Here is a 57,671-nt window from a genome sequence, read left to right as displayed (position 1 = left end):
CGCATGCCGCAACACCGCCGAAAGGCAATCGTCAACAGCCTCCGGCGCGTTGTGCACCGGGACGATGACATCCACCTGCCCCACCCTGCCGGCACGGCGGTTGATGCCGGACGGGGAAATGTTGAGCTCAAGCCGATCGTTGGACATCGGCGCAGGCACCAACTCGAGTGCCTCGGCAAAGTCGCGGAAACGGTCTGGCGCGGCCTTGCGAAACTCCAGAAAACCGCGACGGAAGGCCGTCAATGGATCTTGTGCGGCGGGATAGCTGTCACACAGTTCCGCGGCGACGCAGAGCGCGACCTCGTAATCACCACGCTGGCGGCTCAGGTCGCATTCCAGCAGCCGCACTTCGTCGGGGCGGTAATTGTCCTGCTGCAACCGGGTGATGTCCATTTCTGCGAGGTTGAGATTGCCGCAGGCAACCTCGGCCCGAGCCCGACAAAGCAGCGCCTCGGGCAGGCCCGGCTGAACCCGCAATGCGGAACTCGCATAACGGCGCGCGGCATCAAAGTCGTTGGTGTGCAGGCAAGCTACGCTTAGAGAAACCAGCGCCGGGACGAATTCGGGCGAGAGCGACAAGGCATTTCCGTAAAGTTCCTTCGCGCGCGCTACATTGCCTTCCTCGAAGGCAAGCGAGCCCAAAGCCACATGCGCCTCAGGCTGATCCTCGGCAAAGCGCATCGCGCTGGCCCAGGACACTGCCGCGCGCACGCGTAATCCAAGCGCCGACTCGATCTTGGCAATCATGGCGTGGGAGGCGTAATTTTCGCCATCACGCGCCTGCTGCCGCGTAGCAGCTGCCAGAGCTCCAAAAAAGCGCCCCTGATGCCATAGCGCACTGACTTCGTGGTCGCTGCCCTCGTCTCTCACCTCAAAGCCCTCTCGCGCCTGCCCACCGGGCCGTCTTTCCGCCACTTCGCATCGTGGCCGCATGGGAGGCAAGACCAAACCGGACCAAGCTGCGCAGGTTGCGGCGCTGATTGACAAGACCGGACACCCTCGGCATCCAAGCAACTGTTCAACGGGGGCGTTTTGCAAGCTGCCTTCGCGACAATCAAACCGCGAAAGGAACCACTTGTATTCTCACGTCCTCCTTTGTGAACTGACGATTTGGGCAAGCCGATGACCGGCAAGAGCGAGCCTGCAAGTTCTGTTGCGTCCAAGCCGCTGCGCGTCGGCGTTGTGCTGCATCTGCACTACGAAGATCAGTGGCCGGAAATTGCGGCAACGCTTGGCAATATTGACGATCCGTTCCGGCTTTACGTCACGGTCTCGCCGGAAAGCACGATTGCCGACGAGATCCGGCGCAGCTTCCCAGATGCCGACGTCGTGCGATTTCCCAATATCGGGCGCGACGTGGCACCGTTTCTCCACCTTCTGCCGCGCCTGCAGGACCTTGATGTCGTGTGCAAGTTGCATACCAAGCGGTCGGAAGGTAGCCACCTTGGCTGGCGCCGTTCGGTCATGCGCGACCTTATTGGCACGCCAAAGACTGTTCGCGCGCATCTGGACACCTTCGCGCAGGACCCGCAGGTGGAACTCTCGGGGCCGCGCAGCGCCTATCTTGACGGACCGGGCAATACGACTCAGTCGGGGATTGCGCTGGCAATGCAACATGGCCCCCTGCCCGAGCGTTGGGGCTTTTTCGCAGGAACCATGTTTTGGGTTCGGCCGAGAGTGTTGGCAAAGCTGCCAGAGCTTTACCCGGTCGACGTCTTTCGAGCCCATCTCGACAGCGACGGCCACCCCGAGCATGTCGTTGAACGCGCAATCGGGCTTGGCGTCAGCCAGCGTGACGCGCGCATCATGCTGTGGGACGGCACCGCAACCATTGCCGAAGCGCGCACAATCGAGGCAGAAGTTGACTTCGGCACGATTTACAATGCCTTTGACGCTACCGCTCCGGCCAACATGCCCGCCGCACCAAGGGCCGCGTCCGGGCCATTGCGCACCCTCTACGAGGCGCACACCGGGCGCATATCGGACAAGTGGAGCGGGAACCTAAGCCATTACGACCGCAACTTTGCCACGCTGCGCGATAGGCCAGTGCGCCTGCTGGAGATCGGTGTGCAGAATGGCGGATCGCTGGAGATCTGGGCAAAATATTTTGCCGAAGGTCGCGTCTTCATCGGCTGCGATATCGACCCGGCCTGCGCCCGCCTGACCTATGACGACCCGCGCATCAAGGTTATCGTCGGCGACGCAAACAGCCACGTCACACGCACGGCGCTGATGAAGCATACCGGCGGGTTTGACATCATCATCGACGACGGGTCGCATACCTCGCGCGATATCATCGCAGCTTTTCTTGCCTACTTTCCCTTGTTGGCCGACGACGGCGTCTTCGTGATTGAAGACCTGCATTGCAGCTACTGGAAAGCATTTGGCGGCGGGCTGGATGAACCGGCCTCGTCGCTCGCCTTCTTCCGCAGGCTGACCGACATCATCAATGTAGAGCATTGGGATAGTGACCAGACCGCCATCGGGCACCTCAAGGACATCCTCGTCCACCATCGGCTAAGCTTTGACCCCGCGATGCTCAAGCGGATCGGCGCAATCGAATTCGCCAATTCGATGGTCTTCGTGCGCAAGTGCACTTTCGGTCAGCAAAATTTGGGCCCCCGGCTTGTGCGCGGTTCCTTGGCCGAGGTTCAGACAGCCATGCTGGGGTTTGACGGCGACCTTTGCAGGCCGCCAACCGCGTTTGTCGCAACCGACCCGAAGACGCCAATGGTGTCCGATCCAGCCGAGCCGATTTCAATTTCGGTCGTTGTCGCATTTTACAACGGCAGCAAGTACCTGCCCGAGGCGATCGAGTCGGTCCTGCGGCAGACCATGCCGGCCGAAGAGATCATCGTCGTCGATGACGGCTCTGACGCCGACGAGGCCCGCTGGCTGGATGCCTTTGCGCGTGATGCGGACTTTACCATCTTGCGGCAGGCAAACCAGGGCCAGGGCGGCGCGCGCAACAGCGGCGTGAAACACGCGCGCGGCAGCCATATCTGCTTTCTGGATCATGACGACATCTACCTCGACACCCATAACGAGGCGCTGGCCGCGCATTGGCGTGCAGCGCCGCCGCACCGGCCTCGCCTCGGCTGGGTCTTTGCCAATTTCGACCAGATCGACCCGCACCTGACCCTGACTGCCGAGGCCGCATTTCCCTACCCGGGCCAGCCGATTCCCGAAGACATAAGCCAATTCCTTTCGCGCGACCTTTGCATGCTTCCATCGGCCTCGCTGATCTCGCGCGACGCGTTGCTCGAAGTTGGCGGTTTCGACCCGCAATTTGCGGGCTACGAGGATGACGACCTTTTCGTGCGACTACACCTCGCGGGATTTGGGGCAAGCTATCTGCCTTTGTCGGTCTATCGCTGGCGGTTTCACCCGACCCAGATGTCATCGACCACGCGTTTCCTCGAAAGCGCGGCAAAGTTCTTTCGAAAGTGGAACGGGTATGACTATGACACCCCTGACGAGGCTGTTCTCGCCCGCGCTCACCTGCGCACCCGCATGTTACGGAATATGGCCCGCCATGCAGAGCTAGACGGAAAAGAGAATGCTGCTGCCGCTCGGCATCTTTTCGACGAGATCGCGGGCACCAATGGATAACCAGCGATGATCCCCTCTGACGGGCAACGTTGCGCGCCATGACCATTCCCGCGGAGATACTCGAGCGCCTGTCCGGGCTGATTGCGCTCGATCTGACGTTTTACCGCGACGTGAACATCGACCTGCGGGGGTTCTCGGACGAAGCGCTGTACCTTCACTACTTCATGCATGGTTACCGCGAGGGCCGCCCGAGCAGCGCGCAGGCGATGCGGGAGGGTTTTCTTGCGCGCCTCACTCCGAACCGCGCGCTTGAAATCGGACCCTTCTGCAACCCTTGCCTGCGCGGAGCGGATGTCGATTACCTCGACGTTTTCACCACCGAAGAACTGCAACAGAAGGCGACTGCGTTGGAATTCGATGCGGCCGGCGTGCCAGACATCGACTATGTCTCGACCGACCGGACGATGAGATGCGTCGACAAGACATATGAGCTGATCTTTTCGTCCCATAACCTTGAACATCAGCCGGATCTCATCGGTCACCTCTGCGATGTCGGCGATCGGCTGGAAAGTGGCGGGCGCCTGGCGTTGATCGTGCCAAACGCGCGCTATTGCTTCGACGCCGCCCTGCCATTGTCCTCGATTTCGGATGTTTTCGAGGCGCATGCCGCAGGGCGAGATCTGCATACACTGACGTCGATCATCAATACGCGGGCCCTATCTGTCCACAACGATGCTGCCCAGCACTGGCGCGAAGCAGGGACCTTGCCCTTTCGTCCGACCGACCCAGCGCGGGTCGCCGAGGCGTTGACCTTCTACGACAACAACCGCGACAATTATAACGACGTCCATGCATGGCGTTTCGATCCACTCGCGCTGGCCGACATCCTGAACTGTCTCATTGCGTTGGATCGCATTCCATTCGGGCGGTTGGTCTGCAATGGCCCGGTGCGCGATCGGCTGGAATTTACCTTGACACTGCATCGCGACGCGCGGCCGGAGGCCTGACGGGGCCAGGGCTCTTGCCTCGACTTGGCAAACCTCAGCCTTTATACCGATGCCAGGCGATGGCGTCGTCGAGGCGGTCATGGCCCCAGAATACCTCGTCGCCGACAACGAAGTTTGGCGCGCCGAAGAGACCCAGCGCAACGGCCTCGTCCGTGGCGCGGTCCAGTGCCTCGGCGGCCTCAGCGGTATCGGCCCGGGCAAGCGTTGCGTCCGGGTCCTGACCCGCCTCGCGCAGGCTGGCGACGAAGTTTGGCTCGGCGCCGGCATCCTGCCCTTCGGCGAACCAGCGGCGATAGCTGGCGCGGATATAGGCCTTGCCCCAACCCTCTTTCAGGCCAAGCAGCGCGATGCGATTGGCGCGCTCCGCATCCGTGATCGTGTAGGGCGGCGGCATCGACACGCTCAGCCCGAACGCCGCGGCCCGACGCTCGATGTCGCGCCACATATAGGCGAGCTTCGCAGGCTTGTCGGCAAAGGGAATGCTGTTCATCGCAAGCAGTACCTTGCGCAAGTTGAATGGCCGCCAATTGAAGTGAATGCCGGTTTCCGCCTCGACCGTATCGAGGCGCATGACCGGGAAGTAGGTATAGGTACTGCCGATCGCGAACCAGAAATCGATGGCCATGGAGTGCCCTCCGTAGCTGTCTGTTGCATCTGCCAACCCCACCCTATCACGCAGGCGGCAAAGTGCCCATCAAGGCGGTGCTCTTCGCTAAACGACACCTTCACCTTCTGCGGTCTTAGATCCTGTCATGGCGAAAGCCATATGATTTGCGCAGACGTTCTGCCTGTCGGGTGGTGGCGCGGCGCTGCCTTTGGCCCTGCCGCTCGGCGCGGGACTGCGCGACATTGCGCAACAGGTCGGCACATTTGCCCGGCAGGCGCGTGCCAAACGGGACCGCGCCCCGCAGCAGTGCCGTCAGCCGTGGCGCCATGTCTACAAACAGCGGGTCTTCCAACGAAACGAATGCCGCGGCACTGCCGCGCTGCCCCTGCCGCGCGGTCCGTCCAATCAATTGGCGGTCGATCCGCGCAGAGGTATGAAATTCGGTCAGGATGACATGCAGCCCGCCCCTCGCTTCGACCGCCGGCGAGACCGGGATATCGGTGCCGCGCCCGGCCATGTTGGTGGCGACGGTGATCTGCCCCGCGGTCCCGGCCTGCGCCACGATTTCGGCCTCTTGCGCGTCCTGACGGGCATTCAGAACGACATGTGCCAGCCCTTCCGCCTTGAGCAGGTCCGACAGGTATTCGGAGGCCGCGACCGATCTTGTGCCAATCAATACTGGCCGGCCCTGCCCTGCGATCCGGCCCGCCTCACGCGCCACCGCACGCCAACGTGCGGCAGAGGTCCGATAAAGCCTGATCGAACGAAACCGCAGCCGCATCCGGCGGTGGGTGGGCAGACGCAGCACGGCGCGACCATAGCTGGTGCGCAGCTCCGGCGCGATTTCGCGCGCAGTGCCGGTCATGCCCGCAAACCACAAGAAGCGATTGAAGAAAGCCTGATAGGTGATTTGTGCCAGCGTTTCGCGGTCGGCAGAGCGCGCCACCTCTTCCTTGGCCTCGATCATCTGGTGCAGCCCTTGCTGCCATTGCCGGTCCGGCATCACCCGGCCGGTATATTCGTCGATGATCTCGATCCCGTCAGGGGTGAGAATATACTGATCGTCACGGTGGTAGAAATGCAGCGCCGACAGCGCATGGCCCAGCATGTCGCGCCGCGCCGTTTCGCTGGCCAGGGCCGGTTCTGTCGTCTGCCATCCTGCAATCAATGGATCGACCGCCGGCAGCAATTCGACCCGGCGTGTCCTGCCATGCAGCCGGAAGTGCAGATCGGCCTGCAAGGACGCCGCGAAATGCAGCATCAGTCGCTCGGCCCGGCCGCGCGTCTCGCCATCCTGACGCTCGGCGGTGATGATAAGGGGCGTCTGCGCCTCGTCGATCAGCACTGAATCGACCTCGTCCAGTACGGCAAATCCCAGCCCTCGGCCAAGGTTGCGCGGCGCGCGGCCAAACTTGCCGCCAAGCCGGGCCTGCGCCAGTTCGGCCAGCGCACTGCGATCCGCCCCATGCGCCACCCGGTCGCGCAGGTAATCGAACGTAAGACTGGTATTTGTGGTGAAGACGACATCGGTGTCGTGCGCCCCGGCGCGCAGATGTGGGGCGACGTCCTCGGTAATGGCCGCCGAGGTCAGCCCGAACGCGTCCAGCACCGGGCGCAGGATCTTGTGATCGCGGGCCGAGAGATAATCGTTCACGGTCACGATATGGACCGGAAACCGCATCGAGGCGGCGATGACGGCCGGGACAAGCACTGTCACCGTCTTGCCTTCGCCGGTCGCCATCTCGACGATCCGGCCGCGCAACAGGGCCAGCCCTGCAGTGATTTGCACCGGATGCAGCCAGAGGCCGAGTTTGCGGCGGGTCATCTCGCGCACGATCGCTGCTGCGCGCCACAAGGGCGGGCCCTGCACGCCATGGCGCAGCAACCATTGCGCGGCTGTGGTCAGCCCCTCGCGCAGCGCTGCATCCTCGGCCCCTCGCCACCGCGCCGCCTGCCGTGCCACGGCCAAGTATTCGATCCGCTCGAACAGCCCCGGGCGACGGTCGGCGCGCGACAGCCGTGACAGCACCTGGCGCACCACCCGGTCGGATGGTTTCACCTCGACGGGTCGTCGTTCCGGCAGGGCAAGATCGGCGCGCCGCCCTGCAGCCCAAGGACGTGACTTGCTAGACATTGAACACGCTCAGCAGACGCTCGCGTGCGGCAACCCAGGCCCGCACGGCCAAAGATTGCGGCGCCAAGGTGAAGCGGACAAAGGCGCGCATGCCGAAGGCCGGACGCAATTCGGGGCGGTCCAGCGCCAGATCGACCGAGAAGATCGGGGTCGTCGTCTCCAGCGCGCCTTGCCTGCCAGTGGTTGCAAAAGGTCCGCCGCCTGCCAATGACAGCACTGCCGATGGCAGGACGGCAGCCCCCTCCGGCACCTCACGCAGGATATGCGCTGGGACTTCCGTGAACGGGGCATCGGCAAAGCGCACGCCGATGGCACGCGGCGTTTCGCGCAGCACACCCACCTCGCGCTGCGGCACGGCGACACGAATGGCGCGCGCGCCGTCCGGCAGGACATAGGCCAGCAGCGCGCCCTTGGCGACGAATTGGCCGCTGAGGCTGGCGCCGCCGGTGATATCAAGGCGTCCGTCATGCGGGCTGACAATCTGCAGGGCCGCATCCTGTCGGGCCGCTTCCGCTTCTTCCTGCTGTGCAGCGGCCAGTTCCTGTTCCAGCCGGCTGACCTCTTTGCGGTTGTCCAGCCGCGCTTTTTCCACTGCCAGCCTTGCGCCTTCTACGCGTGCACGGGCTTGCGCAAGGCGGCTGTCGATGGCCGGGGCGTCCAGTGCAAAAAGCAGCGCGCCGGCCTGCACCCGTGCCCCTGCCTCGGCACTTTGGACCTGCACGACCCCACTTTGCGGCGCCCGAAGGAACGCTTCCTGCGGCAGCCAGACCACGCCCTGCACCACCACGTGATGGGGCAGCGGCAAGACCGCCAGCCCGACCAGCGCCAGTACTGCCAGAGCGCCGCCCCGCATGGCGCGCGTCCCGGCAAGCCGGATGCGGCCATCGTTCAGCGTCTGACGAACCAGCGTGACGGCGGGCCAGATCACCCCCAGCACCAGCGACCAGATGGCTAGAACGACCCCCAGCGCGCGATATTTCGCGGCCACGTAAAGCGCGATCGAAAGCGCGATACCCACGCGGTAAACAAAGGCCGCTGGTGGAAACACTGTGAACCAGAACGCCTCCCACCCGGTGACGCGTAGTCGCCGCCGCTCGCGTGTGCCCAGCAACCGGTTGCGCAACACCTCACCCCACCACGCATTGCCACGCTGGCTCAGGTTTGGAATTTCAATCAGGTCACACAGGATGTGGTAGCCATCGAATTTCAGCAGCGGATTGCCGTTGATCAGCAGGGTCGACAGGCCAGAGATGACCATCGTGTTGAACGCCACCGCGCGCAAGACGCCGTCGTTCGTCACACTCCAGAGGGCAAGGGCAAAGCTTGCGATCACCAGTTCGATCATGATCCCAGCGGCGGCGACAGCCGCACGCGACCATTTTGACGGAAACATCAGCGCGCTGGAGGCCTCGACATAAGGGATGGGATAAAAGGCGACCAGCACCACGCCCATTTCCGGCACCATCCCGCCGCGCGACCGGGTTGCAATGCCATGGCCGAACTCGTGGATGACCTTGACCACCGGATAGATGCAGCCGATCAGCGCAAGGTTTTCCAGATCGAGAAACCCCGACAAACCGCGATGGCTGAGCGCGGGCCATTGTGTTGGAAGAACCGCGAGCGCAGTCAGGATGATGGTCGCGCCAATCCACCACCAAAGGGCCGATGGCAGCACCGACAGCCGCCGCGCGACCGCGATCAGGACCCGGTCGGGATTGAAAAGCGGCAGGGTTGCCGACAGCGGGTTGAGGAACAGTTTTTTCCAGAACGCGCGCCGTTCCCGGTCGCGCCGTTCAAGAACCTCATCCAAAAGCGGCGTGTCTTGATTGTCCAGCAGGTCTGCCTCGTGAAGTTGCGAGAGCAACGTCAGGATATCCTGCTGGGTCGGCGCCTCGGCGCCCATCTCGGACTGCGCATCCTGCCACAGTTCGGACAGAGTCTGGCGTCCGTCAAATCGCCCGACAATGGCATAAGCGGCCCGGGTCATGCGGTGCACTCGCCGGCCGGTGGCGTTGGCCAGCACCACCCATGGTTCACCCAGATACACATGCCGGGCCACCTCGATATCGCGCCGCAGGCGTGGCGCCAGATCGGCAACCCGATACCAGTCCTGTGACAGGAATTGCCCGCTCATGGCAGCATCCGCCAACTCCAGAACCACAACCGAACGGCCGTGCCACGCAACAGCACCCAAGCCAGCCAGGCACTGCCGGTATCGATCTTGGCGGTGCCGGTCAGGCCGGGTCGCAGCCCTTCGACCGGGTCAATGTCGGCCTCCACCCGGAACCGGTTTTCCCCCGCGCCGGGGTCTGACACCGACGCGATCGTGGCGACGGTGAATGGCAGGCTGTGGCTGGCCAGACCTGAAAATGTGACCTGCCCCGTTTGGCCGGGGCGCACCAACTCAAGGTCATATTCGCTGACATCGATGAAAAGGCGGTACTGGCCGGTCGAGGCGATCTCGAACAACTGGTCGCCGGGCGAAACCGGGGCGCCGATGCGCTGGCGCAGATCGCCTGAAATCACCAAGCCCGATTGCGGCGCGGTAATGGTCAGACGGGCCAGTTGCGCCTCGACCAGCGACAGTGCCGCATTGGCCTCGTCCAGCGCGGTCGAGGCGATGGCGGCCTCGCTGCGCTTGCCCGCGGCCGAGGCCGTGCGCCAATCCTGCTCGGCTTTGGCCAGACGCGCCTGTGCCGCGGCCAGCTGCACCCGCAACTCGCGATCATCCAGCCGTGCCAGCACCGTGCCAGCGCTGACGGCGTCGCCGGCCTTGACGTTGGCCTCGGCGATGAAGCCCTGTTGCGGCGCGAGGATGCTGCGCTGTGTCGCCCCCTTCAGCGTAGCATCGGCATGCACGCGCAGATCGGCCGGGACCAATATCAGCGCAGCAATTGCAGCAACCCCGGCCAGAGCGGCCAGTGAGAGCGTCGGGCGGCGGCCCAACACGGCCGTCGCTGCACGACCGGCCAACGCCCGGCCCCTGCCGGATATCCAGCGCCTCTCCTGAAGCCGCGTCTTCAGCCCCGGGCCGATGGCAGCGGCAGCCAGCCGCAAGTCTTCGACCGCGCTTGGATCAAGCGCCAGCGACTGCCCCGGCTGCGGCGATTTCGCGACGGTCAAAACGCCTTCTGCCCGCCCCTCGACCAATAACGGAACGCTCAGGATCAGGGCCGCCCCCAGTTCCCGCGCGAGGGCGGCATGGGCCAGCGTGATCATCTGCCGCCCGTCGGGGCGTTCTGGAAACCCTACTGGCGCAGATTGGTCCATCGCCTCGGCCATCGCGGCCTCGACAGCGCGGGTCAGCCGGGCCTTGGCAGTGAACCCCGCATCGCGCGACAGCGCCTCAAGACGCACACCGCGCCCCTGCACCATGCCAAGCGCGGCCGTGTCGAACCCCGTCATCTCCGGGATGGCGTTGACAAGGGCCAGAGCGGCGCCGTCAAAACGCTGATGTTCATTTGCCGCCGCCAGAAGGTCCAGCACGAGCTTGGCGCTATCCGCACGCTCGATGCCCGTGGCCGCCTGCCCCTGCCATAGTCGCGCGTCCAGCCACCCGGCCGCCCAGTGTATTTCGCGCAACAACGGGCGCAGCCCCGTGCCCGGATCACGCGACAGGACAAAGACGGCCACCGCCACCGGGTGGCCGCCCTGCTCCAGCGGATAACCGATCAGCGTATCCTGGCCAGCCTTCTCGATCAGCGGCTCGGGTCGTTGGGCCAGCCTTGCGGCCAGCTTGCCCGCCAGTGTCTGTACCGTATCGTCAAGATGCCAGCCTGCGGCAAAGCCCAGAACGCCGCTTTCCCCCTGCAGAAGAAGAACCGCCGCACGGCAATCGCTAAGCCGCCCGGCGGTCAGCGCCAGCCAACCTGCCAGGAAATTCGCGCCGGTCTTGGGAACCAGAAAATCGCGCCACGGATCCGCGCTGGTCGCCAGTGCGGCAACTGACGCGGCCTCGACGCGAGGCGCTTCTGATCCTTTATGTGCGACATCCGCCAAACCGGATCTACTCCGCTGGCGAACGATGCCGCGCGCCGCCTTGGCTCCTGCGTCGCCCTGACGCGTCACGCGAAAGGCAAAGCTTCAGTCGTGGCATTCTTCGTTGTGCCATTCACGGTTTCCTTTCAGGGGCTTGGCCCGATCTCCGGCTCGCCGTCCAGCAACATCGCATGGGCGGCGGCGGGCCGGCGCCGTGTCCCCCGGCCGGCCTCGGGCGCACGCGGTACGGCCAGCAGCGAAACTGCACCAAGCACAGTCGTCAGCGACGGCGGGTCTGCCTGCGCCGTATCGAAAGTATCAGCCTGTGGCGGGGTCAACGCGGCGGCGTCGTCATCTACAACCTCAAAGCACATCCGCAGGGTCTTGGTGGGCCCGGTTGATGCCTGTTGCGGTGCATCGACGGGGCCGCGCATCAATTCGTAGATCGGGTTGCCCGAGAACCCTTCCGGCACCTCCTCGACAATACAGAAATGGCTGCGATCGGCATTGTCGAAATCAATGTAAGGCATGGCCTGCGGGTGCGGCACGGTGCCGTCGGTCACCTGCTCGGTATGATCGAGATGCCATTTGCGGCCAAGCGCAAGGAAATCGACGGCATTGGTCCGCAGACAAACCGCCGCAGCCCTGTCCGACCCGTCCCGCTCGGGCACGAGGCAGACGTTGACGATCCCTCCACTGCCTTGGAACAGCCGTGCCGACGCCCCGCCGGATGGCACCGCGCCCAACATGCGCGCGATATCACGCGCAGATGCGAAGACGGCCTGATCCGGGTTCTGGGCCGAGGCGAGTTCAACAGCTGCCGCGCCAAAGGAGCCACTCGCCGCGCCGAACCCGGTGTGGCCGGTACCGCCGAAGATGATCCCGCCGATGCCGATGTCATCGCCGCCGCCCGCATCACCACCGGTCGGCGGTAGCGGGCCGTCCGGACGCAGCAGATTGATGTCGACCTGCCGCCAGGCCGACACCCCGCCCATGGCGATCCCGTCCACCGCATTGAAAAGCGCGGTATCGGCAGCACCCACCGTTTGGTCGGCATTGGCATCGCCGGGGGCCGCGGCAATCGCCAGCGCCTTGGCGCCAGACCGGTCGGCCACGCCCAGATCAACCGCCATGTCGTTGATCTCTACAATCCGCAGGGCCACGGCGCTGGCCACCTTGCCGTAAGCGACCGTGTCGCTGATGGCGCCCGAAAGATAGCCCAGCACCAGCGCCCCCGGAGCCGGCGGCGTGTCGAAAGTGATGCGCAACAGCGTATGCCCGGGGCCGCTACCCTGTCCGCTCTCGCGGGTGATCGTGGCGCCCGCAATCGCCGTGCTCAGCCCCTCGATCGACAACGTATCGACCTGCCATTCAAGATCGAGCAGCATCGACTGAATGCCGCCAGCCTGCGTGAGCGACACTTCAAGCCCACGTCCGCCCGGGCCAAGGCGCGCGCCGGGGCGGGCCACCGCATCCTCGACATGCACCTGCGTCGGGGCCGGCTGCACCGCGATGACACGTTCATAAAGTCCGCCGGTATCGGCGGCGAGCGTGTCGAAATCGTTGCGCCAGCCCTGCACGTTGCCCAGCAGACGCAGCGTGTAATCGCCGGGCGCAAGCGGCGCGCCGCTGACAAGGTAGGTAAAGCCGCGCGCATCGGCATCGGGCACCAGCGATCCGCGCAGCGGCGTGCCGTCGGGGGCAAGCAGCGCGATATCGATCGGCTCGCCCTGATCCTCCAGCAGCCGGTAGGGGTTCGGCAGACCGGTATCGACAACGCCCGAAAACCGCACCGACACGCCCCATGTCGCGGCCACCACGCTTGTTACCTCAAGGCCCGGCGTGGCGATGGCAATCGGCTTGCTGTCAGCCGCGGTCACGCCGTTCTGGTCCTCGGCCTGCACTGAAATGAGGTAATCACCGGGCAGCGCATAGACATGCCCCGCCGTGCGGCTGTCAGTGGCCAGCACATCCTCGGTGCCGTCCCCCCAGTTCACGCTGAGGCCCGAGATCAGATCGACGCCGTTGTCGCGCACGTCAAAGCTGATATCGACGTTTTCGCGCATGACGGCACTTGATGGCGCATTTACCGACACGACCAACGGCACATCACCGACGATCGCATCAAAGCTGCGCTGCACAAGGCCGCCCTGCCCGTCGGACACGCCCACCGCAAAGGCCCGGCTGCCGTTGCCGCCAGTTGCGGTCCATTCCAGCAGGCCAGTGGCGCTGATCGTGGCCCCGTCCGGCGCCTGCAACAGGCTGTAGATCAGCGGATCACCATCGCGGTCGCTGGCGATGACCTGCACCTGCAGGTGATCGCCACGTGCAAGCGCGACATCCTCAATTGGTGCCACGTCTGGCGGATCGTTGACCGGCCGCACATCCAGCCGGACAAGCCCCGGGGCGCTGGTGAAAAGCCCGTCACTGGCAGTGAAGCTGAATGAATCAGACCCGTTGAAATCGGGGTTGGGAGTGTAGCGCCACAGCGTCTCGCCGATCTTTTCCAGTTGGCCATGCCCCGGCCCACGCGAAATCGCCAGCGTCAGCGGGTCATTCTCCGGGTCGCCGCTGAGCAGACCAAGATCAATCACCGTGCTGCCATCCTCGTCCAGAACCACGCTTTGGCTGGCGGCAACGGGCGGGTTGTTTGTCAGGTTGCTGGGCACGTCAAAGGCAAGCCCGGCGATGCGCGCCTCGGCATCGACCGCGCCAAATCCCAGCAGATCGAGGGAGATCTGCAGCCCGTTTGACAGATCGAGCGCGCCCAGATCCACGGTCACGTCACGGGCGGTAAACCCGTCGCTCAACAGCGTCGCCGGGCCCACCTGCAGGCCCGGGCCCACGCGCAACATGCCATTGGCCTGCAGGTTCAGGGCGGCATCGGTATTCGAGAGGCCCGGCACAAGCGACAATGGCGCGCCCAGCCGGTTCAAAAGGGCGACCTCGAAGGCATCCTGCGGGCCCGAGGTGTCCGGTGCCATCCGGGTCAGAATGGTGAATGTCAGCTGGCTCGCCCCGCCGGGGACATCAAGCAACCGGTAGGCGGCCGTCCGGGTTGCCGGCCCTTCAAGCAGGGCAAGACCATCGGCGGTCTGCCCGACATTGCCCAGTACCGACCAGCCCGATGACAGCACCTGCGCGCCACTGCCGGGCGCAAAGGCATAATCCAGCCCCTGTGCATCGGACGGGGAAAGCAGGCTGGCGGCATTGGCCCCGTGCAGCAAGGTGCGCACACCGACATAATCGGTGGGGCTGGCGGCCGGCACGTTGAGCGCCAGTCGCAGCGCCGCCTGGATCGCCGGCGTTGTGTCAAAATTGCCGGGCGTGCTCAACACCGTGGGATCGCCCAGGATATTCCCGGTCTGGGCATCGTAAAGATCGGGCAGGCCAAGCGTGTGCAGTGTCTCGTGCGAATAGGCCCAGGCCATCGCATCGGTGAAGGCCTTCGCGGCATCAAATGTCGCGCCACTGCTGGCACTCCGCAGGCTTTGCAATACGGCGCCGACATCAAGGACCACCTTGTCACCCTTCAGTCGGGTGTTGAACAGCGCGTCCTGCCGGTAAGTCTGCTGCTGCCCGGTATAGGTGCCATCAACGGTCTGATCGATCAGCGAGGCAAGCTCGGCCCTTGCCGCCGTGGCATCGGACGGCGCGGCGGCAAAATCAAAGCTGGCGAAGCCGAAGCGCGCCCCGGTACCACTCGCGCTCACGCTGTTCTGAACCGTCCCAAGAACGTCGGTGGCGGCCGTTTTCAGGCCATCAAGCTTGAGACTCGCCTCGTTCACCTGCGTTTCGATCCCGGCGGTCTGACTGCGAATATTGTGGATGATCTGGGCCGCATCTCCGGCGTCGCCCGCCAGCGCGCCTTGCAACGCGCTCATCATCTGCGCCAGCGCAGCCGAGTCGTTGAGTGCGGCGGCCAGCGGCGCCTGCACCGCCTGCGCGGCGGCCGCGGCCCCGTCGGAAACGCCATCGCCCAACGCGATTTTGTCGGACCCGGCAAGGTCCAGCAGGCTCTTGAGGCCCCAGCCGTAGTCGGCGGTCTTGCTGCCGGCGGCCACATTGGCAATCTGCAGATCGGCCGTGTCCGAGATCAGCGCGCGGATCTCGTCATTACTGACAGTCTGGGCATTGGTGATCGAATCCTCCACCGATCGCGCCAGATCGGCCACGCCCTGATTGATCGCGCGCACGTGGCTCAAGGCGTCGGTGACCCCGCTATTGCCGCCCTGCAAGAAGCCAGCGAGGTTGTCGAGGCTGTGCGTGCCCTGACCGTCCTGGCTGTCCAGCGCGGTCGCAAGGCCCAGCAGATTGCCGGTATTGGTCACCAGCGCATCAATTGCGAAATTGGCACTGGCGTCGAGGTCCTTGGCCTGACCGATACCGGAAAGCATGTCTGCCATGGACTGGCCCGCCCCGTCCGGCAGCGCCCCGATCAGGTTTGTCAGGTCCACGACCGCGGCCGTGGTCGCACGACTATCGACATGGAACGGACTGGGCACGGTACCAGTTGTTCCGACGGCACCCGCCACGTTGTCGACGACCGTCTTCAGCCCCCCCATCAGCCCCGACAGCCCGCTAAAGATGCCGCCGGAGCCTTCGCCATCAATCGCGCTTTGGGCCTGCGCCAGGCCATCGGAGGCAAGCGCATGAACCTGCTGCTCGGCGGCCAGAGGCTGGCCGTTTTCGGCGCTGTTCCTCAATTCCTCAAGGAACGTATCCTGCCCAAGCGCCTGCGCTGCCTTCCCGATCTCGGACAGCGCATCGGCGACGTCGGTTTGCGATCCGCCCGCCATGCGGAATTGCTGGCCAAGCTGGGTGAAGATTCCGTCCGCCCCGACACCGGCAAGGTCAAGATCGTTGATAAGCTTGCGCGCCAACCCGCCAATGCCGGAACCGCCACCACCACCCCCGGTGGACGGTGCTGCGCCACTGTCCAGCCCATCCAAAAGCCCGGAATTTGCGCCAACGATCGAATTGAGAAGTCCGTTCAGATGGCCCGAAAGCGCGCCAAACGGGTCGTTCTGCCGGTTCACCTGCCCAAGGATGCCCTGCAAGGTATCTGCCGGGATTGGATCAACCCCGTCGGTGGTGGCCTCAAGCTGACCGAATAGCGCGATATTGTCGGTGAACGTGCCATGCAGGTCATCGATCTGGGAGGTGATCTGCCCTGTCAGGTCCCGCAGCGAGGTGCCAAGTTTGCCCAGCACGCCCGAAAGAACGGGTTTGCTACCGGTCGCCGTTCCCACGAGTGTTTCGGTGCTGCTGATGCTGTTGGTGAGCGTGGCGATCAGGGGGGCAAAAAGGCCCTTCGTCGACGATACCGTCGCGGCAAGTTCGCTTTGGCGCTCGGCCGGCAGTTTGCTGCCGAAAATACCAGCCAAGGTCTGCGTTTGGCTCAGCAGGTTATCGAGCAACTCGTTGCCACCCTGCACCGACGACATCACGTTCTGCCCGATATCGGTGAGCGTCGTGGAAAGTTGTGTGCTGCCAATGGCCTGACTGATCGTCTGCGACAATCCGCCAAATGTACCGCCCGGGCCGCGCACGACATTCAATGCCGCACTCAGAACACCGGAGGGCCCAGTACCGGGCGACGAATTCTGGGCCGTGGCGAACGGACTGATCAGCCCCAGACCACGAACCGCGTCGCCAATCTTTTCAAACGCCGTGCCAAGACTGCCCTGCAAATTACCCAAGCTGGCGCTGGCCGCCTTCTCCTGATCGGTGTCCAGCGTTATGCCGTCAAAAAGCCCCCCCAGACTGGACATCAGTTCGGCCTGGGCCGCGCCCACTTGGCTTAGCACCGTGTCGGCCTGATCACTGACCGTGGCGAACTGCGAAACCAGCCCTGCCTGCGCCTCTGCCTGACCATCCAGCGCGTCATAGACCAGCGCCGCGCTGGTAAATGTGTGACGCCCCTGATCGATAATATCGTTGAAGGCGGGCAAGGCGGTGCTGGCGACATCGGCCAGCGCATTGGCGTAGTCCTGATATTGTGCCTGAACCTCGGGCGCGCCGACATAGACCTTGTTCAAGGCGTCGCTCAGACCCTGTTTCTTGTCCTTCAGGCTCAGGGCCTTTTGCTGCTGCGCTTCGGCGGCATCATGCGCGGCGCTGGCGCCGTCATTACGCGCCTGTTGGGCCGCATCGACCGGCAGGATCAATGCGTCGGAGCCTTGTGTGCCGGAATCAAATACCAGCTCGAAATCACCCGCGCCGGAGGTGACACGCACCGCCCCGTCGCCTGCCGCCAGCACGGAGGCAAGCTGGTTCTTGATGCCGGCAATCACGTCGGCCCAATTGGCATCGGTCAGCCCGGCAAAGCGTAGCGCAAAACTGTCTTGATCAGCCACACCGTCGGCAATTTCCTTGGCGCGCAGGGCGGCCAACTGGGTCTTGATCTCGGCCCGCAGTTTGTCGGCCTCGATCCCGACGGTCTGTTTGCGGGTCGCTGCCGCCTCGACTGCAAAACTGCCGATCTGCTCGCCACCACGGGTCAGCACAAGGGTGCTGGCATCAACGAAACGCGGCGCGGCATTGCCGGGCTTGTCGCCCACCCCGACCGGCGCAAAGGTGATGTCATAGCTGTTCAGCCCGTCAGTGCCGGTCAGCCATTTGCTGTCTGCCCCGGCCAGCGACAGCGTGATATCCGACAGGTTGCCCAACCGCTTTTCAATGTGCAGCGTGCGGGTCTGGCCATCAGCGGTATCGGCCAACCGCAACGTCCCGTCATTGGCCGCGTCATCGCCCATGTCAGCCAGATACAGGATGGCAGCGGTCCGGGTTTCGTCGATGCGCGTGATCCCCGGCGCGGTGCTGGGGGTGTCATCGGCGTAATGAACGACCATCCGTGTGCCCAACAGCAATGCCTGGGCGTCCGGCGCGGTGTTTTGCAGGAAATCATTGGTCAGGCTGGCGGTCAGTGTCAGGCTTTGCTTTTCCCCGGGCCGCAGGTTGGTCTTGAGCTGTATGCCGGCGCTGCCATCCTGCAGCGACACCGGAAACCCGGTTGTTCCGTTCGGCGCATTGGCCAGCGTCCATACATCGGGCAAGGCAGAAAGGGTCAGGAACTCTGACGGGTCCAGCGTCAGCGTCACATCCATGCCCCGGTCCGAGAGGTTCTCGAACGCGAATTCATGACGGTCGATGCCAAGGCCAGCCGTCTCGCTGACACGCAAGGCCTCGCGTCCGGTCCCGTCGGTGATCTGCTGGCCGTTATCGGTGAACAGAACCGTCAGGTCGCTGGCCCCGGCTGCCGCGCCAACATCGGAATCGGTTATCTTGAGGGTCTGGCGGAACGATATGTTGTCGATCCGCGCCAGCGATCCGGTGGCTCCCGTATCGGTGACGTTGCGGATCACCAGCTGCCCCGCCTTGCCCCGCACCGTTTCGGGTATCTCGAAATACTGGCGTTTGTCAGCCCCGGTCTGGCTGCTGTCGTTACGCACTTGCGCGGCCTTCATCGGCGTCAGTTCAATATACGTCCCGTCGATCTGGGCAAAGAGCGCCAGCGTGGAATTGCCGCCCGCCACAGGGTCATCCCAAGTCACATCAACGCCAAGTTGATCGTTTTTATCATTGAAATACATGGTGTTGTGGACAAGCTCGGCACCCGCGCCCAACTTGTAGTACCAATCCACCATGTTCTTCTGGATGAATGCGAGGATGTCGGGCAGCTTGGACAGGAAGTCATCAACGCCCGCTCCCACGAGCGACTTGAAGCGGCTGTCGGGTGCCGGCGGCGGATTGACATAGGCCAACCCCCTCGTCGCATGATCCTGAATATCCGCTTCCTTGGTGATCGCATCGAAATCCTCCTGAAGGATTTCAAAGAACTTTGCGCCCAGCCCACTCTCGATGAGGTCGTTGGCAAAACTGGCGGCGGCCGGAACCCCGGCAAGGACCGCGTTGACGACGGTATTCAGCACCTTGCCGGCATAATCGGGATCGCTGTCGGATTCAGGTGTCTTGTGCGTAACTGAATCGATCCCCTCGCGGACTTTCGACACAAGGGACGTTATCGTGTCCTCGTAGTATTTCCAGGCGCTGTCCGCGATAGCTTCGGGCTTGAACTTGTCGATCCGGGTGAAATCAATCTCCCATCCCAGCGTATTCTCGGGCAGGAAGAACAGCCCTTGCAGTCCCGAGACACTGGAACTGTCGAGGCCGCCAATCACGCGATAGCTGTTGCCCCCCAACATCGACCAGCCGGGTGTTTCATAGGCGCTGCGCGCCGGGATCGGCATCCGCCCGTAAAGCGGCTTTTCGGAAGCCTGGAAATCGCCGTTGAACACGCTGGCAATCGCGGTGCCTTTGCCGTCCTTGGCCGAGTTGTTGTAGCTGGCCGGATCAAATTTCGATCGATCAACTGTGGTGATCCGGAGTTGACGTTGGCCGCCACCGCCAAGCGACGAATAGAACCAGCCCGTCCCCACGCCTTCCCACGCTGTGGTGTCGATGGCGGCCGCCTTGTTGGTGCGCACCGGCGCATTTTCCTTTTGCCCGGCAATCGAGTTGGCCTCGAACTCGCGCGCGACATACCAGCTCTTTAGGTTCTTGTCGTAACCGGAGGCGCTTTGGGCCACGGCCGCCGGGGTCGCCGGGGCCGGGTCGTTGTAATAGCGTGCGATGCGGCCGAATTTCTCCAGATAGCCGTCCTTGCCCGAGGCCGTCACCACGTCCTGGAACCGGTCGAGCGGGCCGCGCCAGATACCGGTCTTAATCTGCCCGAAACCGTCGAAGTAATAGCTGCGCAGCGCCGTCGTTCCGGTGTACCAGCCCACTGCGCGCAAATTGAGACTGCCCAGCCCGATGCCGAACTGCGTCTTGTCGATCCCAAGAAACGCGGTATCGGGCAGCGCATCGTCCTCGATGAAGCCGGGCAGGTTCGTCAGGTTCAGGTTGACGTTGGCTGTCGCCAGCGCCGTGCCCTTGGTGGTGAAGGACAGCGCGCGATCGGTATCGGCGACCGTCTGGAAATAGTTGTCGGCAAAGGACACGCCGTTCCAGTTGATCGTGACCGGGTCAGAGAAATCCGACAGGTCAATGGTGTTGATCTTCAGCGATTTCAGCGACGTGCTGATCGTGTCAACGCTGGCTGCAAAGGCCTTGGTCTGTTCGTAGTAGCGGATTGCGCTGACCACATTGGCGACTGTCACTTCGGCCGACAGGCCCGCCGTCTCGACCGTGGCATAGACATTGGCGGCCGCGTAAAGCGCAAAGCCGTAAGACGCGAGCGTGGCCGTGGTGGACACGAAATCAAGAACGTTTGTCACGTTGAGCTGGCGCTGTGGCTGCGCACCAGAGAGCGGGTCGATCGTGGTAACCTGAATCGGCCCCAGCTTGTCTTTGCCAATCTGCGCCAACAGCCGCTGGACGATCTCGGTATTGACCGAGGTGCCGCGCCCCTCGCCGATGAAATGCAGCGGTGCACTCAGAACGTCGCCGATGCGGTTGTCCAAATCGACGATCTCGGCAAAGAACGCATCCGCCGCGGCCTCGGCAAATCCGGTATCGTCGATCGTGGTGGAGTCGGTCCAGTCCGGCACGAGGATCAGCGCATTGGCATCTTCCAGCGACTTGCCCGGCGTGATGTTGACCCAGTCGCCATAGCGATTGCTGTCCGACGAGGTCACGCCCCGCCCCAACGGCTTGTAGAAAAGGACGACACCATCTGTCGCCGCAGCCATCTTGACGGCCATATCAAAGAGCGCCGTCTGATCAGCTTGGGGGCCAAGGAATGGCAAACTCAACCCGTGGGTCAGGACCGCGACACCGGCATATTTCTGCCCCGTCGCCGGCTTGACCGGGTTGACGTAGAACTCGCCATACTGCCGGTTGACCTCCGGCTGGTGCCCGTTCTGCGACAGGACCGCCTCGGCCCCCCAGAAGTAGCTTTGACCGGCAGTCAGTACAGTGTCACCGGGCAGCGTCACCTTGAAATGTCCGCCATTTGCCATCGCATCGGCAATTTGCGCGTCCGTCAGATAGACCGTGGCAACCCGGTTGCGATTGGCGTCATAGCTGCCGTTCGCGTCGATCAGGTTCTTGTAGCCGAGGTTTTCAAGCGCCTTGCCTTGCGTCGGCGTCGTGTCACTGACGAAAAGCCCCTCTCGCGGACCATAGACCGACACCGTCACGATCACGGAAACGGGCCTTGAGTTCGGATCAAGGTCGAACGCGAAGTTGGGCTGCGGGTTATCGGTGCTGTCGTATTTGGGCACGTCGATTGCGCTGTGCGTGCGGGTGATCGTCAGATCGGTGAAGCTTCCATCATCCACCGGATCCAGCGAGATGACATTGCGCACCGTGGCCATCCCGCCGATCAGGCCGCCCAGCAGGATCGGCTGGTTGGGTTTCTCCTCTGGGCTCAGGCCGGGGCCGACATAGGGCTCGCCCGGCCCGTAGGGCACCGCGTAATACGCGCCGTAGGCGGCGCGGGGTCCGAATGTCTCGTTCAGGTCGATGCGCGGGACCAGCACACCGCTTGGCGCCGTTGCGGTGCCGCCCAGATCGTCCAGCGCATAGCGGTAATACAACTCGTCCGGGTGGGTCTTGATGAAATCGTCGATCGCCTGGATGTCGTAGGCAAGCACGTTGCCCAGCCGTCCGCCCGACATGTAGACGAATTTACGGTCGGGCGAGAGACCCAAGGTCGTGCCCCAGCTTTCGGGAATGCCCAACGTGGCGGCAACGACCCGTGACGCCTGACTGCCCGTGCTTTCGCGCGTCGCGCTCAGAAGGTTGGTGACCACGGCGATGTTGCTGCCCGGCGGATTGGCCCGGTAGCGCCCGATCAGGCTGGTGAAGGAATAGTCCGGATCGCGTTGCGGATCGTCGGGGGCAAAGCGGCGCTGACCAAGGATAAACGCCGTCTCGCCGGTTTCGGAAAACACGATGTCAACAGGATCGGCCACGGCGAAGGGGGCCCTCGGACCGTTCTGGCTGGCCGCTTCTGGCGGGAATGCAAAGTTCATCCTGTTCTGGACCGACCAGTTGCCCTTCGCGTCCCTGTCCAGCACCACGACAAGGCCACCATTGGACGGCCCCGAAACGGTGCGGGTCGAATCGAGGATGACAATCTTCTGGTGGTTGTCCCCTGCGAAGAAATAGCTGGTCACGCTGCGCGGCTCGCGCAGGAACAACCCGCTGGTATCGGTCGCCGTCGACGGGTCGCCAAAGCTTGCCACCGGGCTGAGCAGCGGATCGGACGACTCGTCCAACGCGGTGGGCAGATCGAAGATCGACACCAGGCCCTGCGAACGCGCGCCGGTGCCTGCGCCCGATTGCGCAACGACGATCTGTTTGAAGTCCTGCGTCAAGGCGGCCGAGGTGATGGCTCGCGGATCGGGCAACGTCAGGCTGAGGAAATCACGCAGGTAGGTCGCGCTATCCGCCGGGTTGATCCCGATCACATGGATCTTGTTGGACCCCTGGTCGGTGACAAAGAGGTAATTGTCGCCACGATCGACGAACATGTCGCCGATCCGAATGCCCGCGTCGGCGTTAAGCTGGATGAAATTGACGTGGCTGTCATCGGCAGGGTTCACGTCGATCTGACGCCACGCGATGGTGTCGACGACCGCGATGCCCTTTGCCGCCGTCAGCGCCACGAAGGCAAGACTGTTGTCCTGTGACAAGACAACCGCACCCGGGCCTGCACTGGGCTGATCGGGCAGCGGCACGCCGTTCTGATCCAGATACCCAATCGGAATGCGCCCCACGAGCTGCGGGATTGGCGTGGTGTCCGGGCCGGTCCGCGCCAGCGGGCGCAACACCGCGAGCTGATCGAACGTCACCGAAGTGTCGACCGCCACATCCGCGCCATCGGGCTGGCTGAAGCCCTGTTGCACGGCGACAAACGTGTCTTCGCCCGGCGCCAAGGCAAAACTGTCGGACAACTGGAACTTGGCATCCATCACCGCCCCGGCCACTTCGCTGCCCTGGGCCAGTGCGCTGGGGGCAGTGCCGGTATCCGCGGTCTGGGTCAGCGCCGGACGTGCAACGCGGAAAACACCCGTCGACACGTTGCGCGGCGGTGTCACGCGCAATGCGGGTGCCCCGTCGCGCATGATCTGTTCGGCCAGCACGGCGACTGCCCCGGTTTGATCAAACCGCACCGAATAGCCCGCGCCATGCCCGCCCTCGGTCTCGGCCTTCAACAAGGCGGTATTCAGCACATCGTCAGACACGTCGCCGAACACCACCCAGCTATGTGCGCCCCCGTCCAAGCGGCTGTCAGGCGTCAGGTTCAGCCCCTTGATTTCGATCTGTGCCTTGGTGACGGCACTGGCCTGTGTTGTGAGCTGTACGACCTCGGCGGATTCGACCAGCGGATAGGCCGCATTCTGCAGATGCTCCAGCAGCGAGCCAAAGAGGTTGGTCACGATATTGGGCAGGTCCGCGGCAATCTGCAGCGTGTTGGAACTGATGATGTCGAGAGTTTCGGAATTGACCAGCTTTGTGGCAATGGCGGTGATCGCATGCGGCAGCGTCAGCACCATCTTGGCCCCTGCCGACAGCGCGCCGATCGGCAGCAGCGCGCCACCTATGGACTGAACCGTGGCGGTGGCCTGAATATGGTCGGAGGGGGCCATTTGCTGGACCGAGGCACTGACCACCTTCTGGGCGAAATCGTCGGCGATCTGCATGACCACCAGCGGCCCGTCCGATTGTGTGCCGGCATGCGGTGGCGAGGTGGTGCGGGCGATCCCGTTGGCATCGACAACCCCGCTTTCCACCTCCTGATAGCCTTTGACGATGCCGGCATCGGTGACGAAATCGCTGATGCGGTAGAATATGACATGCGCCCCTTCGGCAAGGCTTGTGGGAATGGCGAACTGCGCCGGAATGCTTTGTGGCGCGTTGCCGGTATCCAGATTGAAGGCCGCACCGAAGGTAAAGCCGTCTTCGGGGCGCAGCAGCGGCACCCCGATCTCGTCGGCGCTCAGCGTTGTGATGGTGACTTGCGCGTCGCGCGGCAGCGCGCCTTCGGCGATCGCCACCTGGTAACCATCGGCGTTCTGCACCACGCCACCAGCAGACCCCACCGGAACGGCATCGCCAACCACCGGCGTCATCACGTTGACCGGAATGGTGATTTCCGAGGCGCGGTAGATTACCGTCAGCTCGGTATGGCCAGGCGCAAGGCCAATCACCCGGCCATCGGAGGTGACTTGCGCGATATCGTTGTTCTGGACGTAGCTTTTGACTTCGTCCATGTGCGATTGCACCACGTTCGCGCCCAGATGATCGAACAACAGCAACTGACGCGACGCGCCGGGAGTGATCTCGACCGCGTCGGGATAGATATCGCTGCCCGGCCCGTCGATCAGCGCCTGATCGTAGGACGACAACGCCCCGACCCGCACGACAGTTGCCGCATGGATCGCCCCGCGCGCGATCTCGATCACGCTATAGCCGTTCCCCCGGCCCTGCAGTTGCGTGCCGACAAGGCGCGCGACGGTTGGGTCATCGAAGCTGACCGTCACATAACCTTCGCTCAGCGCCGCCGTACCACCATCGGCGAAACTGCCGGTGATCCCGAAATCGACCGTTTCACCATCGGCCAGCAGCGGCGCGCGATCCTCCAGCGTGATCCCGGTCAGCGCGGCGTCGGAAATCTCGATGTTCAGATCGGCACTGGCCGAACTGCGGTAGCCATCACTTGCACGCAGACTTACATGCATCGGCCCGGTCTGGCCGGGATCTGGCGTCACCAGAAGCGTCGCGCCATCCGGGCTGAGCGTTGCCGTGCCGCCGCTGGCACCAAGCACCTCGAAAAACACCGGATCGCCTTCGGGATCGGCCGCCATGTCGCGCAGCGACACTGCAATGGCCAGATCGGTGTAGGTCTTTTGTGCTACTGGCGTCAGCACTGGCGGGCGGTTGGCGCGCAGCCCGTAGTTGCGCAACAGCAGCGCCTGATCGGTCGCATCAACGTTGCCGTCGCCATCGATGTCGCGGGGGGTGTTCTGGTAGGCTGCCTTGTCGGCGCTCGACACATCGCCGTCGCCTGTCAGGTCGCCCGTTGGCGCAAGGTGCAGGTCGATCGACGCGGCACTGTCACCATGCAGGGTCAACTGCTTCAGACCGGCCTCCGAGACGGCGAAGATCGCCGTCTGGCTGCCATCAGCGGCCGTTTGCAACGATACCGGCCCGGCCCCGTCCAGTTGCAGGCTGGCCCCCGGGGCGCTCATCCTGACCGAGATCAGCAGTTGCCCGCCGGCCGAGGCCAACTCGCTGTCGCGCAGAACGAACGAGGCGGTCTGCACCTCGCCCGCAGCGATCGTGGTCTGCCAGTCGGTGGTGTTGGTAATGCCGCCGAAGGCATGGTTCAGGGGCTGCGCCACCCCGCCCTGATAAACGCCCGCCAGCCTGCCCTGCGCGATTGAAAGCCCACTCGCGTCATAGCCGTAAAGATCGGGCTCTGCCCCACTGCTGCCGCCGACAAAGGTCAACCGATCAGCCGCGTCGTAAAGGAACAACCGCTTTTCGCCATCGGGCAGCGTTAGACCGGCAATCGCCCCGGCCGGATTGCGCAGAACCGTCACCGCGCTGCCGTTCGCGCCGATCAGCCCGCTATCGGCGATCAGGACATGCGCATCGCCGCGCGCAACCCCGGTCATCGAGCCGCCGCCATCCATTTCCCAGACAGTGCCATCTGGCTGGCTCAGGCGCAGCGTGATCGGCGCGCCGGGGGCAAATGGCGAATAGGGCAGGCCCGAGCGGGCGCTGTATATGGCGCCATCCGCCTCTGTCAGCAGGGGGCCGTCAAAAGACAGCGCATAGCCGGGCTGGTCGGCCGTGAAGGTCAGCGTCGCCTTGTGAAACCCGGAGATCTCCTGCGTTGCAATGCCCACGGTAAAGACAATCCGCTGGCCATCAGGCGCGGTCAGATGGATGTGCTGGCCGGCCTTCAGCGCCGCACCTGCCACGCCCGCCGGCCCTGCATCCAGTTGCGCATCCAGCCATGGCGCAGCCCAGCCTTGGCCAAAGTCCAGCGTCTCACCTGCGCGGTCGGGCTGATAGACACGCGTCAGCGGAATATCAATGCCCGACAACGTCACCTCCGCCTCGGTCAGGCGCAATGTGGGATCAGCGGCGGCGGGCAGGATCTCGATCTGTTTCTCGACGATCGTTTTCAGGCCGTTCAGATCGCGGGCGTCCAGCCGCAGGGTGTAAAAGCCCGACGGCACTTCTCCGGCGTCGATCTGCGCCAATTCGCCGATCGTCTCGGTGTCGCCATCGGCGAGTTGCCGCGCCACACCGCTGCGTGAAACGAGTGTCAGCGTCCAGCCGGCGACGCTTTGATCGGCGACTGAACCGCTGATCGAAACCGGGCCGGCCAGCGGCCCCTCAGGCAGATCGAGCGTGACCTGCGGCGCGGCAACATCACCCGGCTGACGGATCACGATATCTCGCGCGACCTGTCCCGTGCGCCCATCGCGATCGGTTACCTCCAGCACCGCATGCAGCCGGCCCGGCGCGGGCGCGACGATCTGCGCCCGGCCCAACGCATTCAGCGGCAGGACCTTTCCATCGACGGTCAGGCGCATCGCCGTGATCGGCACGACACCGTCGCCGGTGGCCGATAGTGTAATGGTCTGGCCCGGCTGCGCGGGGAACCCGGGGGTGACATCCAGCACCGCCGTCGGCAGGATCGGCGTCCGGGTGACCTTGATCAGCATGTTGGCCGCGACGACGTCCGTGCCGTCATCCGCGCTGACCTTCAACACCAGATCGCCTAGGTCGCCGGCATCGGGGGTAAAGATCAGACGTCCTGTGCTGCGGTCAAAGCTGGCATTGGCGGGCAGGTTGGCGATGGAGAGCGCCAGCGTGTCATCGGTATCGGGATCGGTGACCGGCAAGGTGATGTCGAGCGTTTCACCCAGCACCACCGTGCGCGTCTCCAGCGCCAGCACCGGCGGGCGGTTCTGGTTCAGCACGTTGACAGCGACATCAGCCACGCTTTGCGCGCCCGACGGATCGCGCGCCGCGATCTTGAATGTATAGCTGCCTGCCTGATCGTAGCCCGGCATCCACGTCACCACGCCGGTACGCGGATCCAGACTGGCGCCCTTCGGCAATGCGTCGGCAACGGCGAAGACGACCGGATCACCATCTATGTCAGAGGCCAGCAGCCGGAACGTAAACGCCTGCCCTTCCAGCGCGGTTTGCGGCGCGGTGTCCAGCACGACGGGCGGACGATTTGTGTTCGTAACATGCAGGCTGGTCGTGAACGTGTCGGTCGCGTTGCCATCCGTCACGCCCAGCGTGATATCGTTGTAGACGCCGGCCTGAAACACGCCCGGCGTGAAGGTCAGCCGGCCCGACAACGGGTCAAGCACGGCCCCGTCCGGCAGCCCCGTCGCCGTGAAGGTCAGCGGATCACCGTCCGGATCGGAGGCCAGCACGCTGACATCAAGCGTGTCCAGTTCGGCCACCTCCAACGGGCCCAGGGGCTGTATCAGCGGGGCGGCGTTGGCGCTGCGGACGAGGACCGGCAGGCTGATCGTGTCGCCAAGCCGTGCCGTGGGATCGCCATTGCCCGCGTCGGTGACCGTCAGAACCAGCGTATGGCTGCCACTGTCGCCAGCCAGTGGCGTGTAACGCAACGTGGCCTTGCCCGGCTCGCTTGTATCCAGCACCGCACCGTCCGGAAGTCCCGACATCTCGAAGCTGAGGCTGCCGCGCTCGGGGTCTTGCGCGGTGAAGGTATAGCTCAGCTCTTGTCCTACCACGGCCACCAAGCCGGCCACCGGCGACAGAACCGGGGGCAGATTGGCCCCCTCAACCGTCAGGATGAAACTACCTTCGGCCGCCAGCGCGCCGGCCGGGTTCCCGTTGCCATCGTCCTGCAGTCGCAGGTCAATGCGCCAGTCACCCCGGTCCAGATCGCCGGGCGTGATCTCAAGCACCTGACCTTGCGCCGTCTGGACGACCCGGCCAAAGCCGGAGGTGCCATCGAGAGCAATCGGCGTCGGATCGAGGCTGATCTGGTCGGCCCCGGCCGCGCGGGTGGCCGTGGCCTGCACGCTCAGCGGGCCGCCATCCGGGTCCAGAGCGGTCAGCGGGATGCGCACCACCTCGCCGCCCTGCGCCGTGATGTTGGGCAGATCGTCCAGCACTGGCGGGCGGTTGAAATCCTCCACCTTGATTGTGATCATGACCGAAGAGGACAACGGTGTGCCGGTGCCATCACCGTCATCCGTGGCTGTCAGGCGGACATGGTACAGCCCTGCCGAGCTATAATCGGTCAGCCAGTTGAACGTGCCGGTTTCGGCGTCGAAGGTGGCGCCGTCCGGAAGCCCCTCGACCGTGTAGCTGAGACTTGCCCGCATCGAGCCTGCGTAATCCAGCAGTGAACCGTCCGCCGCACGTTCCGGCAAGACGTAGCCGGGATTGTCGGGGTCAAAGCCGTTGGTGCGGAATTCAAGCTGTTGGCCCTCCGTCACCGTCCAGTTGTCAAAGCCTTGCAGGACCGGCGCGCCATTGGCGTTCTCGACCGTGATATCCAGCGTCACGCGTGTCGTGGCACTGCCGTTCGAGACATCAACGGGGATGTGATACGCGCCCGCCTGCGTGTAGCGCGGCGTCCATTCGAATATGCCGGTTTTCGGATCCAGATGGGCATCGGCAGGCAGCAGCGGCGAGGTAAAGGTCAAGGGTGCATCGCGCGCGTCGGCCCCGACGATCTGCACCCGCAGCGGATCGCCCTCGCGCAGGGTTTCGGGCACCGGCGTGGCCACCTTTGGCGCGAAGACGCCCGGCGTGACCACCAGATTGAAGCTTTGCCGGGTCGAGAGGGTGCCATCGGTGGCCCCGATCACCACGCCATTGTATTGGCCGGCCTGCCCCGGTTGCGGCTGCCAGACCAGATCCTGTGTCGCATGATCGACATAGGCACCGGGCGGCAGGTTGTCGGCGAAGATGGCCACCGCATCGGAATCGGCGTCATCATAAAGATAAGGCAGCCGCAGAACCTCGCCCTCGGCAATCTGGATCTGCGCTGCTGGCGCTTGCAGCACCGGCGCATGGTTGGCTCCGGCGACGGAGATCTGCCAGTTCAGCTCGTCAAACGCGCCCTGCGCGTCATAGACCTGCAAGGTCACATCGACGTCGGCCGGCGTGGCCGCGTCAGGTGTCCAGGCAACCGCGCCGGTGACCGGGTCGACGGTCATGCCCGCAGGCCCAGAGACCAGGGTGTAGCCCAGTTGGGCACTGTCGATATCCGTGGCGATCGGCTGAAACAGGTATGGCACGCCAACCTGCGCGCTATTCGGTCCGACGTCACCAAAGACCGGCGCGGCGTTGACCCCCGGCAGCAGCCGCACACCATGCCGGAAAATGGCGCGTTGCGCGTCGTCCAGCAGAAGCGACACGGCCAGCGCCTCGGTGCTTTCGCCGGGCGCCAGTTCGGCATCGGGGCCGATCTGCCCCGAAAGATCGACCAGCCAGATATCGCCGCTTTGCGTGCCCACCAGCGGGGTGCCATCGCCGGTGATATCGGCGGGGTCGAGGGTCAGCCGGATCGGGCCGCGCAACGGTTTGACCCCGATATTCTCGACCGTCACCGCATAGGTCACGACACCTGTCTGCCGATCGTAGCGGGTATCGCGGAACGAGATCTTCACATCGGCTGTAACATCGTTCAGCCGGGTGAAATTGACGGTTGTCAAAGCGCCCAGGCTTTGGCCCCGGCTGCTTTGCAGCGTGTCCAGAACGTTGAACGCATAGATGCCCAGCGGCAGGCTCTCGAAGCTGGCAGTCACCGTCCGTGTCGCGGCGTCCCAAGAGAGGCCAGTGACGGGCCGAATGTCACCGTTCTGATCGACCAACGCGTAATTGGCCGGGTTCAGGACAGAGCCTGCGCCTTCGGTTGCCATGTCATCGTCGAACTGAACCGAGAAGGTGGCGATCGGATGCGAGAAGGTCGCGCCGTCCTGCACGGATGTTGCCACGACGGCAGGGGTGCGCAGCGGCTGCAAGGTGTCGATCCCGGTGCTGTGCGCCACGAGGATGCGCCCGTCCGATAGCGTGGTAATGCCCTCGCCACGGGTCTGCCCGGCGGCAATCGACACCACGTCGTAGGAGGCCAGATCGACGGCAAACAGCCGCGCCACGCCGCCTTCGCCCACCGAGGTCGCTAGCGCCAGCCCCTCAAATTCGGTACCCGCGCGCCCGAAGGTCAGGCTGTCAAGCGGCGCGCCGGTTGCAGCGATCAGCGTTGCCGTGCCATCGCTGTCATAGCGCAGGATGTTGCCCCGGTCGGGCCAGCCAGTGGCCCAGAGCGCGCCATCTGGCGCAATCGCCAGATCGCCCACCCGGCCCGTCGCAAAGGTGGTGAAGGTTTCGCTGACAGGATCGAATTGCGCGATACCGTCATTGGTGGTCACAAAGATCTGCCCGCTGCCGTCCACAACGACCGACTGGCCGATACCTGCGCCAAACCGGTTCAGGATCTCGCCCGTGGTCGGATCGAGTTCCAGCAGCGCACCACCGCCGGAGGTGGCCCAAAGCCTGCCATCAGGCGCCTGCGCCAAGTCGTAGACCGGGGCTTCCAGACGGGCCAGCGGCTCGCCACTGCCAGCGCCGGTGCTGTCGACCTTGTAAAGCCAGGCGCGGTCGGGACCGGCCGAATAAAGGATGGATCCATCGTCAAGTTCGGCGAGGGCCAAGACACCAACCCCGCCCTGCCCGCCCGCGTCGTAGCCGGCAAAGGCCGCCAACGAAAAAGGTGCGATCACGCCGGTATAGACCGATGGGCGGGCCGCCGAGGGCGAGCCGGGCACCGCATCGAGCGCTGCGATGAAAAGCGCGTTGCCCGGATCAGCTGCTGGCGCTGTCGCCGGTGCTGCGGGTGCCGCCGCCACCGTCTGGGCAATATCGTCGGCAACGCCGAAATCGGGCGCAGGCGCAACCGCCCTCACCCCGGCGGGTGCAGTCTCGATATTGCCCGCCTTGTCGGTGCTCAGAACCAGGAATTCAGGGGTCTCGCCCCCCGTCCCATGCCAGACATAGCTGCGCGTGGTCAGATCGCTCGCGACCACCTCGAAGGCGCCGCCGCCGCGCGAAACGTAGATGGTCGATGTCGCAGCACCCGATCCGGCGTCGGTCACGCTCCAGTCGATGCGCATGTCATCGGTGCCGGCAATCGGCGTGACGCTTGCGCTGGTCTGCGGTCCGGCCAGATCGAGCCGATAGGTGAAATCGCCGGTATCCTGTGGGGCGCTGACATCGGACAGGATGGTCGCGCTGGCCGTGACCGTAACACCGTCCACCGCATCATCGGCCGGGTAGATCGAATAATATACCTGACCCGTTTCGCCCGGCCGCAGCAGGCCCTCAAGGTTGTCGCCCTCCATCACCTCGCCAGTGGCGGGATCAATGGCCTGCAAGCGCCATGTCGCGGTCTGCGAGGCGATGTCGACACCGGCAGACACCCGCAACACGAAGCCGCGACTTCCCGACAGGTCGATATCGGTCTGATAAACGGGCCGTCCGGCCGGAACCTTGACGTCCAGATCGCCCAGCCTGATCCCGCCCAGCCGGAAACTGCGCGCATCAAGCGATCGGTCCAGCCGCGTCACGATCTGCAGATCATGCGAGGATTGCGGCGAAGCGGAATCGAGCGAAAATCCGATTTCGTGGGGCAGCGCGACACCGCCCGGCACCCAGTCGCCACCGGTGGCCACCACCGGGCCGCGCAGGTAGGACGCGCCTTTTGCGGCAGCGACATCGGTCAGGCGGCCAAGATTGAGGGCGACCAGCGCGCTGGTTGTCGCGTCAGAGCCGAAGTCAGGAAGGTTGACAGCCCCATCGCCGACCCAGGGCGCGTAAATATTGAACGCGGTAAAGCTGGTGGCGTGCGACAGGCCCAGATCGAAGCTGGCCGGATCGGGCAAGGCCGGCACTGGCACATCGAACGGAATACCAAACGGCGGCGCGCGCAGGTCCTGCCGCGCCACGGGGGCAACCTCGCCCGTAGTCGAACTGCCATACCACTCGCGCACCTTGGCATAGAACGACACCAGATCGCCGCTGGTGCGAATTTCATCGCCGGCCGGGCCCAACACCAGCCCTTGCGATAGCGTGGCCACAAGACCGGCAACGCGGGTCTGTTCATAGACAGGCGGGGCCGCGGCCTCGTCCCGCAACAGCCCCGCATCCATCAGCGCCTTGAGGAATCCGCCGGTCCAGCCTTCGGCATCGGCGGCCAGGGTCTGCAGGGCAGGCGCGGCATCGGGATCGGCCAGCACCGCCTGGCGCAACGTTTCGGCATCGGCCGTCTGTGCGGCAATGAACTCGTCCCGCGTCATGGGGGTTGCCGCCGCCATCACGTTGAACTGGAACGGTAGGTACCACGGCAGATCGCCCGACACGACCTTGAAGCTCGGATCGGTCATGATCTGGTAAAGCAGCGGATCGACGGCCTGCAGATCCTCGACGCCGCCGGCCAGCGCATCGGCTTCTGCCAACGCGGGATCATGATCGTAAAGGGCCGCGCGCAGCGCGTCGAAGTCACGGTCGATCAAGGCCTGCAGACCGGGATAGGTCTGCACCGAGAAGTTGAGTTGCGCCGTGTCCTTGGCCGCCAGATCAACCGCGTAGCCCGGCGCCAGAAGCCGGCCCGCAAGATTGACCTCTGCCTGCGCACCGGTCAGCCCCAGCCCGTCCGTCGCGGCATCCGACCCACCACCGACATTGGTCGAGAATGACAGGTAAGGCAGGCCGTAAACCATGTCGCTCGTGCCCATCTCGGGCGCACCGAAGGTGAAATACACATAAGGTGTGTCGACATTGGTCAGGCTGTCGAGCACCACCGCGTACTGACCCGCCTGCCCCGCCGCGACCACCCGCGGCCCGCTGAGGCCGACCGACACATCCTGCGGCAGCGTGTCTTCCACCAGATAGCGGTACGGGTCGATCGCCTGTTCGCCATCGGCGTTGATCACGACGACGTCGTAAAGCCCGTGCGGCGCACCGGCGAGGTCGAAGATCGCGATCATCCGGGTGGCGTCGATCCGCTTGACCGATACCGGCAGGAACTCGGCAATGCCGGGGCGCGACAGCTTGGCAATTGCACCCTCCTTGATCCCCGCACCGTCGATCGTCATCGTCACGAAGCGCGCCGAGCCGCCGGTATCCGGCGTGACAGACGTGATCTGGAACGGCATCAAATCGGCCACCAGCCGATAGGGCGCATCGGAGGGCGCGGTTCCCGGATCGATGCGCAGGCGGATGAAATATTCCCCCGGCTCGGTGGAGGAGACGACCGCCACCTGTTCGGCCCCGAAGGGCGTTGTCGCGGCCACATCATAAACCGACTGTGTCGGCATGTTGGCGGCGCGGACGAACACCTCGCGTAGCGCCTGCGGATCCCCGCCACTCAGCCGCACGCGCAAGGTTTCGCCCGCTGGAACATCCAGCCGATAAACGTATTCGCCCGCCTCCGGCACGGTAAACTCTGCCGCCTCGTTCAGCGTCAGCACCGGGGAGGTCAGGGTGATGGCGTTTTGCGAGGCCAGTTCGTTATTGGCCTCGCCCGCGCCCTCGGGCACGTCATTGCGCGCGTCGTTGCGCAGGATCACCCGCCATGCCCCGTCAGCAACGACAGGCAACTTGGTGGTCAGTGTACCGGCGTAGCTTTGACCACTGGCCAGCCCGCCCGCGTGTTGGAACCGGCCCAGGTAGATGTCGCCGATGTCCCACGTGCCGTCTTGCGACAGGTAAACCGCGTCGGACCATGCACCTTCCGCTTTTGCCACCGGCGCGGCATTGGTGACAGTCCAATCGACGGTGATCGATCCACCTTGCATGTCGCCGCCCGTCACCGTCAGGTTCGAGGCCACAAGATCGGTCGGCGGGTTCTGTTCGATCAACAGCGGCTGGGCGCTGCTGGTGATGTTGTCCTCCAGCGCACCACCGCCTTCGAAAACCGTGCCCGCCGGGCGCGCGGCCGAAGTCTGATCGCTGAGCACGAAGACGTAATAGCTGCCAGAGATGCCCTTGGGCAGTTTGACCGTGGCAGAGCTTTGTCGGCTGGTCCCGGCTTCAAGCGGCGCGATCTGGTCCACAAAACCAAGGTAGAAATCGCGTTTCGGATCAAGCGTTTCATCGCGAGACAGGTAGATCAGGTCGCGCCAGCCGTCGCTGGTATCACGCTGGCCGAGGTTCTGGGTTACATAGCTGAGGTCAAACGGCTGGCCGGTCACCGCGCGTTGCGGAATGGTCAGCGTCGTAACCGCCAGATCGGCCAGCGGCCCCGCCGCGACCGAAACGACGCCGCTGGTGCGGTTGTTGCCTTCTCCAGCGAATTCAGGGACCAGATCCTTGGCCGTTCCCAGTCCGGGCAGGCCGGTGCGCACGGTCGATCCCTGGTAGACGTTGCCGTTGCTGAACCGGCTGTCAGTCTCGACAATCACGTGAAAATCGCCCGAGATCCCCTGCGGCAGATCCACCAGCGCCTGCGTCATGTAGCTTTCGCCGATCCCCAGCGCGCCGCTGCGATCGAAGCTGCCCAGCAGATAATCCTGCGAGTCCAAAGAGCCGTCGCGCGACAGGAACACCCGGTCGGTCCAACGGCTCTCGCGTGTGGCCCTGCTGCCGGAATTGGTGACGGTAAAGACGATGTTGAGGCTGTCGCCGCTCGTCGCCGCATCGGGCAGGACAAGATCGGAGACGACAAGATCGGGCTCGGCATAGGTCACTTGCGTCACGCCACGGCCGAAATTGCCTGTCGGGTCATCGGGGTTTTCAGCCACGCTGCGCGCGTAGCCATCGCGCACGGTCGCCGCATCCCCCTTGAAGGTTTCGGAGAGCGGCAGGTTGCCATAGGCGTCGGTATCGGTAGCGACATGGATGTAATAGACGCCGTCAAAGCCCGCCGGAATCGTCACTTCGGTACTGGCAGAATAAAGTCCGCCCGCCGCCAGCCCGTCGGCGTTGGAATGGATGACACTGGCCAAATAGGTGGCGCGGCTGCGGTCGAACGTCTTGTCGCGCGAAATCCAGACCGAATCCCGCCAATAGGCGGTGCCATCCCAGACGGCGGCGCCAACGTTCTCTACCGTCCAGTTGACCGTCGCCGTCTCGCCCGACAGGTTGCCGGTGCTGGCCGACACGTCGATCACCCGCAAATCTGCAAGTTCCGCGGTCACGTCGGCGTTGCCGCTGGCGATGTTGTTGTCCTCGTTCTCTTCGACAACAGCCTGATGCCCGTGGACCGAGGCATCGGTGATGACGTAAAGGTATTGCCCGGTCGCAGTCGGCGGCAGATCAAAGCTGGCCGACGCGGTGTAGCTTTCACCTGCGCCCAATCCGGCCTCGCGGCGGACATCACCCAGCGACCACAGCGTTGCGCCAGCTGCCCCCCATTCCGCCTGGTCCGAAAGGTACACCCGGTCGACCCAGCCGCCATCGGTGCCGACAAGGCCGTCATTGCTGACCGTCCAAGACACATCCAGCGATGCGGCCCCGGCGACAACCGGGCCGGCGCTGGTCACGTCGCTGACCACCAGATCGGGGCGGACAGGCTCGTAGCCCAGAATATCGATCGCCCTGCCCTTGTAGTTGTTGTTGTCGATCTCGTTGGGGTCGTCAGGGTTGATGTTGATCGCCAGCGTATCTTCCAGCACCGCATCGTAACTGTCGGACCACGGAGTGATGTAATATTTGCCGGAAGGCAGGTCCGGCGGGATGGTGACCTGCATCACCACGTCATAGCTTTCGCCCACCGCCAGCATGCCCTGATGGGTTACGGTGGCCAGCAGGCGCGCCGAGTTGCCTTTCAGAAAATCGGCCCCCGCGACATCGGCAAAGGCGGCGGTGTTGGGCCGCCGCGGATCGCGGGCGATCCAGATCGTATCGCGCCATGTATCGTCCAGCGTGGCGCCGACACCGTTGTTGGTCACGGTGTAACGCACCTCGATCTGCGAGCCGTACACCGCTTGCGACGGCGCAACCACGCCAGAGGTGACAAGATCGGGCCGCGGCAGACCTTCAACGTTGAACCGCTGCGCGACGACGTTGTCACCCTCGAACGGATACTCGTCAACCGACCCACTACTGTCGGCCGCAACCAGAACATAGGCGTCGCCCGACCAGCGCAGCGGGACCGTTCCGATATCGCTGGTCACCGAATAACGCTCGCCATTTGCCAGCGACGTGGGGTTGCCGGCGCGCGAGATCAGGATGTCGTCAGGGCTCAGCTTGTCATCAAGCGACAGATAGACGCTATCCTGCCACGTGCCGGTGGCAGCGACGCTTCCCTGGTTGACGATCTCGAACGTCGCCTGGATCCCGGCACCCGCCGATACCGTCGGCGCCACGACGATCGAGGCAACGCCAAGATCGGGCCGCGGGTTCAGCGAGATGGTGATGGGGCGGTCATCGGCGGTGGTGTTATTGTCTGCCGCTGCCCCGTTTTCATAGATACCACGGTCGGCGTTGGTCACCACCGTCAAACGGTAGGCCCCTTGAATACGCGCCGGCAGGCGCACCCGCTCGGTGCGCTGGTAAGAGGCCCCGGGCGCCAGCGTCCGCGCCGTGGTGAAGCTGCCAAGCTGGATCGTCGGCAGGCCGGCATCGACAGGGACCAGCATGATCCTGTCGGTCCATTGCCCGTCGGCCAGCCCTGCCCCGTCGTTCAGGATGCGCCAGGCCACGTCAATCTCCTGGCCTTCATTGGCCGTGTCCAGCGTGGCGATATCGGCAACACGCAGATCGGGCGACGGGGCGAGGGTCACCGCCACCTCGCGCAGGGCCGAGACATTGTTGTCGGTATGGATGAATTCGTAGGGTCCGCCGGTTTCAACCCGGACGTAGAACGTCCCCTCCAACCCGTCGGGCACCGTGATGGTACCACTGCGCTGGTAAGTCTCGTTCACCGCAAGAACGCCAAGGTGCGTATAGGACTGGCTGGCCACCACGCCGCTGCCATCGGGATTGCGTGACAGGATGATCCGGTCGCTCCACTGCGCCTGATCGGTCAGGCCGATGCCATCATTCTGCACCACCCATTGCAAGGCCAGCTGTGTGCCGCTTTGTGCCGTCGCATCAGCGGCGATGGAGGTGACCTTCAGATCGGCGAACGGGGCGCGCGCGACATCGACCGGATCGGGTGCCGCCGCACGATTGTTTGCGGTCGAACCGTTTTCAAAGACCGCCCCGCCATAGTCGGCCACGACGTAAACGGTCAGCCTGTCGGAAAAACCGGGCGGCAGGTCAATCGCCTCGGACCGGCGATAGCTTTGGCCGCCGTCCAGCGCCCCGGCATGATCAAAGCTGCCAAGCAGAAAGTCGTCACCGTTGCCAAGAACGCCATCGCGCGAGGCATAGACGCGATCCTGCCAGCCGGTCTCGGACCCCCTCTCATTACGCAGGTTGCTGACAGTCCATGCCACGGTGATCGTCGCCGGATCAGCCACGGTCAGCGATGGCGCGGTCACGTCGCTGACGGCAAGATCGGCATAGGGCGCGATGGCGATGGTGAAATCTCGGCTTGCGACGTTGTTGTCCTCGCCCGCCTTTTCCACCACGGCATCGCCGGCGTCGGTGACGAATAAAAGCTGATAAGCGCCGTCTGCCGCCAAGGGCAGCGCGATATCGGTCTGAAAGCTTTGCGTTTGACCCGCCGCCAAGGACCCGGTCGTCTCTTCGGCCAGCAGGATATCACCGCTGTCGAGAGTGCCGTCACGCGAGAGATACACCCTGTCGACGCGGGAGTTGACGGCCTCGCCGGTGCCCCGGTTCTCGACCGTCCAGCTGAGCGTGACCAGATCGCCTGAACGCGCCGTGTCGGGCGCGGCGGCGTTGATGATCGTCAGATCGGGTGTGTCGAGGCCCAGCGAGACGTCATCAAGCAGGGTGTTGTTGGCCTCGCGCCCCTGCTCGTACACCTGCCCGGCGGCATCCGTGACGACAAGGAACGTCCATGTCCCGTCGGCAAGATCCGGCATGGTGAAATCAAGACTGGCATCATAGCTTGCGCCCACCGCGAGCGGCGCATTGCGAGTAACAACGCCAAGGTAACGCGCGCCGCTCAGGCTGCCGGTCTGGGTCAGGTAGACACGGTCCGAAAACGGGGCGCGGGCTTCGGCTTCGCCCTCGTTCTTGACTGTCCACCCGACGGTCACGGTCGTGCCGGGTGCGGCGCGCTCTGGCCCGACGATATCGGTCACGGCAAGATCGGCCGTCGGGCGGGCCGAGATCGTCATCGGCTCCAGCGCGGTGCGGCTGTTGTTGGTCTCGCCATCGCCCTCGGCCACATCATTGCCGATATCGGTCACGACGATCACGTAATAGCTGCCTGTCAGGCCGCCCGGCACATCGACCTGCGCCGTTGTGGTTACGCTTTCGCCGGGGCCAAGCGCCTGTCCCGCCGCCTGTTCGGTCAAGAGCAGGTCGCCCGAATCCAGCGTGCCATCGGCCGAAAGATAGACGCGGTCGGACCAGCCGCTGGCAGCCGCGGTTCCGGTATTGGCAACCCGCCAGCTGACGTCGATCCGGTCGCCCCAACTGGCCACGGTTGGCGCCGCCACCGCTTCGACCACAAGGTCGGCAGTGTTGGCCGGTGCAACGGTGACCGGCGTCGCTGCCGAAAGGTTGTTGGTGGTGTTACCGCCTTCTTCGACCGCGCCATCGCTGTTGGCCCGCACCGCGAGGTAGTAATCGCCATTCAGCGTGATCGGCAGCACCAGCGTGGCGCTTTCCTCGCGGCTGGCGCCAGCCGCAAGGCCTGCCACATCGACCAGCCCCAGCGTGATGTCATCGCTGTTGCCGAACTGGTTATCCCGGCTGAGGATGACCGCATCACGGCGCGCACCCGCATCGGCGGTGCCGCTATTGTCCACCACCCAGTGCAGGGTAACTGGTGCGCCCGCCTGCGCCGTCGAGGCAAGCACGGGCGCGGCCGCGCTCAAATCGGGATAGGCCTTTTCGGCCGAGGTGAAGGTCAGGACAGTGCGGTTGTTGGTTTCGGCATCGCCGGTGTCATTCACCTCGCGCAGCGCTCCGCCCACATCAAGCTGCACATCCACGCGCAGTGTTCCCGCGCCTTCCGCACCCTCTGGCAGTGCCAGCGTCAGGGTGCGCACCCGGCTTTCGCCCGGGCCCGGAAATCCGGCACTGCCGGGGACAAAGGTGATGTCCTTCGAAAAGACGTAATGGCGCGTCGTCTCGTTGTAGATGCGCACACGGTCAACCCAATCGCCGTAGGGACCGGCCGAACCATCATTGCGCACGGTCCATGTCAGCGTGACGGTGTCGCCGGCATGCGGATCGGTCGCGTCAACGGTCAGATCGGCCGGCACCAGATCGGCGGCCGAAGTGAGCGGCAGAACGGTGCTGTTATTGCTCTCGCCCGTGCCGTCCGAATTATTCTCGGTCACCACGGTATCGACATCGGCTGTCACGACGAAATTGAACTCTCCCGCGCCGTCGCTGCCTGCGGGCCAGTCGATGGTCGTGCTTTGCGTGCGGGTATCGCCAACCCCGAGCGGTGCCGACCCTGACGCCGAGACGGGCAACGAGACGAGCGCAAGCGTCTTGTTTCCTGCCGAGACGTTGACGACCCGCAGCTGGACCGCGAAGTCATTGGTCACCGGCGCGCCACCGGCATTGGTGACGTCCCAACTGACCGTTACCGGATCGCCCGCGGCATAGCCCGTCGCCGGTGTCGTCGTGACGTTTGCGATCACCAGATCGGGCAGCAGGTTGTTGTTCGAAAAGAATGCGAGGCTGGCACGAATGTTTTGCTCGCCGGCAAGGCCCGCATCGGTCTCGTCGGCGCTGTTGGTGATATCAACCTCGACCTCGGCAATCAGGTCGCCCGCGCCCAATGCGCCCGAGGGCAGCACGATGTTGACCGCGCGCGACAGCGTATCGCCGGGGGCGATGACGGCCCCGCCCGCCGTCACGCTCAGGCCTACGATCTCGCCGGTATCGGCGCGGCGCAGAACCACCCGATCGCGCCCGGCAGCGGCGGCGGCGCTGCCTTGATTGCGGAGCGTCCAGTGGACAGTGACAGGCCCGCCTGCGGTGATGGGTCCGGTGGCCGTTACAGCAAGTGTTTCGGGTACGAAGTCTGGTGCGGCGCGGGCCGCTGCCGAAACCGGGATGCGCGAGGGCAGCGGCACATCCAGCATGTTTGCGGTGAAGCTGATCCTGTCGGTCCTGTTGATCGGCCCTTCGAACAACAGCGCGTAAGTGCCGGTTTCCGGCAGGGTGATGATATTGCCCGTTGCGACGTTGGACTGAACGAAAACCTCTTTGCCAGAGGGCGCAACCAGCCGCATCGTCACGTAGTTCTGGCGGCCTTCAGGCAGGTCAAGCGTCACCCGCTGTCCGGCCGTGCCATCAATCCGGAACCCGCGCGTCAGGCTGGCCGGGTCAATCTCGATCTGCATCGGCTGGCCTTGCGTGGCCGGCGTCAGATCCGCAAATGACAGCAGCCGGAACGCCACCTCGGGCGTATCGTCCTTGGCATTGGTGACACGCAGCCGATAATCGCCAGCGGTCAGCAACACGCGCGACAGATCGCCGCCGTCGCGTGAAAACTGGCCCGACGCCACCGCCACGCCGTCGCCCGACAGGATCGTCCAGTAGAGGCCAGCGTCGTTCGTCAGGCTGTCGAAATAGACCTCGCCCTCTGCCGGCTGACGGAAAGTATAGACCAATGCACCCCCGGTTTCGGGAAGGTTTTCGCGCACCCTTTCGCCAAACGAGATGTCGCGCATGGATTGCGCGAAGGGGATCACCCGAACCCCGTAGTCCAGCCCGTCCGGACGCCCGCCGGGGGGAATGATGACCAGCGTATAGGTCCCCGAAACCTCGGGCTGGAAGGCCGAAAAATCGTCCAGCGACCGGTTCGCGACAATCCGGCCATCGGGGCCGATGACCCAGTAGCTGCCACCATAAGTGCTGGTCGAAAAAGACGTGATATCAACGACAAGCGGCTGGTTCTTCACAGCGTCGAAGGCAAAGAGACTGACATCGCTTGACGCGACCTGGGACACGCTGGCGATCTCGTTCAACCCGATCGGGCGGCTGGCCCCGACATCAAGCAGTCGGATGCTGAAGGGGGGCGCACTGAAAGTGTTGTAATGGATCGCAAGCTGGTACTCGCCCGCCTCCAGATGCACCAGCTTGTCGAGGGCGAAGTCCATCCGTGAATCGATCACCGCCCGGCCATCGGCACCAAGGATCTGCCAGGTCATGCCTGCCGAGGCATAGCGGGTGTCCAGATAAACCTGTTTCGCCTCGTCCAGCGTGAAGGCGTAGCGCGCGACAGAGCCCACCTGTGCAAGGCTCACCTCGGCCGGCGTGCCCAGCGTCAATGGCTGCGGCGCCCCATCGCGGCGCGTGACCGTCAGCGTGCGTGGCACGACGTTGCCGGCGCGCGGATCGATCACCAGCGTGTAGGACCCGGTGCGCAACGCATGATGCGACACCCCTTTGAGGTATGTGTCGTACTCGACGCGTCTGCCGTCAGGGTCCAGCAGCATCCAGTCCTGGTAGTCGCCGTCGCTGGACATCTCCAGATCGATCCAGTCGCCCGCCGTCGCGGCGATGTCGAAAACCTGCATGCCGTTGGCCGGGTCAAGCGGCACAACCTGTGGCACGTCCGGCACAAGCGACGGCGCCTCGGCCCGCGACACCAGCCGGAACGCGTAGCCGGCACTGGCCGTGGTCGCGGATATCCGCACCTCGTAATCGCCGGCAGGCAGCGCCGCTTGCCAGGCATCGCCGGCAGGCCCGGTCATTTTCAGCGGACCGGAAAGGGAGCTGTTCAGCGCGCGCGGTTCCACCACGCGACCCAGCGCATCGACGATCTCGATCGTAACACCCGCCACCGCCGTTTGCCCGTCGATCAGAAGCGCCTGCGCCGCGGCCAGCGTCAGCTGGTAGCTGGTCACCTCGCCCACGGCGCCCGTGGTGCCGCTGACCGTCTGGCCAAGGCTGATCGTGTCACCGCTCAGCACCGTCTCGGGCTGCGATCCGGTCTTGTGCATGACAAAGGCAAAGCTGGCGCTGGGGGCGGAGTTGCCGATCACACCGTTGATCAGGACGGTGTAATGCCCGTTGCGGCGCAGCAGGATGCCCGTCTGGTCGCGCAACGAATTGTCCGCGGCAACAAGCGTGCCCGCGTCATCATACATCTGGAAATAGAAAGAACCGCCCGAGGCGGCCAAGCGTGTCAGATCGACCAGATCGCCGCGGCTGCCGGTCCAGTCGAACAGGGCGGTCCCGCTGGACGGATCAAGCGTGACCAGATTGGTCGAAACGTTGTCGGTCAGGGGCGTGGCGGTGGCGAAATCCAGCAATCGGAACGTCTCGTCGCCCTTGTAGTCGGACGTGCCCTCCATCCGCAGCACGTAGTCTCCGGCGGACAGCGCGAAAACCTGCTCGCGGGCAGAGCCGGAAGTCAGCAGCGCGCGGTCCACCTGCCCTGCCTCGTCGGCGCGCCACAACGTCCATTGAGTGTGGCCGCTATTGGACAGGTAATCCATCATCAGCCGGGTGTCGGCCGCCAGCGTGAAGCTGTAATCCACCGCATCGCCGGGCACCGCAAAACTGGCGGTGGCGCTGTCCCCGATGGTCAGGGCCGCGGTCGCAACCTGCGTGGTCGAAAGGCGGAATTGCGGGGTAAAGGGCGCCGTTTCACCGGGGTTGCGATCATAGATCAGGGTATAATCGCCGGGCTTCCAGACGGTGCCGGACCAGTCGTAAGTGGCGATACCGTTGCTCACCAGCACGCCATCGGGATCCAGCAGCGCCCACCGCCCTTTGCCGTCGGTCACGATCTGATCGAGCACCACCGTGTCGCCAAACCCCAATGTCAGCTTGTAAAAGGTTGCCAGCGCGCTGTCGTCCAGCGCGATCGTGCTGCGCAGCGGTGCCTGTGTCGCCTCGGCCAGGTCGCGCAGCATGAAGCGATAGCTGGGCGTCGTTGTCCCGTCGGCGGTGACCACAAGGCGGTACTGGCCGGCATCCAGTGCAAAGGCCCGGCGGTCTGGCACATAGGCGCCAAATCTTTGATCGGCACCTGTATTGACAACCTGGCCGAGACTATCGACCACCTGCCAGCTGGCCGTGCCGTAGTCGAGCTGGTCGAGGAAAAGCTGCGTGCGGTGATCGAGGCTGAAGCTGTAGCTGGCCTGCTGATAAGGCACGTCGATGCTGCCCGCCACCTCCTGCCCGATCGTCAGCGTGCCCGTCTTGCGGCTGGCATCGCGCAGGACCATGTCATAGCTGATCGGCTGCGACTGGCCGTTGCGCGGATCGACGATCAGCAGGTAGCGCCCGCTGCGCGGGATATCGAACGCGGGGTTGCCGTTTTGCGGCGAGGCCGTTGACACGATCGTGCCATCCGGCCCGATCACCCGCGCTTGCGCCCCGTAATAGGTTGTATTGCCAGCAAATTCGGCCACTTCCAGCGTCAGGCGCTGGCCTGCTGTCGCATCGAAGCTGACGAGAAGTGCAGACCCGGCCGGATCGAGCGCGCCGGTCAACTGCTGGTCCAGCGTCACCGGAACGATCGGGCTGGCCCGCAACAGCCGGAAATCCATCGTGCCGGTATCTTCATAGACCGTGGAGATGCGCAGACGATAGCTGCCCGCCTCAAGATGATGCAGGGTGGCGTCGGGCGCTCCATAGGGCGCCTGCGCCGCAACGACCGTGCCATCGGCGTTCAGGATTTCGTAGCGGAACCGGCCCTGATCCAGATCCGAAGTCAGGTAGTCGAAGAAGACATCACCGCTGCTGGCAAGCGTGAAGAGATAGTCGCTCTGGTCATCCGGGGCGGCGATTGTCGTGCTTTGGACATCACCAAGGGTCAGCACGTGTTCGGGCACAGGCGCCAGCCGCAGTTGCAGGCTCATCTGCGTGAAACTGGACCCCGACGTGCGCGTGGCCTCCAGCCGGTAAGGCCCGTCCTCGGTCACGACAACCGCAACCGCATTGCTTGCGGCGTCCAGCGACGTCACGACCTTGCCCGTAGGCGAAATCAGCCGCCATTGACCATTATCGGTCCGGCCCACAGACACGCTGGCCGCGGTCGGATCCAGCACGATGCGGTCGCCCGATGTCAGATTCACCGTGAAATTCTGCGTGCGGCGGGTCGCGTCAAGCGCCGCGTCGACCGTATCCCCGGGGGCGATCGACGTGGCAGCGCCAGTATCGCTGAGCCTGACGCCAAAATCGCCCGCCGTCGCGTTGCGTGCCTTGACCAGCAGCGCATAATCCCCCGCCGCCAGCGTCACGACAGAGCGGGATAAATCGGACTGGCTGGCCGAGGACAGCGTCAGGCGCGTGCCATCCATCGCCTCGATCGAAAATTGCAGGTTGTTGTTGGTCAGCAGCGCATCCAGCGCCAGATCCGTCGCGCCAGTCAGGCTGAAATCAAACCGCTGCACCTCGCCCGCGCGCGTCAGGGTGCCTGTCAGTGCGGTATCCAGCGTGGCATTGCTGCGCGTCTCATCCGGGGCGGTGCCGGTAAAGGCGCCGGTCTGCGCCAGCGTGAAATCGTAATCCGCCGGTCCGCCACGCGATGTCACGACAAAGGCATAAGTGCCCGCTTTCAGAGAATAGTTGCGGACATCACTGGTGCGGTTCAGATACCCGGCAAGCTCGCCGTCAATTGTGCCCGACAGCGAACGCAACTCCCAGTTGACGCTGCCCGAATTGAGCGTGCCGGTCAGCGAGACATCCGCGTCAGCGCTCAGGCTAAAGACGTATGCATTTCGATCATTGGTACCGGTCAGCGATCCGCTGACGGTATCGCCGGGCGAATAGCCCTGCGTCGTCGATGTTGACAGCGCATAACGGAAACTGAAATCGACAGATGCAGAATTTCCAATATCACCTTCGGTCACCAGCGTGTAACGCCCGTCCTCGCTCAACGTGATATCTTCGTTGCCCAAAGAGTTGTGATAAGCCACCGCGTTGCCCGACGGATCGACCAGATACCAACTGCCAAGGTTGGTCTGCGCGCCCGAAGAAAACGCCAGCCGCAGCGTTTGCCCCGCCGCTGCATCGATGGCGAAACTGCGGCTTTCGCGCCCTGTGGGCAGGGATACCGCCACGTCCGTATCCGAGGCGATGACCGTCGCCTCAGACATATCATTGAGTTGGAATGAGTAATCGCCGGTCTGGCCGTCCTGCCCGGACACGCTGAGCGTGTAGCTGCCGCGCATCAAGTCCAGCGCGTACTGGCTTCGCCCCGGTCCGTCACTTTGAGAGAAGACAGCCCCAACCGTATTGCCGTCCGGTCCGGTCAGGGCCCAACTGAGATCGCTCTGGGTCAGCGCATCGAAACTGACCCGTGCCGGATCGGCCATGGCAATGACGTAGCGGTCGACTTCACCCGGAACAGAGATTGCTCCGGCAATCGGCATGAGATCGGCCGAGAGCAGGACCCTCGGTTCCAATGCCTCCATGAAAACCCTGCGTGAGACCGACGAGAAAAGGAATTTCTCGGCTCGCGACGATCTCGCGGAATGCTGCGTCACAGTTTTGGTTCCAACAAATCCTTTCCGAAATCGAATCGCGCCAAAGCTGCGGCAGCAGACATCGATAGCCCAACTATAAGAACCGAATCACCCCCAAGGCAAAGGGATTCCAACGGCAGCTATTTACACTTGCGTAAACGCAACCTTCCCAGCCATCATCTGATAATGATTATGCGCGCCCCCATTCTGGCCGCGCTGATGGCGGCTGGACTGCTTCATGCCCTGCCCGCCGTGGCGCAGGACTGCATCGTCACATCACAGGCCACGATTCAGGTTGGAGCCGAGGCAAAGGGCGTTCTGGCTACGGTTGATGTCGATCGCGGCGCGCGCGTCAGCGCCGGGCAGGTGCTGGCCACACTTGAATCCAGCGAGGAGCAGGCGCTGCTGGAGCAGGCCCGTATCGAGGCGGGAAATGATGTGGCGGTCCGTCTGGCCGAGGCCAAGGCGGCGGCCGCGGACCTGAAGGTGACCCGGCTTCGGACGCTGGTGTCGCAGCAGCTTGGGCGCGAGACGGAGCTTGAGCAGGCCGAACTGGAGGCCGCGACCGCCCGGCTGGAGATTGAACAGGCCAAACTGGCGCTGGAACGGGCCCAAAGTGCCTTTGACGCCGCCGAGTCCGCACTGGCGCGCAAGACCATCCGCGCACCTTTCGATGCCGTGGTGATCGCAAGGCTGATGCACCCGGGCGAATTCTACTCCGAACAATCGCCCATCCTGACCTTGGCCAGGATCGATCATCTTTATGTCGAGGCGTTCCTGCCCTTCGACCGGCGCGCGGAGCTGTCACAGGGACAGCCGATCACCATCACACTTGAGGACGGGCGGCAAAGGACGGCCCGCGTCGACGTGATTGACCCGGTCCTCGATGCCGCCACCGCCACGTTCGGATTGCGACTGGTCCTCGATAATGCCGCGGGCGACATCCTTGCCGGCAGCCGCTGCCAGTTGAACCTCGGGCAGTAGCGCGAAAACGGACAAGAATAATCCGCCCGGAACATCCGACCAGTTGTCGGGTGCCTCATCGGGGCCGCGCATCGCGATTCCGGATTTCACGATCCGGCCACCGCCACCTTTCTGCGCTGCAGCATGAAGAAGGCGATCAAAATTGCGGCACCTCCCGAACCACGTCGAAGACCAGAGGCCTAGACCGTCAAACGGGTTGCCATCCGGCATGGCTCTGCGCCTGCTGACAGGGGTCCGGCGCTTGTCCGGGCGTAAGATGTGCGGTGACGGCTGGTTCTTCAGGCAAGCCATCACCGCACGGGTGCAACACATAGCTGCCTGTCCGATATGGGCGATTTCTTCCCTCATGGGAAGGCTCCACAGGCAGACCTGACGGGGGATTATTCATGAAACTCACGCGCCGCTCGATGCTGGCCAGCACCGTGGCCACGATCGCCACGCCGCTGTTCACACGTCCGGTCTTCGCGTCCGAAGACACGATCAAGATCGGTATCCTGCACTCGCTCTCGGGGACGATGGCGATTTCGGAAACCACGCTGAAAGACACCATGCTGATGCTGATCGAGGCACAGAACGCCAAGGGCGGCGTGCTGGGCAAGAAACTAGAGGCGGTCGTGGTCGATCCGGCCTCCGACTGGCCGCTCTTTGCCGAGAAGGCGCGCGAGTTGCTGACCGTGGACAAGGTTTCGGTGATGTTCGGCTGCTGGACCTCGGTCAGCCGCAAATCGGTGCTGCCGGTGATCGAGGAACTCAACGGGCTGCTGTTCTACCCGGTCCAGTATGAGGGCGAGGAATCGTCCAAGAACGTGATCTATACCGGCGCCGCACCGAACCAGCAGGCAATCCCGGCGACCGACTACTTCCTCAACGAGCTGGGGATCGAGAAATTCGCGCTTCTGGGCACCGATTATGTCTATCCGCGCACCACCAACAAGATCCTCGAGGCCTACCTGCTGTCCAAGGGCATCGCCAAGGAAGACATCTTCATCAACTACACCCCGTTCGGCCAGTCCGACTGGGCCAAGATCGTCTCGGACGTCGTCGCATTGGGTGCCGATGGCAAGAAGGTGGGCGTGCTGTCGACCATCAACGGCGATGCGAATATCGGCTTCTACAAGGAGTTGGCCGCCGCGGGCGTCAAGGCCGACGTGCTGCCGGTTTGCGCCTTCTCGGTCGGTGAAGAAGAGTTGTCGGGTCTCGACACCTCGAACCTCGTCGGCCACCTCGCGGCATGGAACTACTTCGAATCCGCCGACACGCCTGCGAACAAGGCCTTCATCGACGAATGGCATGCCTTCATCGGCAATGACAAACGCGTCACCAACGACCCGATGGAGGCGCATTACATCGGCTTCAACATGTGGGTGAACGCGGTGACGCAGGCCGGCACCGTCGATGTGGACCCGGTGCTGGATGCGTTGATCGGTCAGAAATTCCCGAACCTGACCGGCTCGACGGCCGAGTTGCTGCCGAACCACCACCTGACCAAGCCGGTGCTGATCGGCGAGATCCGGGCCGATGGACAATTCGACATCATCAGCCAGACCGACCCGGTGCCGGGCGATGCCTGGACCGACTACCTGCCGGAATCGGCGGTTCTGGAATCGGATTGGAAGACGCTGAAATGCGGCATGTACAACACCGAGACCAAGACCTGCGTGCAGATCAAATCCAACTACTGATCTGACAAGGAGGGGCCGTGCCGGCCCCTCCGCCTACCAAGCAGGGACCATCATGCGCGCCATCATCTTTGCCGTTGTCATGGCCTGCCTCGGTCTGCCGGCCCTGGCCGATACCGTGGCCGAGATCGTGACCTCTCATGCGGGCCAGATTGCCCGCCCGTCGCGCCAGACGATCGGTCCGGTCATTGCCGAGATCGCGGCCAGCGGCGACCCGATGGCGCCGCGGATGCTGGAGGCATGGGGCAACAAGGCGCTGGGCCAACGCAAGGCCGACAAGGCTTTCTTCATCCTGTCGCGCGATGCTGGGGGTTTTGCCCTGACCGATCTTGCCGGCAACCCGGCCGGAACGGCAGCCAGCGAAGATATCACCGAACTGAAACCCAACGGCGGTGTGCGGGGGCTGATCGCCTCTGCGCTGGTGCGGTTCACGCTGTCCGACCCGGACCCGGCCAAGCGGGCCGACGCGCTGGCCTCGATCGCGCAGGACCCCCGCGCTGACAGTCTTGAGCCGCTGCGCGCGGCAATCCCCACCGAAACAGATCCGGCGCTGAAGGCTCAGAAGCAGCGGCTGGAGCGGTTGCTGACACTGCGTTTCGATCCCGACACCGCCGCGCGTGTGGCCGCGATGCAAAGCTTCGGCGCCGATACCGGGCTGGACCTGCGCGCCGCCCTCAGTCCGCTTGTCGCGACAACGCAGGTCGCCGCCACGGCACCACCCGAGGGCCGCAACATCGCCCGCGAGATGAAAGTCGGTCGCGACCTGACCCCGACCGAGGCCTATGACCTGCTGGTCGCACAAGGCGAAGCGCCGGCGCGGATCACCCGCGACGCGCAGGAACAGGCGCTGGCCGCGCATATCGAGAACGGCCGTGTCGCCGGCATCCCCGTGGCGCAACTGGCCGTGCAATCCGCGCGCGACCGCGCCTACAAGGCGCTGGCGGCGGCGGGCGCCGTGCCGGCAGCAGCCACCGACGCCGACGTGACCGCCGCCATCGCGGCGCATCGTTTCTTCGATGTCTATACCGAGGCGGACCCGGTCATCACCTCCGCGGCCGCCAAGGCCCTTGGCAAGATCAGCATGAGCGTCGGCGCGATGCAGGTGGCCGATCTTGCGCTCGACGGCCTCTCGCTGGCGTCGATCTATTTCCTCGCGGCCATCGGCCTTGCCATCACCTTCGGCGTGATGGGGGTGATCAACATGGCGCATGGCGAATTCATCACCATGGGCGCCTATACCGGCTTCGTGGTCCAGCAAATCGTGCCGGACTACACCGCCTCGCTGATCGTGGCCTTCCCGCTGGCCTTCGTGATCACCTTCGGGGCTGGCGTCGCGCTGGAACGGCTGGTGATCCGGCACCTTTACAAGCGTCCGCTGGAGACGTTGCTGGCGACCTTCGGCATCTCCATCGCCCTGCAGCAATTGTTCAAGAACATCTTCGGCACGCAGGCCCGCCCGCTAACCTCGCCCGATTGGCTGGGCGGCGCGCTGAGCTTCAACGATGTCGTTCAGATCAGCTATATCCGCATCGCGATCTTCGTGCTGGCGCTGCTGTTCCTGACATTCTTTCTCTACCTGATGAAGCGTACCCGGCTGGGGCTGGAAGTGCGCGCAGTCACCCAGAACCCGACGATGGCCGCCTCGATGGGGATCAACCCCGACCGCATCAACATGCTCACCTTCGGGCTGGGCTCTGGCATCGCCGGGATCGCCGGGGTGGCGATCGGGCTTTTCGCCAAGGTCACGTCGGAGCTGGGCACCGATTACATCGTGCAAAGCTTCATGACGGTCGTCGTGGGCGGCGTCGGCAACATCTGGGGCGCGCTGGCCGGGGCCACGATGATCGGCGGGCTGCAAAAGGCGATCGAATGGCTGAACCCCTCCAACACGCTGGCCGCGCAGACCTACATGATCCTGTTCATCATCCTGTTCATCCAGTTCCGCCCCCGCGGCATCATCGCGCTGAAGGGACGCGCCGCCGGTGACTGAGCCTGCCCCCCCTGACGCGCTGAGCCCCCAGCCGCTGCTGCGGCGCTTCCCCTCGATCATCTGGGTGATGGCGGCGCTGGCCCTGCTGGTCCTGGCGGTCAGCGTGATGAACCCTGCCTTTGGCAATGGCGCAATCTCGACCAGTTTCGTCAAGACGCTGGGCAAGACGCTGTGCCTCTGCCTTGCCGCCCTCGCGATGGATATCGTCTGGGGCTATACCGGTATCCTGTCGCTGGGGCACATGGCGTTCTTTGCGCTAGGCGGCTACATGATCGGCCAATGGCTGATGTATGCCCGCACCGAGGAAATCGTGGTGCATGCGCTGGCCAGCAACCCGATCCCGCCAACGCCGCAGGAAGTGGCGCAAGGCGTGGCCACCCAGATCTTCGGCGTGGTCGGTGGATCGGACATGCCGGCCGTGTGGACCTTTGCCCATTCGCTGCCCGCTCAACTGGCGCTGGTGGTGTTGGTGCCCGGACTGCTGGCGCTGGTCTTTGGCTGGCTGGCCTTCCGCAGCCGGGTAACGGGGGTTTACCTGTCGATCCTGACGCAGGCGATGACGCTGGCGCTGTCGCTTTACCTCTTTCAGAACGACAGCGGCCTGCGCGGCAATAACGGGTTGTCGGGGCTACAGAACATGCCCGGGATGCGCGGCACCTCGCAGGACCTTCTTTCTGTGTGGTTCTTCTTTGCCTCGGCACTCGCGCTGGCGCTGATCTACCTCGTGCTGGTGCGCGCGGTGGCGGGCAAGTTCGGCTCGGTCATCCGGGCGATCCGCGATGACGAGGCGCGGGTGCGGTTCCTTGGCTACCCGGTCGAAAGCTACAAGCTGACGGTCTTTGTCGCCACCGGTGTGATCTGCGGCATCGCAGGCGCGCTTTATTATCCGCAGGCCGGCATCATCAACCCGGCCGAACTGGCGCCGATCGCCTCGATCTACCTCGCCGTTTGGGTCGCCATCGGCGGGCGTGGCCGGCTTTATGGCGCGGTGATCGGCGCGGCCTTCGTCTCGCTTTTGTCGACATGGTTCACCGGCGGGCGGGTCCCGTCGGTGCCGCTGGGGTTCTACACGATCGACTGGGTCGACTGGTGGCAGGTCCTGCTTGGGCTGGCCTTCGTCGCGGTGACGCTGTTGGCGCCCAAAGGGATCGGTGGGTTGTTCGACCTCGCGCAGGGCCTGCGGACACCTGACCGCAAGGGCGCGCCACTGGGGCCCGAGGACGGATCGCTGCAAGAACAGGAGGCCGTGGAATGAGCACGCTTCTTGAGGTCTCCGGCGTCTCCGTCAGCTTCGACGGGTTCAAGGCGATCAACAATCTCAGCTTTTCCATCGGCCCGGCGGAACTGCGCGCGATCATCGGGCCGAACGGCGCGGGCAAGACCACCTTCATGGACATCGTCACCGGCAAGACCCGGCCCGACAGCGGCACTGTCACCTGGGGCGAGCGCGGCAGGTCGCTGCTGCGCATGTCCGAGGCCGCCATCGCCCGCGCGGGTATCGGCCGCAAGTTTCAGCGCCCCACCGTGTTCGAAGACCAGACGGTGGCCGAAAACCTGATCCTTGCCCTCAAGTCACCTCGCGGTGCCGGCGCGGCGCTGCTGTTCGGCCTGACCGGCCCGGGGCGCGCGCGCGTCGCGGCACTTGCAGCCCAAGTGGGCCTTGCCGAAGCGCTGCCGCGCAAGGCGGGCGAGCTGTCGCACGGACAAAAGCAATGGCTGGAGATCGCCATGCTGCTGGCGCAGGAACCGCGGCTGCTGCTGGTGGACGAACCCGCCGCCGGCATGACGTTGGCCGAACGCGAAAGGACAACGGCGATGCTGGTCGAGATCGCGCGCACGCGTGCCGTCGTCGTGGTCGAGCATGACATGGACTTCGTGCGCCGGCTGAATTGCCGGGTCACGGTGCTGCACGAAGGCGCGGTGCTGGCCGAAGGCAGCCTTGATCACGTCACCGGTAATCCGCAGGTGATCGACGTTTACCTGGGGCGAGGCTGATGCTGCAAACCCGCGGTCTGACGCTGCATTACGGCGGCTCGCAAATCCTATACGGCATTGATTTCACGGCCAAGGTCGGCGAGGTCACCTGCATCATGGGCACCAACGGCGTGGGCAAGACCAGCTTTCTCAAGGCGCTGGCAGGCACCCATCCCCGTTCCGGCGGCGAGGTGATCCTGAACGGCGAAAGTCTGGGCAGGCTGAGGCCCCAGGACATGGCGCAGCGCGGCGTCGCGGTGGTGCCGCAGGGCCGGATGATCTTTCCCCTGCTCAGCGTGCAGGAAAACCTCGAGACAGCCTTCGCGGTGCTGCCCAAGGCAGAGCACGTCGTGCCTGACGAAATCTACGACCTGTTCCCTGTGCTCAAGGAGATGACGCGGCGGCGCGGCGGTGACCTGTCGGGCGGCCAGCAACAGCAACTGGCCATCGCCCGCGCGATGATCATGAAGCCGAAGGTGTTGCTGTTCGACGAACCGACCGAAGGCATCCAGCCCAATATCATCCAGCAGATCGGCCAGGTTATCGATTACCTGAAAAAACGCGGCGATATCGCGATCGTACTGGTCGAACAGTATTTCGATTTCGCCTATGCGCTGGCCGACCAGTTCTATGTGCTGCGCCGGGGCAGCGTGGTGATGCAAGGCCGCAGCGATGAGATCAGCAAGGACGCATTGCGCAGCGAAATGTCCGTGTGAAAGGCGGGAACGGTTGCCCCGCCGAACCACGGGCGCCGCGGATCATCGCGGCATGTTGCGTGCTCTCGCAACCTTGACGCGGCGACGGTGCTGCCTTGTTGAGACGGCTATCGACAGGAGAGGAAGAACAGCGCAGGACTTGTGTCGGCGGAGTCAGGGGCGGCGCGCCCCTGCCCTTCGCTTCATCGCACAGGTTTGCGCTTGTTCGCATCCGCAGCACCGTGCTAACGTTCAAAACTGAACGAAGTACAGGATTCCATGACCTTCGTTGAAGTTGAGCCAAGGCGCCGCGCAGGCAGTCCTTGTGCGGTAGCCTGCCAGCCTTCCATCCAGCCATGACCAGCAATCGCAGCAAATTGCAGGAAGACACGCATTTCCGTGTGCTTCACCTGCTTGAAAAGAACCCAGAGATGTCGCAGCGCGAGCTGGCGCAAGCCGTCGGCATCAGCGTCGGGGCCACCCATTACGTGCTGAACGCCCTAATCGAGAAAGGCCTCGTCAAACTCGCCAATTTCACCGCCGCGCAAGACAAGCGGCGCTATGCCTACGTGCTGACCCCCCGCGGCATCGCCGACAAGGCCGCCATCACCAAGCGGTTCCTAGCCCGCAAGCTGGAAGAATACGAGGCACTGCGCCAGGAAATCGAAGAGATCCGCCGCGAGGCGGACGCTAACGACACGGCATCCATCGGGGTATCCAGGTGATGGTTGGGAGTTTGCGTTATCGGGCATTCGGGTTGAAAACGTCTTGAAAAGAGAAATTCAAGACGATTTTCTGATCAACGAAATCAATAACTTAGATGCAAGATGACCGCCCTGGTTACGATTGCGCGGAATACATCGCTGCACCTCTGCATCGGTGCGGGCATGAACGCGTACTTCACTTTGCATTCTGCGAGAAGCGCGCGCGCCCATAGTCCTCGGATCAATAGCGGACAAAGGTCTCGCCCTCTCTTCAGATATCGCGCGTCTCTGATACACGGGCCAGTTCTCGCTTCAGCCGACGGTTTTCGGCCTCATGATCCACGCCAGGGTTCCTGGGTGCTGGATCGCGAACAGCCTGAGCCACTTGCAGAGCGAATGCCTGCTGCCACCCAATCGCCCGAACACGATAGCTTCGCACCGTAATCTGATGCGCCGCATCACGCTTGAACTGGTCGCTGCAATTGCGTGTTCCCTGTCGGCTTCCTCTCTGCAAAGTTAGGGGTCAAAGCGTCTACTAATTTAGCGGCACCTCATATGGCGGCCTGCTGGACGCCGGAAACTTCGTGCGCACGCTGTCGGAACCTTTGGGCCAGCAGGCAGGCTCGCCCGGCAAAATTGCCCACCGGCTGGGCTTCATCGGTCGCGACGCGCTGCATGCGCTGGCCGACCTGTTCCGAAAGAACCAGAACGAGCAGAACCTGGAACACCTCGACAGCAGCTAGACGGGGATCGAGCGCGATTTCCTGGCCGAGTCGATGAATTTGCCAATATATATTTCCCCCCATTGATCCATTCGACGGAGTCGGCGACTTAATTGGGCGGCATCTGCAACCAAATCGCGCCCGAATGAACCAAGGCGTTTGGAAGTGATTAACAACTGGGCAGGATTTTGCCTGCCTTGCAGCCCGACTGGGAAGCCAAAGACCAATCATTGAATCTGGCATACACCTGAGATAAACACGTTAACAGTTTGTTAAGTCTGTCAGGGCCTCACGGTATATCAGGGTCCACCAATGATCCGGGGGGTGACCATGCGTGAAGCGATCGAGGATTTCGCGATCAGTGAATCTGCGCAGCGTGAGCTCAAAAGCCAAACTGCAGGGACCTCCCTGTACGCATCGGTCGGCAAGCGGATATTCGACATTGCGTTCGCCCTCGCTCTCGTGCCTGTGGTGGTGCCTGTTGTCTCGGTCGTTTGGTTGGTCGCAAGGAAAGACGGTGGTCCAGGCTTTTTCGGTCACAAGAGGGTCGGCAAAGACGGCAAGGAATTCATCTGCTGGAAGCTCCGTACGATGGTCCCTGACGCGGAAGAGGTGTTGAAGGATTTGCTAGCCGCCGATCCAGGCGCCGCGAAGGAATGGGCGGAAACCCACAAACTTCGCAAGGATCCGAGGATCACTCGGATCGGAAGAGCCCTGCGCAAAAGCAGCCTCGACGAACTTCCCCAACTCTGGAACGTCCTGCGCGGCGACATGAGCTTCGTCGGTCCGCGTCCAGTGCCGCGAGATGAACTTCGCAAGTATGGAGCGGCGATCCCGGCCTATTGCAGTTTGCGGCCCGGCATCACAGGCCTGTGGCAAGTCTCTGGGCGCAACGATGTATCCTATGACGACCGCGTGGCGATGGACGTCGGTTACGCGTCGCGGTCCAACTTCCTGCTCGATCTGTGGATCATCATCGGCACAGTTGGCGCAGTTTTCCGCCGCACTGGCCACTGATTCTGCTTCGCCGACTACTCGCGCAGGTCAAGGGGGGGTTACTCCGACCCGTCACCTTCAACTTGTCGTGTAACCGTAATAGCCCGAGTACCGGTAGTCGGCCGACTTTCCCTCGAAACAATTGAGCGATGTTACAATGACCGCACCTTTCGAGATCGACTCCTCGAGTTGCTCGTAGGCAGTGCGCACATCGGCCTGACGCGCCATGCCGAAGCGTACGCAGAGCACGACCGCGTCGGCAAAGGGGGCGATGTATCGGGCGTCAACAACCGGGACCAGTGGCGCGGTGTCGATGATGATGACATCAAAAGACTTGCGGGCATCGGCGATCAGGTCGGCAAAGGCTTGCGTCTGGAGCGGCGCGTCAGTTGGGATACTGCTCCGTCGACGTCCAAGGATCAGGCCAAGCGTCGACTTCGGATCCGCTGCGAAACAGTCAGCATCTTCATAGCCCGCATCACTGGCTGTCAAGTATTCGAGGATACCCGATGACGTCTCGACACCAATGAAGGTGTGCTGATTAGGCTTGCGCAGATCGGCGTCAATTAGGAGTGTCCGTTTTCCGGCCAGAGCATAAGTGCGGGCCAGCGACAGCGCGTCGGTCGACTTGCCCTCGGCGGGGATCGACGAGGTGAAAATGATCACCCGGCCGATGGCCGGCGTCGCCGGAATCTGCCTGTCGATGGTCGCCCGAAGCTTGCGGAAACTTTCCGCAAAAAGAGACATCGGTTCGTCTGCGACCTTGTCAGCAAAGGTGATCTGGGTCCCTGTCAGTGAAACCTTTGGCACGACGGCGGCAACCTTGGCGGGAACGATGTTGCCCAGCTGCGCCTCGGACGTGACACCGCCGAAGAGGTATTCATTGGAAAGCGCAAGGCCCGCGCCTACCCCAAGGCCAAGCACCAGCGCTAGCGCCAACACCAGCTTGGTATTGGGATAGGATTTCGCTTGCGGCGCCAGCGCCTGAGAGACGACCCGCGCATCTGCCACTTGCACCAGCGCCTGCGTCTGGACGTCGCGCAGGCGGGTCAACAGGGTGTCGTATTGGCGCTGGGCGATTTGGGCATCTTGCTGCAGTCCATAGATGTCGGCCAGGGTTTCCGGCGTGAGGGTCGAGTTCAGCACCTCGTCGCGGATCGACTTGGTGATCTCGGTGGTCGAATCCTTCTCGGACTGAACCGACTTTTCAAGCTCCGATATTTTCTGCTGCCCGGTCTGAGTAAGCTGCTTGTTGATTTCAGCGAGGCCCGCAGCAATGTCGATCGCCGCGGCGCTACCAGGCTGGGCGCCGGCCAACTGCTGTTCGAAGGTGCGCTTCTGCTGGGCCAATTTGGCGATGGTCTCGTCATTGACTTGAGCCGCCAGCTTGTCCCAGTCGCCGTTCTGGAGCGCCGACTTGGCAAGATCAGTAGTCTGCGTGATTTGGGCAATCTGTTGGGTGGCGTCCTGTAACTGCGTGCGCAGTTGGCCGATCTTGGCCGAGCCAGTTTCGGCCTGCAGCTGATCGAGATGGCTCTTGATATAATTAGTTAAGGCACCGTCCGAGGCGGCAAGCTTTTGACGCGCTTGTGCCAGTTGCCCCTGCAGCACGTCACCGGCGGCGAGCGAAGCGTCAACTTTTGAGGAGACTTGATCGGCAAGATAGGTCTTGGCATGTTCATTTGCGAGATCGGCGGCGCGCTGAGGGCTTTCCGACGTGACCGAGACCGAGATCAGGTACGTCAGTCCGAGGCGCCGGACCGACAAGGCATGATCGAACTTGGACAAGGCAGCCTGCAGGACGGCATCGCCCTCAGGATCCGGTGGTGGGCCGAAGCCTAGTGCGATCTTGATCCTGTCGAGCGTTCCCAGCGAGCGCCCGAACTCATCGGTCAGATAGAGTTTGCTGTCGCGGATAGTCTTGATCGCAAGGCTATCGGATTTCAGGATCTCGACCTCGCTCTCGATCTTGGCATTGTCCGAACTGTTGTTGGTCATGGCCGCGTCCGGGGTCAGCAAGTTCTTGCCAGCGGGATCGACCATCAACAGCGTCGTCGCGGTGAAAAGCGGCGTCGCCTGGGCGAGATAGATCAGCGCAGCCCCAAAAATGATGCCGACAGTCAACAGGATCAGCCGAAGCTGTCTGCGGAAAA

The 57,671-nt window shown here is 63.8% G+C and carries 18 protein-coding genes and 1 pseudogene (2 of these 19 cut by a window edge); 11 read left to right on the top strand and 8 right to left on the bottom strand.

The annotated features are described in order from the left end of the window. Positions 1-747: the beginning of a glycosyltransferase gene (locus GC146_RS11960; RefSeq protein WP_291838729.1), read on the bottom strand. 774 nt of this gene lie to the left of the window's left edge; 747 of the gene's 1,521 nt are visible here — the first part of the coding sequence; its start codon is at positions 745-747; the stop codon falls past the left edge of the window. 375 nt (positions 748-1,122) lie between these two features. Here GC146_RS11960 and GC146_RS11955 point away from each other — a divergent pair, with 375 nt between their 5' ends. Continuing rightward, a complete protein-coding gene (locus GC146_RS11955) occupies positions 1,123-3,612 on the top strand; it encodes a glycosyltransferase (RefSeq protein WP_291838726.1) in 2,490 nt (829 codons plus the stop codon). A 38-nt stretch (positions 3,613-3,650) separates the two neighbouring features. Beyond that, the gene (locus GC146_RS11950; protein WP_291838723.1) at positions 3,651-4,559 is read left to right on the top strand and encodes a hypothetical protein; all 909 of its coding nucleotides are present in this window, start codon (positions 3,651-3,653) and stop codon (positions 4,557-4,559) included. Between the two features lie 34 nt (positions 4,560-4,593). Here GC146_RS11950 and GC146_RS11945 read toward each other — a convergent pair whose 3' ends face one another. The 5 genes from GC146_RS11945 to GC146_RS11925 all read right to left on the bottom strand — a co-directional run bounded on the left by GC146_RS11945 (position 4,594) and on the right by GC146_RS11925 (position 45,723). Further along, entirely contained in the window at positions 4,594-5,184 is a 591-nt protein-coding gene (locus GC146_RS11945) for a 2-hydroxychromene-2-carboxylate isomerase (RefSeq protein WP_291838721.1), read from the bottom strand. 115 nt (positions 5,185-5,299) lie between these two features. Next, positions 5,300-7,225, bottom strand: coding sequence for a translocase (locus tag GC146_RS11940; protein ID WP_291838718.1), 1,926 nt, complete (start codon positions 7,223-7,225; stop codon positions 5,300-5,302). A 67-nt stretch (positions 7,226-7,292) separates the two neighbouring features. Further along, positions 7,293-9,434 carry a PqqD family peptide modification chaperone gene (locus tag GC146_RS11935; protein ID WP_291838716.1) on the bottom strand — a complete coding sequence of 714 codons (2,142 nt, stop codon included), beginning with the start codon at positions 9,432-9,434 and terminating at the stop codon, positions 7,293-7,295. After that, positions 9,431-11,368, bottom strand: coding sequence for an HlyD family efflux transporter periplasmic adaptor subunit (locus GC146_RS11930; protein WP_291838713.1), 1,938 nt, complete (start codon positions 11,366-11,368; stop codon positions 9,431-9,433). The genes GC146_RS11935 and GC146_RS11930 overlap by 4 nt, the downstream gene beginning before the upstream one ends. Before the next feature lie 56 nt (positions 11,369-11,424). Beyond that, complete coding sequence (locus tag GC146_RS11925) at positions 11,425-45,723, bottom strand: CARDB domain-containing protein (protein ID WP_291838710.1); 34,299 nt, start codon at positions 45,721-45,723, stop codon at positions 11,425-11,427. Between the two features lie 237 nt (positions 45,724-45,960). Between GC146_RS11925 and GC146_RS11920 the strand changes: the two genes are divergently transcribed. From GC146_RS11920 to GC146_RS11890, 7 genes are all read left to right on the top strand, one after another. Further along, positions 45,961-46,758, top strand: a complete 798-nt coding sequence (locus tag GC146_RS11920) for an efflux RND transporter periplasmic adaptor subunit (protein WP_291838707.1) — start codon at positions 45,961-45,963, stop codon at positions 46,756-46,758. A gap of 407 nt (positions 46,759-47,165) precedes the next feature. Further along, entirely contained in the window at positions 47,166-48,440 is a 1,275-nt protein-coding gene (gene urtA / locus GC146_RS11915) for an urea ABC transporter substrate-binding protein (RefSeq protein ID WP_291840710.1), read from the top strand. Positions 48,441-48,519: 79 nt separating this feature from the next. After that, complete coding sequence (gene urtB / locus GC146_RS11910; protein WP_291840706.1) at positions 48,520-50,427, top strand: urea ABC transporter permease subunit UrtB; 1,908 nt, start codon at positions 48,520-48,522, stop codon at positions 50,425-50,427. A gap of 67 nt (positions 50,428-50,494) precedes the next feature. Next, the gene (locus GC146_RS11905; RefSeq protein ID WP_291840703.1) at positions 50,495-51,682 is read left to right on the top strand and encodes an urea ABC transporter permease subunit UrtC; all 1,188 of its coding nucleotides are present in this window, start codon (positions 50,495-50,497) and stop codon (positions 51,680-51,682) included. Then, positions 51,679-52,422 (top strand): urea ABC transporter ATP-binding protein UrtD, encoded by a 744-nt coding sequence (gene urtD / locus GC146_RS11900; protein WP_291838704.1) that lies wholly within the window; start codon positions 51,679-51,681, stop codon positions 52,420-52,422. Before GC146_RS11905 ends, urtD begins: the two co-directional genes overlap by 4 nt. Next, entirely contained in the window at positions 52,422-53,117 is a 696-nt protein-coding gene (gene urtE, locus GC146_RS11895; protein WP_291838701.1) for an urea ABC transporter ATP-binding subunit UrtE, read from the top strand. The genes urtD and urtE overlap by 1 nt, the downstream gene beginning before the upstream one ends. Before the next feature lie 335 nt (positions 53,118-53,452). After that, positions 53,453-53,821, top strand: coding sequence for a MarR family EPS-associated transcriptional regulator (locus GC146_RS11890; protein WP_291838699.1), 369 nt, complete (start codon positions 53,453-53,455; stop codon positions 53,819-53,821). A 253-nt stretch (positions 53,822-54,074) separates the two neighbouring features. Here GC146_RS11890 and GC146_RS11885 read toward each other — a convergent pair. Beyond that, positions 54,075-54,314: pseudogene (locus GC146_RS11885) on the bottom strand (IS3 family transposase); the annotation flags it as partial. A gap of 70 nt (positions 54,315-54,384) precedes the next feature. Here GC146_RS11885 and GC146_RS11880 point away from each other — a divergent pair. Then, entirely contained in the window at positions 54,385-54,543 is a 159-nt protein-coding gene (locus tag GC146_RS11880; RefSeq protein ID WP_291838697.1) for a hypothetical protein, read from the top strand. Positions 54,544-54,852: 309 nt separating this feature from the next. Continuing rightward, on the top strand, positions 54,853-55,539 hold the full coding sequence (locus GC146_RS11875) for a sugar transferase (RefSeq protein ID WP_291838695.1): 687 nt from the start codon (positions 54,853-54,855) through the stop codon (positions 55,537-55,539). 57 nt (positions 55,540-55,596) lie between these two features. On the opposite strand, the gene GC146_RS11870 is transcribed toward GC146_RS11875, so the two are convergent. Next, positions 55,597-57,671, bottom strand: the 3' portion of a protein-coding gene (locus GC146_RS11870) for a GNVR domain-containing protein (protein ID WP_291838692.1). 49 nt of this gene lie beyond the right edge of the window; only the last 2,075 of its 2,124 coding nucleotides appear in the window; its start codon lies beyond the right edge, outside the window; the stop codon is at positions 55,597-55,599.

It is taken from the genome of Limimaricola sp., from assembly GCF_016125575.1.
In the GTDB taxonomy this organism is placed as follows: Bacteria; Pseudomonadota; Alphaproteobacteria; order Rhodobacterales; family Rhodobacteraceae; genus WGLM01.
The sequence above is the reverse complement of the archived record's forward strand: the minus strand, read 5'-3'. Positions and strand labels throughout refer to the sequence as shown.

Coding starts and splice junctions, on each gene's coding strand:
- urtB (WP_291840706.1), top strand. CDS start 48,520: ATGGCCTGCCTCGGTCTGCCGGCCCTGGCCGATACCGTGGCCGAGATC.
- GC146_RS11950 (WP_291838723.1), top strand. CDS start 3,651: ATGACCATTCCCGCGGAGATACTCGAGCGCCTGTCCGGGCTGATTGCG.
- GC146_RS11925 (WP_291838710.1), bottom strand. CDS start 45,723: ATGGAGGCATTGGAACCGAGGGTCCTGCTCTCGGCCGATCTCATGCCG.
- urtE (WP_291838701.1), top strand. CDS start 52,422: ATGCTGCAAACCCGCGGTCTGACGCTGCATTACGGCGGCTCGCAAATC.
- GC146_RS11935 (WP_291838716.1), bottom strand. CDS start 9,434: ATGAGCGGGCAATTCCTGTCACAGGACTGGTATCGGGTTGCCGATCTG.
- GC146_RS11875 (WP_291838695.1), top strand. CDS start 54,853: ATGCGTGAAGCGATCGAGGATTTCGCGATCAGTGAATCTGCGCAGCGT.
- GC146_RS11905 (WP_291840703.1), top strand. CDS start 50,495: ATGGCGGCGCTGGCCCTGCTGGTCCTGGCGGTCAGCGTGATGAACCCT.
- urtA (WP_291840710.1), top strand. CDS start 47,166: ATGCTGGCCAGCACCGTGGCCACGATCGCCACGCCGCTGTTCACACGT.
- GC146_RS11955 (WP_291838726.1), top strand. CDS start 1,123: ATGACCGGCAAGAGCGAGCCTGCAAGTTCTGTTGCGTCCAAGCCGCTG.
- GC146_RS11890 (WP_291838699.1), top strand. CDS start 53,453: ATGACCAGCAATCGCAGCAAATTGCAGGAAGACACGCATTTCCGTGTG.
- GC146_RS11945 (WP_291838721.1), bottom strand. CDS start 5,184: ATGGCCATCGATTTCTGGTTCGCGATCGGCAGTACCTATACCTACTTC.
- urtD (WP_291838704.1), top strand. CDS start 51,679: ATGAGCACGCTTCTTGAGGTCTCCGGCGTCTCCGTCAGCTTCGACGGG.
- GC146_RS11920 (WP_291838707.1), top strand. CDS start 45,961: ATGATTATGCGCGCCCCCATTCTGGCCGCGCTGATGGCGGCTGGACTG.